We start from the raw sequence: 44,769 nt of genomic DNA, 5'->3' as shown, positions 1-44,769 counted from the left end.
TTCCCCGCACGCGCGGGGATGAACCGGTGTATCTCGTCGACGGCGCGCAGGTGCAGGGGTATTCCCCGCACGCGCGGGGATGAACCGCAGTGGGTCGGTGGTCGCTAGTCCGTAATACCGTATTCCCCGCACGCGCGGGGATGAACCGCGGGCAGCGTGAGACTGCGCCCTATCTTGATAGTATTCCCCGCACGCGCGGGGATGAACCGGCGGGTATTCTGTTGGTGAGGAGGGTGCTGAAGTATTCCCCGCACGCGCGGGGATGAACCGGCGAACGGCGGTCCCGCGAGTTGCGCGGAAGCGTATTCCCCGCACGCGCGGGGATGAACCGGCACTACGGACTCTTTCGGAACTCAAACAGTCGTATTCCCCGCACGCGCGGGGATGAACCGAACGCGAGAAGCGCAAAAAGGAAGCGGAATCAGTATTCCCCGCACGCGCGGGGATGAACCGGATACAACATCTCTCACCGCCTACGGGTGGAAGTATTCCCCGCACGCGCGGGGATGAACCGAGTACCGCGTCGAAGGACGCCCGTATTCAATCGTATTCCCCGCACGCGCGGGGATGAACCGATCTTTGCAATCTGCGCGAAACCCGCAGCGGTGTATTCCCCGCACGCGCGGGGATGAACCGGAAACGAAATTTACGCCGGGGCCGTGGCTAGTGTATTCCCCGCACGCGCGGGGATGAACCGAGGTTGTGCAAGGTCAACCGGCGCAGACCCACGTATTCCCCGCACGCGCGGGGATGAACCGAGGTTGTGCAAGGTCAACCGGCGCAGACCCACGTATTCCCCGCACGCGCGGGGATGAACCGTTCTACTGTGACTTCCGGCCAGTCGATCACGTGTTTTCCCCGCACGCGCGGGGATGAACAGACAACGCCTTGTAGCGCTCGGCGTCACCTGATTTCCAAGCCATACATGACTGGGCCCCATCAATGTAATTTGCCGGTTGCGTTATTCATGATAGCCCACGGTTCGATATGTGTGATGCTGCGAAATTCACAAATAATACGAAACAACACATGCCCCCTTTGGAGTTAACATGCGCGATGACTTAAAACCGCTACAATCATTTGGAGACATAATCGAGAAGTATGCTCAAATCCCGCGCGTACAATTGCCGACGACGTATCTGGGTCTATGCCGCTATCCAGGTTGGCGTTTCGAAGAAGTAACGAGTCGTATTTTGCAATTTTATTTTACGCCCGCGAATGAGCATAGGCTGGGTGATACACTCATCCGCGCGCTGCTCGATGCTGTGGCTGAGAAAGACGACGGGGCTGAGGGGCTGCCCCGGTTGCGAGACGCCGCCTCGTATAACGATGCGTTTGCACGAGTGGAGGTTGATGCGGAGGGCAAACGCATCGATCTTGTCATCCAAACTCATGCCGGTGTGATTGGCATCGAGAATAAGATCACCGCGTCCTTGTACAACGACTTGTCTGTATACCGGAAACGACTACGCCCGCCGGCGCTCTGTATTGTGCTCTCGGTCTTTGACATCACCGATCCGTCCGAAAAAAACAGGATGAATGAGACGGGATTCGTCGGCATCACCTACTGTAAGTTCTTCGCCTTTCTTAAACCGCGCCTCGGCGCCGTGACACAACAGGCAGATACAAAGCTTCTCATCCATTTATATGACTTTATTACAGAAATCGAAAACCGGCGTCGGGGTGCAACCATGGAAAATGAACTGTTTGACTTTTATTGCGAGCACCAATGGACGATTTGGGAAATGAACGAGAAGTTTCAAACCAAATACGTCCCAGCAGTGGCGAGGAAATTGGAAGGGTACCTATCGAAGCTTGAACTGCTTCGTAAACAAGACGAAAGCTGCGCAACAATCAGCAAATTTTGTGATTGGCGCATATGGCAAAAACAGAAGATCGAACAGGTCGCTATTCACAAAGACTTGCGAATCGGCATCGAGGGGTATTTCACGAAAAATCACGGCTGCCCGCCACAGTTCAGCATCTTCCTGCGCACGTGGGATGAGGATGCGTGGAAACACTACCAGTCCTTGTACGATGAGATGAATGCTGTTGCATCGAAGGAGTGGCCTCGCGGCATTCCAGTTCCATCAACCGTATCCACATTTCAAATTTTCCTCCGTAGCGTCCCTGTGACAATCGGAGGTGATACGGCGAATGACGAGCCTGTCGAGGAAGATATCGATAATGTAGCGCAAGCGCTGGACCAAGTTTGGAGCCGTCTATGGGCCAGCCTTCTTAGGTTCACGGCCCGCGATGAAACACAATCGACAGGTTAGAATCCAAGTGAGTTGCATGGCCGTGCGGTGTCCGAATGTGTGCAGTATTAAATCCCCGCAGTCGCTACCGCACTACCTCCTCCCTTGATCAAAGACCTACGATGCGGAGACACACCGTGCAAGCCGCTTCGATCTGTCAACGATGGTACGCCACGTGTATGACGTGTGGTGATTCCGAATGACTCGCCACGAATACAAACCCTGGCGCGTGGGACCGCCGCGTCGTAAGAAGCGCAAGCCGGCGCCGGGGTTGTGTTTTTCTCGCTCCTGTATCTCGGCAAGGCGGGGATGAAAGCACGCGAAGAAGCGATGAACGCGGTCAAGCGCGACCAGACGAACGACCGATCGATGTATCACTCGCACATGGAACGCCAGCACAAGGATCTGCAGCAGATCCACTACTACCAGCAGAAGACCTACGAGAAAATGGAGGCGATACTGGATGAGCTTCGCAGTGCCGCTTCAAGATCGGATGGTTGAACGTATCGTATCACACATGTTCAACTCGTCAACGGGCAACACAATCCGGCCTCACCCGTTTCATCCCATGCTCCGGTCCCTTGTTTACTGACTCAGTATCTGCGGCCTTTCGGTGTGGGTACCGGAGATTGTACTTCCATCGTCGAGCTGGAGATCGACTGTGTACACCGCCTGCGCGATACGGTTGTAACCTGCGGATGTAAAATCGTACTCCACTCGCAACACCGCGGTCACAAGACGGTACTTTGTGAGTCGCGCGACGGTGTTGTGCAGCGTGGTGGAGACGCTCTGTGCCAGCGTGATATTTCTTTCGATATCGAGTTCTCTCGGAACATGGGCGCACGTATACAAATCCAACTCAATTGTCATCGCCCCCATTTCACGTGCGAGGTACGCTACGTGAACCGCCGACACCGCGTACTGCTGCGCGGCGTTGTGTGCGAATCCCCGTATCAATGATTTTTTCGACATACACCCCCACTACCTATACCAGCAGGCGCTGGTTTGTAGAATCATCTCCGGCGGCATCACTGCGTGCCTCTCGCTGGCTCACAGTAAAAAGCCAGCTCCTTAAGGGACCGCCATCGTCGGTTATTAACGGATCCATCTACGGTTTTCCTTTGCTCCTCTTGCAAGGACATCTTCCGACACGCAATAATACGTAACACACCCGATACCTCACACCCCCACCTTTCAACACCGCGGCGGAATGAACGGGCACAGTTCACTCCGCCGCAGCTTGTATTTCGTACACCATCGTTCTCCCCTGTCGCTGGTGATTCTCCCTGGTACAGGATTGAAACCCGGGCGCGGGGCGCCTACGGGACGATCACAGCCGCGGGCACGGGATTCGGCGTCGCGTTCCCGTTGCCTGTTGTTGCAGAACCCGTTCCAAGCGCGGCACCGTTGCCGGGGCTTGCGCCCGCCGGTGTTGCCGTCGCACCGTTGCCGGTGTGTACGGCGCCTGCAACCACATCCGAGCCGTTAGGTGTGGGTGTGGCGTTTCCGGTTGCCGCCGCACCCGCACCATTGCCGTTCCCGTTCACGGGTGCGGCACTCTCGCCATTGCTTTTACGCCGTACACCGAGTGACTTGGTGACACGGAGTTGGTGGTAGTTGTTGTAAAAGGCCTCGTCGGTGTTGCGATAATGTTCGATCATGCCGTCGAGTTCCTCGCTGAGCAGCCGGTCGGTATTCAGAATAAGCGACTGCAAATCGTTGCGAGCAGTCTTTCGATCCGCGAGACTGCTTTCCCGTGTGCCCATCGCCTTGCCGAAGTTCACAACAGCAAGGCGGAAGGACTCGAGGGCCGCCTCGTCCACGCCGTATTTGCCGAGTTCGCCTGCGTGTTGTGTCACCTCATCAAGAAACAGACGCGCGCGGGTAAGCAACTCCGTGTCCCGAAGCCCCCGGAGTGCCCATTTTTCGGTTGAGACTCTGGCATCCATTTCGAGCAGACCCGCACGGCGTGCGTAGATACGCACCGAGGCACCGATACGGATCATAAAATCGATAAGCTGCTCTTCAGCAAGCACCTTGACATCCGTCTTGCCCGCGGTGACACCTGCCTGTACTTCCGCCGCCCTTTCAATCGAGGCGACATTTTTGTTGAAGAGCGAAACGATTTCCTCGCAGGCAGGGATCTTTCCAACGATCGCCGCATGCCGTTGAAGATAGTCCTGCAGACTGCGGTACATCGCGAGGCGATTGAGTTGTTGAGAATTCATACATGCTCCATGTTTGAATGAATTGTCGGTGGCCGGCCGCCATGTCTGATCTGGATTTTCCAGCTTGTGCAGACTTTACCATTACACTCCTCAAACAGGGAAAATGTTCCCAAAAATGTGAAAATATTTTCAGTGCGGCATGTTATTCATTAACAAGATTTTAGCTGCATCCGACCCCTTTCCCCTCCCTCCGGCCGGTGTTTTTTTTTCATTTTTTTTCTTGTCGCTCCCCGCTTTTGCAATTTTTCGAAGAAAACCTTCCATTTGGAACTGTGAAACGTCCATTCGGAAACCTCACACAGCCATTTGGAACTGCGAAACATCCATTTGGAACTGCGAAACATCCATTTGGAACTGCGAAACATCCATTTGGAACTGCGAAACATCCATTTGGAACTGCGAAACGTCCATTTGGAGCTGTGAAACGTCCATTTGGAACTGCGAAACGTCCATTTGGAACTGCAAAACATCCATTTGGAAATGCGAAACATCCATTTGGAGACCACAGACATCCAGGTCGGAATCGCAAACAACTATTGCGCGATCGCAAAACACCTTTCCTCGGGTAAAGCTTTTAACACGGGTGAAGGGTATCGCGGTATGGGCTACGTCTGTGAAATCAAACTGCGGGTGTTAATGTCTCGAGACACGTATGCCTGTGTCGGAAGTGCCAGGCACCAGTACCTACGCCTACGGCGCTGCGTCGGGTAAACTACTCCCCACTCGCACCTCCCCACTCCCTACTCCGCCGCACCACTCACTTTTTCCCGAAAGACGGCGGGTGTGCGAACAAGTGTGCTTGTGGCGAAGTCGAAGAAGACAATTCCGGTTTTGACGTGTGCGACGTCGCGGCCGCTGCTGATGTCGACCATGCGGAAATACACGTCGCAGCCGACTCGTGTAAAATCGGCGACGGCGACGTCGACGCGCAGGCGTTCACCCTGGAATGCCTGGGTCTTGTACACTACCGCCGCGTCACTCATGACAATGCCGGCGCCGCCGGTGTCGAATTCGCTGAAGCCGTATGAGGCGAGGAAACGGATGCGCGCCTCGTGTGCCAGCGAGAGAACGGAATCGTTCCCGAGATGCCCCGCGTAGTTGACGTCGCTTACACGCACGCTGATCTCGGTGCTGAACGGAAAGTACTCTGGGAGTTCGATTCTGACACGGGGCATGGATGTTTCCTCGGTTGCGGTGAATAAAGACGGGGGCCTCACGGACTCCCGGTAAAAATACGCGGGCGCCGCGTATGGATCACGCGACGCCCGCTTCGGTGTTGATGGCGCCGAGGCGCGGATCAGAGGGCTTCGGCGTTGGCGGCGAGATAGGACGCAACACCGTCGGCGGTGTCGATCATGCCGCTGTCGCCCTTCTGCCAGCCGGCGGGACACACTTCGCCGTATTCCTCGTGGTGCTGCAATGCGTCCACCATACGGAGCATCTCGTCCACATTCCGGCCGAGCGGAAGATTGTTAATTACCTGATGCTGCACGACGCCGTCCTTGTCGATAAGGAAGGAGGCGCGGAAGGCGACACCGTCGGCGTTCTCCACGCCGTAATCGCGCGTGATGCTGTGCGACTTGTCGGCGACCAGCGGGAACTTCACCGCGCCGATGCCGCCCTGTTCTGCCGGCGTGTTGCGCCAGGCGAAGTGCGTGTACTGGGAATCGATCGACACACCGACAACTTCCACACCGCGCTTCCTGAACTCTTCCACGCGATGATCATGCGCGATGATTTCCGTCGGACACACGAAGGTGAAATCGAGCGGCCAGAAGAAAAGCACCACGTACTTGCCGCGGAGATCGGAGAGACGGAACGCGTCGACGATGCTGCCGTCGGGCATAACCGCGGGGGCTGTGAAATCGGGAGCCGTTTTTGCAACGAGAACACTCATGGACAAAGACCTTGATTTGGTTGTGGTGAAAGGATGATGGATCATTCTCTGGACCACATAACACAAAACCAGGCCGCAAGGTTCACACGGCGGAACGGCCGCGTACTACCGCGAAAGACCGGTGAGATACAACGTGCGGTACGACGGATCCTGCCACACGGCGAGCAGCGCGCGAAGGTCGGCGTACTGCTCGGGCGGTACGGGCGACACCATCAGCAGCAGCGTCCGCGCCACCACAACACCCTCGGCATTCGCGCGCACAACGCAGCGCACTTCACCGACGTTGTTGCTCACGTTCTGTTCGCGGGGAATCGAGGCCAACGCGGTGTTGGGCGGAATGCGCAGCAGAACTTTCGACTCGTAACGGCCGCGGTTTCCGACATCGATGGGCGTGCGGCGCTGCTCGAGACCGAGGTTGACGTGCAGGTCGTCGACACCCGCGGGAAGCTGCGGCATGCTGATCGCCGCGAGGCCGTCGCGCGCTTCGAGGGGACGTGTCGACGTGATCAGCACCTGGGCCGCCGTGGGCCGCTGCTGCCGCGCACCGTCCTTGTCCTCCGTCACTTTGACACCCTGCACACAGGAGGCCATCGCGCGTTTCAACTGCGTGGTCCTGCGCGCCGGATCCATCTCGCTCGAGAATACTCCGCCGTAATCACACACTACGGTCCCCGACACAATTCCATCCTCGGCGATGGCCGCGCGGAAATCGAGCGCGACGCGGTTCTCGGTGCGCGGTCCGCGTACGCCCGGAGGTGCGGGCGCACCGCTGAGCGCAAAGAGCGCCTTCCCGGATAGGCGGTACGGGATCTTGTCGTATTGCGCCGCGCCGGGATCGAGCAAAAGCGGTTCCTCAGTGCCGGGCAGGCGCACGAGCACGGCCGCGTTGTTCCATGCGTGCGGCGCCTGACGCGGCAGTCCGGGTCCGACCAATACCGCGTCGGCATCAAAACCCACGGCCCGTATCAAGGCGGCCAGAAGTATGGCACGGTCGAGTGTGCTGCCCACGTTGCGCTCGAAGGTCTGCTGAGCGGTCTGCGCCTGATAGCCGATATATCCTAGATCGCCGCTCATCGTGCCCACCGTGTTCTCGACGTGGGCGCGAAGGGCGAAGGCCTTCTGTGTTGCATCGGAAGCGTTCGCCGTGAGGGAGGTGGCGAGCGCGCGGGCAGCTTCGTTGAGTGTGTAGGAGGGATTGATGTGCGTCCGTACGGCCTCCTCGGTGGTGGTCGCGAAGGTGAGTACAGGGAGCACCTGCTCCATTCCGGGCTGCTGCGTTTCAACCGGCATCATGGCGACGTTCGGGAAGGTCCAGGTCAACACATTGGCCTGGCCGTCCTTCGATGTGACGGGAGCCGTGGTGTCGCGCGCGAGATCGGTGTACAGGGTCTGCCCCGCGGGAAATTTCACGCGGACGGTGAAGCGGCGGATCGGCGAGCGGTCGCCGATAAGAACGCGGGCCGAGAGCCCGGGCAGAAAACCCTTCTTTGTTGTGATCGTGTAGGCGAGATGCGCAACGCTGCCGCGCTCGAGTCCAGTGTGTGTCACCACCATTTCGCGGAGGTGCATGTACGGCGCGGCATTGGCCGCGAAGCCGGGCAGCACTTCGTTAAAGGCGTTGAAGGGAGCTTTGACGTCGCGTCCGTCGGCCATACGTGTGGACGCGTCGGTGATCTTGAGCGTCTGCCACGCGGGATTGTACACGATGAAGGTCTCGCCGTAGGCGCGGTTGAAGGCAAACGAGGTGAGGTAGCGGAGATGGTGCTCGTAACGGTACACGATGGTTCCATCGTCCTGCAGCGTGTATTCGTGCTGCACGTCGACGTATTCCGCATCGGCGTCGGGCGCGGTCTTCTGCGCACTGAGCGGAAGGGCGAGCACCGCGGCGAGGAAGGCGGCTGTTGCGAGTGTGCGCGCAATATTTTTCATGTGGGATTCCATTCGGCCTAGTTCTGGGTGTATCGGTCAGCGTGAAAGGAGGACGGGTTGCGCCATGAAGCTCAACCGCGATGTCAGCGCGGCGCGGAAGGCGGGCCAGTCGCCCGCATCATACAGCCGCTTCTCCATTCGATGCGTGGCACGCACGGTGAGGGTTTTTCCCGCGAGTGTGTACGCCGCCTCGAAGGCGGCCGCGGGACTCTTGACGGCCGCTGGTGCCGCGGGCGCCGCGACAGTCCACCCCGACGGCAACGTTACCTTCTCCGACACCTCCACCAGTTTCGAACATCGTGTGCGGAAGCCGTATTTACGCACGGCGATACTGGTATCGAGCGCAAGCTCGGCACTCATCACGCCGTCGGTAAACGGATTGCGCGCAAGGAGCGGGACAAAACGGATCTTGTCGGTGCCGACCACGGCGTAGCCGGGAATGCGGTACTTTACACGCAGCCGCATCGGCTGGCTCAGATCGCCCGGATCCACCATGGTCTGCTCGAGTATCTCCGCGCGCGGCGAAACCTCGTACATCACACGCGGGAGGTATTCCTTCCATGATGATTGATAACTGCGTGTGAAGGCGCGACGGATATTCGCGTCGGATTGCCCGTCGGCCTCCAGCGTAAACTCTCCTTCGAGTGTGCCCTCATCGTCGAGCCGCGAGCTGCCGTTCAATTTCCAGTAATGATTCTCCGCGGGTGACACGGGCGTGGTCATGATGTCGGCGCCGCCGGGTATGCCGAGAAGGAATTCCTGCTGCTGCTCGGCGCTCGACCACATCTCGCGCACGCCGGGTATCCACGTCGGATCGAGCAGCATCCATGCTCCGTTTTTCCGCTTCACCGCGGCCACGCTGTGGTTGAACTGATCCGCGGGGATGCGGTCGATGCGTGATCCGGCCATGGTCATCGCGGGATACGACTCGAAACCCGCCGCGCGCAGCATCGCCACGAGGATGCCGGCCTTGTCCTTGCACACGCCGCAGCGGTCGAGCAGTGTCATCGATCCGGGATGCAGGGTGTAGCCCTCGCCCGGACCCATCGAGATGCCCGAATATCGGATCTCTTCCGCGGCCCAGTGATTGAGGATGGAGATCTTTTTCAATTCGTCGGTCACACCCTTTAACAGGCGGTCGGTGACGGCCTGTATCTCCGGGGTCACCTCGAAGCTTTTAAAATCCTCGTTGACCTTGTTGAACCAGACCGACTTTGCGTACCAGTCGGGCGAGGTCGAGAGCAGAAGTTTCGGCGCGACGTCGGATGCCGCCACCATGTTGCGTTCCTCCGCGAAGGGGGTGATGTTTTTCTTCCAGAACGTATGAACGACCTTGTCGGGGACGGTGTAGAGGCCGGCCGTCGGATGCAGCGCGTCCTCGTCGGTCTTCGCCTGCGCACCGGCCGGATTCACGTCCACTTTCACACGATAATTTTTTTCCGGAGGGAAATGGACGGCCGAGCCGAGTTCGCCGTTGTACACTTCGTACTGCAGCGGCTTGTCGCGCGGCACCGCGATGCGGTACACCTTTTCGAGCATGGGAAGGGAACTCCAGAATTCCACGATGTCGTAGAAGTGTCCCTTCATCGGCGGGATGAAGCGGCTGTCGTCGTCGCCTTCCGCCAGCAGCGCGTAGGTGAATCCCTTGCGGAAGACGAGGGTCTCGACCGCGTCGCCGGGTTCGAGGCGGCCGACATCCACGAGCTTTTCGCGGGCGCCCCAGTAGATGGCGCGGGCCGGGGCCGGATAATCGATGACACGCTCGCGCGGCACCGTCTCCACGCGTCCGTCCTTGCGATACACACGCACGAGCAGCACATCGACGGCCGCCGACAGCGGATCGTAGCCGAAGCTGATGCCGCGCATTTCCTTCGCGCCCGCGGCGGTGAGCACCTTGGTGAAACGGTGCATGCGCACGTAGCTGAGCCCCGTCTCTTTCACATCGACATCGGTGCTGTCGTAGATGACAAGCTGCTGCGCGTTCGGGTACATATCCGCGCCGCCTGCCGCGCGCAGCAGGGCGAGGTTGCGGTCCGGCGTCTGCGCCGTTGCGCCCGTTACGCAGGCGATAAGCAGCGCTGCCGCGCTGACGAGGAGGGAGAAACGTCGTCTCATGTCTGGCCGTATTGTGACTGTGGGAGATTCGCGAGCGGCGCCGGCGGGAATACGGCCGGCAGCGCGAAAAATACAACCTTTTTGCACGACACACAGCGCCACGCTCACCATGCCGCGCCGTGTTTTTGGGCTGCACTTCGGGCCGGACCGGCATTCTTGGCTTTTGAGAGAACCGCTTCGTACTTTTGTTCGATATTTTCAGATCAGACACGGGCGTGATAGCACCATACACGAGATACAGACGACGGATTTTCGAATCCGCACACAGGCGTGCTGCGCGCGCGGGCAGACGTTTCGCGGCGGCGTTATTGCCGTTGCTGCTCTGCACCGGCGCCGGCTTGCAGTCGTGCAACCTCGTCGAGCGCGGCAACACCGCGACGGCCGACAGCTCCGGCGCGGAACTTCCCGAGGTGGACACCGACGCATTGCGCGAGGCGCTTCGCGGCATGCTCGTGGCGCCGGACGACAGCACGAATCCGCTTCCCTCCTCCTTTGCGCACTACGGCGTGATGTACCGGCATTACATCACGACCGAGTTGAATCCGGTATGGACCGCCTCCTTTGCGGCGCCCGCGCCGATGGACACGCTGCTGCACTTTCTCGAGGCCGCGCACGAGCACGGGCTGCACCCGTCCCTGTATGGCGTGACACAGTTGCGCGAACTGCGCAAACGTTTTCTTGCCAGCACTGCCGCGGGTGGTGACGGCGATTACCGGACACTCGCGAAGCTCGAGCTTGCACTGTCGGACGCCGCCCTGTCGTACGCCTCGCACATGCAGTACGGCGCACTCGATCCGCGCTCCGTCTTTCCGAACGACTATTTCCATGCCGTGCGCGAACGCCGCATCGACGACGCCGTTCTCCGCTCGGGCGCGGGCCTCGGCGCCTATCTTCGTTCACTCGAACCGCGCGACGCGCGCTACGGACAGTTGATCGCGGCACTGCGCCGCGTGCGGGCCTTACAGCGCACCGGACCTGTGACACCCATCACCTTCCCCGGTTCAAAGATAGAACCCGGCCAGCAATCCGCCCTGCTCGGACAGATCGAACGGCGCATCAAGTACCTCTCGCAACTGCGCCTCGACGAGACGCAGCCGCTGCCCGAACAGCAGTTCACGAGCAAGTTCGACGCGGCCGGGTACTCACGCTACGATTCCGTGCTTGCCGACAAGGTGAAGGAATTCCAACGCACGTACGGTCTGCTCGACGACGGCGTGCTGGGCGATCGCTCGTTCAAGGCAATGAACCTCACGCATGAGGAGCGCATACGCGGCATAGAACTGGCCATGGAACGTATGCGCTGGCTGCGTATGCCCGACAGCGGCAAATACGTGCGTGTCAACGTCCCTGAATTCTATCTCTACGCGGTCGAGAACGGCGCGACGCGCATCCGCATGAAGGTGTGCGTGGGCATGCGCTATTCCGTATACGTCAAAGGGCAGCCGGGGAAGAATTATCAGACGCCGATGGTGTCGGGACTCATGCATTACATCGTACTGAATCCTACCTGGAGCGTGCCCCCGAGCATCGCAACACGCGAGACGTATTATCAGGCGTTGAAGGACTCGACCTACCTGCGTCGCCACGGCTACAAGGTTCTGATGAACAACAGCGAAGTGGATCCGACCTCGATCCGCTGGCGCGACTACAAGCCCGACAAACTGCCCTTCCGTTTTGTGCAACGCCCCGGCGAGGGCAATGCGCTCGGCCGCATCAAATTTGTCTTCGACAACGATTTCGACATCTACCTGCACGACACGCCCAAGCGCCGGCCCTTCACCTTCGCGTCGCGCACCGTGAGCCACGGCTGCATCCGCATCGAGGAACCCCTGCGTATGCTCGACTTTGTGCTGACAACACACAAAACCTGGCCGCCGCAGGCAGTGTTGAACTATCTGGATGTGGACCGTACAACCAAGTGGATCACGCTCGATTCGAAGATCCCCGTTTACGTCGACTACACCACCACCTGGGTGGACGAGCGCGGGGTGATACAATTCCGCGACGACGTGTACGGCAAGGATAAACGTATCGCCGCAGCGATGGACCGCCGCCTCGCCGCCGTGCAGACGCAGCGCTGAACACCACCCCGGCGCATAAGCCGCCGGACGTACACTATCTCCCGAGGTGCGCTAGTGCGGCCGCTGCCGGTGCAGCAGCCGTGAGACGGATCGATCGACAAGGAAAAGCAGCAGCAGCGCGGGAAGGACGAGCAGAAAGATCGCTCCTGTGGATCCTGTCGATTCCGGACGCACGGGTTTCACGATGCTTTTCATCGTGGATAAAAATGTCTCGATCCACGACGACACATACGCGTTGGTTTCGTTGAGAACCGTTGTCACGATGCCACTGTCCTGCACGGGTTCCGTCGTTGCGAAAACATAGATGGTGAAAACAAGGGCCGATACGAGGAGCACACCCAGGCCCACGTTTCCCGCCGTCCATTCGACGAGGCGTTCGCTGCGTTTCGCGGGCATGGCGGGAGTGAGAGTTGCGAGCATCCGGTCCATTGAATCCGCCGGCAGGGAGGCGGACAGCGCACGGCGCGAGACGTCTTGTATCGATCTCTGCAATGCCACCTCCCGCGTGCACGCGGCACAGGCGCGAAGATGCTCACGTAACAGTTCCGCCGATCCGGACTCGAGTCTATCGTCGAGGTAGTCGAGAATGTCGCGCAGTGTGGGATGTTTCATGGTTTCAACTTACACACATGAGATGATGGTTTCATCACCGGTTCTTGAATCGATGGTGTCGCGCATCTGAGGCGCGGCTGTGTCGGCGGCGGTGGCGCGCGGAGAATCGTGATAGCGCGCGAGCACCGCTTCACGCAGCAAGGCGCGCGCGCGAAAGAGGCGGTTCTTCACGGTGCCCAGGGGAAGTTCCGTGATCGAGACAATCTCGTCGTAACTTTGTTCCTCGAGAAGAAAGAGGGTGAGGATCAGCGCACTTGCGGGCGGCAACGCCTCGATCTCTGCTCGGACGATACGATCGAGTTCCTCGCCCTCGGCGATGCCGTCGGGCAGATTTCCGGGCGCTGTGAACGTTTCGAGGACCGGCGGATCGTCGGTCGCGTACACCAGCGGGATGCCCCGGCGTTGCGCGGCGGTCACCGACACATTGTAGACGATACGATAGAACCACGTCGCAAAACTCGATTTCCATTCGAAGCGCTCGAGGGACCGGAACACACGCAGGAACGCATCCTGCACGGCCTCCTCGGCATCCTCGCGATTGCGCAGGATACGAATCGCGAGTGCGAAACCGCGGTCCGCATACCGGCGCACGAGTTCCGCGCCGGCGCGATGGTCGCCGGAAATCGTACTGCGGACGATATCCTTGTCGGACTGGCTTCTCAATACTCTGCGTCCATCCTTCGACGTGCCGGCGGCGGTTCAGGTCCTTTGAGGTGACATGGGTCCATGAACCGGACGCGGGACATTCGAATCTACTGATTGCCTTCCTGCGTTCCCGATTTTTTATTGGCAATGAAGTAGAAGAGGACCAGGGCCATGCCGCCACAGAGGAAGATACAGGGCGCGATGAATTCTCTCACGCTGTAGATGTTGTCGAGCTGCATGCCGCAGAGAATGCCGATGCCGATGAAGAAGGCGAGCAGGCCCCACTTGAGATTGGTGAACGGATTGACACGGAACATCTGCGGTGCGAACAGTTCCTTGTACGCGAGCGGGTCGAGCGATTTGTCGATAATGGCCATACGCTCCTTGTGCCGCGTCTCCAGGAATTTCCACAGCACCACTGCGATGGAGGCGAACATAAAAATGGGGATGATTTCTTCAGCCATGACGGTCTCTCCTGCCGGATAAGAAAAACTTGTGTTGTCTCATACGGCATTAGACCGGAAAGTTGAGTACAGGGTTTCACAATCCCGCGCGACAGCGCCGCGCCGCGTTGCCCCGCGCGTCTTCCCATCGTATCTTTCAGCTTCCACCGCAGAACATCGCGAAGCACGGCCGAAAACGCGCCGCCGCTTCGGCCACCTCACCTTTCCGAACACGACCATGTTGGAATACAGGAATTACATCGGCGGGGCTTTTGTGCCCGCCCTCTCCGGCGCTTGCATCGATGTCGTGGAACCCGCCACGGGCGCCGTGTACGCCACAGTGCCGCGCTCGGACGCGGCGGATGTCGACGCCGCAGTACGGGCAGCCGCCGCGGCCTTTCCCACCTGGGTGGGCGCGGGCGCACGCGCACGCTCGGACGTGATGCTGCGCATCGCGGCAATGCTCGACGAACGGCGCGAGGAGTTTGCGCAGGCCGAATCACGCGACAACGGCAAACCCGTCGCCCTCGCGCGCCGCGTCGACATTCCCCGCGCGGCTCTCAACATGCACTTCTTCGCGACGGCCATCCTTCACAACAGCGACGAGGCGCACGACAGCGACAGCTCGGCCATCAACGTCACACTGCGCGAACCCGTGGGAGTGGCGGGCTGTATCTCGCCGTGGAATCTGCCTCTGTACCTGTTCACGTGGAAAATCGCCCCCGCACTCGCGGCCGGCAACTGCGTGGTTGCAAAACCCTCCGAGCTGACACCCGTCACCGCCGCGATGTTCGGGCAGGTCTGTATCGACGCCGGACTGCCTCCCGGCGTGCTCAATATCGTGCATGGGTACGGCCACGAAGTGGGTGCTGCCATTACGTCACATCCCGGCATCCCGGCCATCTCGTTCACCGGCGGAACAGTGACAGGGGCGCAGATCGCGCGCACGGCCGCGCCGATGTTCAAGAAACTCTCGCTGGAACTCGGCGGAAAAAATCCCACCGTGATCTGCGCGGATTGTGATTTCGAAACCATGCTCGACACCGTCGTGCGCTCGTCGTTCTCGAATCAGGGCGAGATATGCTTGTGCGGCTCGCGTCTGCTTGTCGAGCGGTCCGTGTACGAGCGCTTCCGCGAGGCCTTTGTCCGGCGCGTCGCCGCGTTGCGTATCGGTGATCCGCTCGACACACACACCGAGCAGGGCGCCGTGGTGTCGGCCGGACACCGCGATAAAATCCTGTCGTACATCGACCTCGCGCGCAGCGAAGGGGGCACCGTGCTCTGCGGCGGCCATACCGTGACACCGGAAGGACGTTGCGCAGACGGCTACTTCGTGGCTCCGACCGTCATCGAGGGACTCGGACCATCCTGCCGCGCGAATCAAGAGGAGATATTCGGTCCCGTGGTCACCCTGCAGCCCTTCGAGAGTGACGAGGAGGCGTTACACCTTGCAAACGACTCGGGATACGGTCTCGCCGCGTCGGTATGGACGCGCGACATCGGCCGCGCACAGCGCTTCGCCCGCGGCATCCATTGCGGCATCGTCTGGGTGAACTGCTGGATGCTGCGCGATCTTCGCACACCTTTCGGCGGCATGAAACAGTCCGGCGTCGGTCGTGAAGGCGGCTGGGAAGCGTTGAAGTTTTTTACTGAAGCGAAGAATGTGTGTTTTGCGACGGCTGCGGGGTGAAAGTGGAAGGGGGAAGGGGGAAGGGGGAAAGTTGAAGGTGGAAAGTGGAAAGTAGAAAGAAGAAAGTGGCATGTAGAAAGTGGAAGGTGGAAGGTGCGCGCAGTTGGAACTACAGGATGAAAAACCAATGAATGATGACAGCATAATTCGATCGGGGCAGGCGCCGGAGCCGGTGGGTTTGTATCCGCATGCACGGCGTGTGGGGAATCTTCTGTTCCTATCCGGGGTTGGTCCGCGTGTGCGCGGGTCGAAGGAAATTCCGGGTGTGCAGCTCGACGCCGATGGGAACATCGTGTCCTACGACATCGAGGCGCAGTGCCGTTCGGTGTTTGCGAATGTGCGCGCGGTGCTCGAGGATGCGGGCGCCACGTGGGACTCGCTTGTGGATGTGACCGTGTTCCTCACCAACATGAAGGACGATTTCCCCGCCTATAACCGGATCTACGCCGAGTATTTCCGCGACAATCAACCCTGCCGCACCACCGTCGAGATCAACGCCCTCCCCACCCCCATCGCCATCGAATTAAAATGCATCGCCGTACTTGATGAGAAATAATTTTCCACAGGAGAAACGGAGGAAGGGAGACTTTTTTCTTTGAACCACCCCGCCCATCTCCTTTCTCCACTCTACCAGCTACCCATCTACAATCTACCATCTACCATCTACCCATCCACCACCTACCTTCGAAGGCCCATGTACTCCCTCAACGGCATACATTTCAAACAGTGGATCGACGAACACCGTCATCTCCTCAAGCCGCCTGTCGGCAACATCACCGTCTTCAACAATGCCGAGTTCATCGTCATGGTAGTGGGCGGACCCAACAGCCGGAAGGACTATCACTACAACGAAGGCGAGGAATTCTTCTATCAGCTCGAAGGCGATATCACGGTGAAGATCATCGACAACGGGACGCCGCGCGATGTGCAGATACGCGAGGGGGAGATTTTCCTGCTGCCCGCGCGTGTGCCGCATTCACCGCAGCGCGGACCCGGCACGATAGGCCTGGTGATTGAACGCAAGCGGCTCGAGGGCGAACTTGACGGCTTCCACTGGTACTGTGAATCGTGCAACACCAAGTTGTACGAGGAATATTTTCCGCTCGAGAACATTGTGACACAATTCCCTCCCATCATGGAGCGATTCTACTCTTCCGTCGAGCTGCGCACCTGCCGCAGTTGCGGCACAGTGCTGCAGCCGCCCGTGCCGGTCGGTTCATGACCGTCGACGTCCACACACACATACTGCCGCCGGACTGGCCCGACCTCAAGGCCCGGTACGGCTACGGCGGCTTCGTGCAGCTCGAGCATCACGGGCCGGGCTGCGCGCACATGCTCCTCGACGGAAAACACTTCCGCACCATCGAGGCGAATTCATGGGATCCCGCCGCGCGGCTCGTTGATTGCGCGCGAACGGCGGTGGACGTGCAGGTGTTGTCGACCGTGCCGGTGATGTTCAGCTACTGGGCGCGGCCCGACGACGCCCTCGATCTTTCGAAACTGTTGAACGATCACATCGCGTCGGTGGTGGCCGAGCATCCTCGACGTTTCATCGGACTCGGCACCGTGCCGTTACAATCGGCATCACACGCGATCGCCGAACTCGAGCGCTGCGTGCGCGAACTCGGACTGGCGGGCATAGAAATCGGCTCTCACGTGAACGAGTGGAATCTCGACGATCCCGCGCTGTTCCCCGTCTTTGAAGCCGCGGCCGATCTTGGCGCGGCCGTCTTTGTCCATCCGTGGGACATGATGGGTCAGGACAGGATGCGGCGGTACTGGCTGCCGTGGCTCGTCGGCATGCCCGCCGAAACATCGCTCGCGATCTGCTCGATGATTTTCGGCGGTGTGCTCGAACGCCTGCCCGCGCTGCGCGTGGCCTTCGCGCATGGCGGCGGCTCCTTTCCGGCGACACTCGGCCGCATAGAACACGGCTTCCGGGTGAGGCCCGATCTCTGCGCGGTCGACAACACCGTGAATCCGCGCGAGTATCTCGGGCGGATCTGGTTCGATTCGCTCGTCCACGATCCCGACATGCTGCGACATCTCGTCCGACTGGCCGGAGAAGATTACGTGATATTGGGGTCCGATTATCCGTTTCCCCTCGGCGAAGCGGAGCCCGGCGCGCTCATCCGCTCGATCGACGACATGCCTCCGCGTGTGAAGGACAAGCTTCTGGCGGACAACGCCTTCGCCTGGCTCGGCCTCGACGGCGCGCCCTATCGCGCGCAGCACACGGTGCAGCGGCCATGATAATCTCGTTCACCATAGCCGGTGCCGCCTGCGCCGCCGATCTCGGGTCTCCCCTGCACATTTCCATTCCGCTGGATTTCCGCGGCGCGCAGCCGGGTGCATACGGCGCGCCACCCGCGCGCGCCGAGGTGCTGCGCGCGGGCGCCATGGTGGGCGACACGCGCGAGGGCGGGAGCTGCAACGTCGAGTCGTACACGTTCATGCCGCATTGCAACGGCACACACACCGAATGTATCGGCCACATCGTCGACGAGCGGCTCTCGGTGCACACACTGCTGCGCGACACCCTGCTGCCCGCGACCCTGATCAGCGTTGCGCCCATTTCGCCGCGGGAGAACGACGAGACCACGGGCCTCGACATACAGCCGGGCGACACACACATCACCGCCGCGATGCTGCGCGCCGCGCTGGGACGGGCCGAGCCCGGTTTCCTGGACGCGCTCGTGATACGCACACTTCCGAACGGGGCGGACAAGGTCACGCGCGACTGGAGCGTCGTTCCCGCGCCCTTCTTCACACACGATGCGATGGAGTTCATCGCGGCGTCGGGTGTGTCGCATCTGCTGGTCGACATCCCTTCGCTCGACCGGGCCGACGACGGCGGCCGCCTCGCCGCGCATCGCATCTTCTGGAACATGCCCGCCGCGCAGCACACGCTGCAGCCCGGCGCGGCGGCCGCGCGCACGGTCACCGAATTCATCCACGTGCCCGACGAAATTGCCGACGGGGCGTATCTGCTCAATCTGCAATGCGCGCCCTTTGCCACGGACGCGGCGCCCAGCAGGCCCGTCCTGTTCACCGTCCATTTCCTCCGAGACTGAACCATGCACATTCCCATCGAAGAACTCGATGCGCGCGATCCACTCGCGGCGTTCCGCGCGCGTTTCGCCTTCCCGACACTCGACGACGGATCCCTTGCCGTGTACCTGTGCGGCAATTCGCTCGGACTACAGCCGCTCAGCGTGCGGCGCTTCATCGACCGCGAACTCGACGACTGGGCGCGGCACGGCGTGGAAGGGCATTTCCGCGCGCACACGCCGTGGGTGTCGTATCACGAGTCGCTGACCACGTCGACCGCGCTGCTCGTGGGCGCGCTCCCCTCGGAAGTTGTGGTGATGAACAGTCTGACCGTGAACCTGCATCTGCTTCTGGTCAGTTTCTACCGTCCCACACCCGCGCGACACAAGATCGCGATCGAACACATGGCCTTTCCGTCGGACCGGTACGCGGCCGCGTCGCAGCTCGCCTTTCACGGGTTTGATCCACAGAACGGCCTGATAGAGATCGCCGCACACGACGGCGGCGACATCATTCCCACGAGCGACATACTCGAGCTGATCGAACGGCGCGGCGACGAGATCGCCCTGCTGCTGCTTGGAGGAGTGAATTACTACAGCGGACAGTTCTTTGAACTCGGACTCATCGCCGAGGCCGCGCGCGCGAAGGGCATCACCGTCGGTTTCGACCTCGCACACGCCGTCGGCAATGTGCCGCTCGCGCTGCACGAGTGGGGTCCGGATTTTGCCGTCTGGTGTTCCTATAAATATCTCAACGCCGGCCCCGGCGCGCCCGGCGGCGCCTTTGTGCATCAGCGGCACGGTACGGCCGCGGACCTGCCGCGCTTCGCGGGTTGGTGGGGACACGACAAGGCCACACGTTTTGCGATGGGACCGGACTTCCACCCGATACCGGGCGCGGAGGGCTGGCAGCTCAGCAACGCACCGGTGCTCGGCATGGCGGCGCTGCGCGCGTCGATGCAGATATTCGACGAGGCCGGCATCGACGCGCTGCGTGTCAAAAGCGCCGCCCTCACTGGCGCGCTCGACACCCTGCTGCGTTCCCGACCGCACGCGGACTGGGACATCATCACGCCGGCGGATCCCCTTCAGCGCGGCGCGCAATTGTCGATCCGTGTGCGTCGCAACGGGCGCGAGGTGTTCAACGCGCTCGCCGCGCAGGGCGTGATCTGCGACTGGCGCGAGCCCGACGTGATACGCGTCGCGCCCGCGCCGCTGTACAACAGCTTCTACGACGTCCTGCGTTTTGCAGGCCTCTTCCACGCGGAGTTTCACGCGAAGCCGTGATCCGCCATCCCGTCACCAACACGACGTTTCTCCCATGACACTCACACGCAACAGCGGCCACGTCATACTTGTCGGCGCCGGACTCGCAGGGTCCCTTCTCGCCGTCTATCTCGCAAAGCGCGGGTTCCGCATCGACATGTACGAGCGCAGGCCCGACATGCGCCGGACGCGCATTAGCGCGGGCCGTTCGATCAATCTCGCGCTGTCGGTGCGCGGCATTCACGCGCTCCGCGAAGTGGGCCTGTACGCGGGCATCGAGCCGATCCTCATCCCCATGCGCGGCCGCATGCTGCACAGCGTCGCGGGAGAGCAGACCTTTTCGCCGTACGGACAGCGGGAGCACGAAGTGATCAATTCCGTCTCGCGCGCCGAGCTGAACATGCGCCTGATGGATCTGGCCGAGGAACACGACAACGTGCGCATCCATTTCAACACACGCTGCACGGGCATCGATCTTTCGACGGGCACCGTGTTGTTCCGCAACGAAGGCACCGGAGGCGACTTCACGGCCGCGGCCGACACGGTGATCGGCACCGACGGATCCGCTTCGGCGATACGCCTCGAGATGCAGCAGCGCGGCCGTTTCAACTACAGCCAATCCTATCTCGAACACGGGTACAAGGAACTCGCAATTCCGCCCGACGCGCAGGGCGGCTTCCGACTCGATCACAACGCGCTGCACATATGGCCGCGCGGGAGTTACATGCTGATCGCGTTGCCGAACACCGACCGCAGTTTCACCTGCACGCTGTTCCTGCCCTTTGCGGGCGAGACCGGATTCGACGCGCTTGCGACGCCCGACACCGCGCGTGTCTTTTTTGCGCGCGACTTCCCCGACGCGCTCGCGATGATGCCCACCTTCGAAAGCGACTGGGCCGCGAATCCCGCGAGCGCGCTGGTGACCGTGCGCTCCGCACCCTGGCACGCGGGCGGCACGGCCGCCTTGCTCGGCGACGCGGCGCACGCGATAGTGCCGTTCTTCGGCCAGGGCATGAACTGCGCGTTCGAGGACTGTTCGGCGCTCGCCGCCTGCGTCGACATACACGGCGCGGACTGGTCGCGCGTGTACGCCGAGTACGAGGAGCGCCGCAGGGACAATGCCAACGCCATTGCCGACCTCGCGCTCGAGAACTTTGTCGAAATGCGCGACACCGTCGCCGATCCGCGTTTCCCCTTGCTCAAGGAGGCCAATCTCACGCTCGAACGGCGGCATCCCGGGCACTTCATTCCGAAGTACTCGATGGTCTCGTTCCATCGCATCCCCTACGCCGTCGCGCTGGAACGCGGGCGCATACAGGATCGTATCCTCGACGAAGTGACCGCCGATGCGCGCAACGTCGCCGACATCGACTGGGCGCGCGCAGACCGGCTCGTCACGACCCTGCTGCCGCCCTTCCCCGCAACCACACTCTGATTTCATTCCACTTCCGCCCGAGATTCCCCATGGACAAGCCCTATCCGCCCGTGTATTACGCCGAGTATCTCAAACTCGAGCAATTACTCGGCGCACAGTCTCCCAAGAGCGCAGAATACGGCGCTCCCGCGCACGACGAGATGTTGTTCATCATCGTGCATCAGGCGTACGAACTGTGGTTCAAACAGATCCTGCACGAGATGGGATCGGTGATCGATCTTTTCGCCGGCGACACCGTCGACGAAAAGGTGCTCGGCACGGCCGTGTCGCGCCTGCACCGCATCGTCGAGATACAGAAAGTGATCATCGATCAATTACGCGTGCTCGAGACGATGACGCCGATGGACTTCCTCGATTTCCGCGACTACCTCTTTCCCGCCTCGGGATTCCAGAGCGTACAATTCCGTCTCGTCGAAATCGCTTTCGGACTCAAGGCCGAACAGCGCCTGCTGTACAATCAGTTCGCCTACCACACGCGTGTTTCGCCCGAGCATCAGGAATTGCTCAAACGCGCGGAGTCGCAGCCCTCGCTGTACGATCTGCTCGAGCGCTGGCTCGAACGCACACCATTTCTGGACGCGGGCGACTACTCGTTCTGGCAGGAATACCGCGGCGCCGTCCACGCGATGCTCGACGGCGACCGCGCGGTGATCGCGGGCAACACAACACTGACCGAGCTCGAGAAGCGCGTGCAGTTCGAGGAACTCGACGCCACCGCGGCACGCTTCAACGCCCTGTTCGAGGAGCCCCTGCACGAGGAGTTGCGGCAGTCGGGCAAGCGCCGGCTTTCGCACCGCGCCACGCAGGCGGCGCTCTTCATCGTGCTGTACCGCGACCAGCCCATACTGCAGCTCCCCTACCGCCTGCTCGCGGGCCTCATCGACGTCGACGAGATGTTCACCACGTGGCGGTACCGTCACGCGCTGATGGTGCACCGTATGATCGGCACCAAGATCGGCACGGGCGGGAGTTCCGGATATCACTATCTGAAATCCACCGCCGAGAACCACCGCGTGTACACCGATCTGATCGACCTGTCCACCTACATCATTCCGCGCGCCGCGCTGCCCGCGCTGAGCGCCGACATGGAACGGCGCCTCGGATTCGCGGCCGGATACTGAGCCGCGCGTGGACGGCGACAAACCCCGGCGCGCCATCGCGGCGGTAGCGGCGGAACTGTACCGCGTACTGCGCAAGACACCGCAGCCGCTCGACGACACCGCGGCCGCGCTGCTGCACGGGAAAAAGACACTTTCGTCCGAAGATCGCGAGGCGGCATCCTGGCTCGCCTTCGCGGCGCTGCGCCTGCGCCACTGCATCGAGGCGCTCGAATCCGCAGCGACAACCGACATGCCCGAGGAGCGCGGCGCCATTCATGCCGCACTCGCGCTCGCGCTCGAAATCGACGTTCCGGGGGCCGATGCCGTGGCGCGGCGCGCCGAGTTTTCGGGCGCCGACACAACATCCATGCACGAACGGACGCGGGAGGTGTACCGCGCGCTTGCACAGCGTGTTGCGGAACGCCTGGACGCCGCGTCGCCGGTCGACGAGGAAACCCTCGGCGTGTACGCGGCCTATGCCTCGTGTCCCTCGTGGATATTGGCGGAGTGGAGTACGCGGAGCGGCGGCTGGCCCGCGGCGGTGGCTTTGGGCGCCTCCCTGCGCCTGCCCGCTGGCGTGGCCCTGCGCGTGAACACACGTCACATGACACGCGGCGAACTGCGCGCGCGGCTCGCCGCTGACGGTGTCGAGACAATCGAATCCGCGCTGTCGCCGGCCGGACTCGTGCTCGCGCGCCGCGCGCGTCTTACGGGCTCACCGCTCTACGAGGAAGGCGCCTTTGAAATTCAGGACATCGGCAGTCAGCTTATCGGATACGCCCTCGATCCGCGCCCCGGCATGTCGGTGTACGACGCCTGCGCGGGCGCGGGAGGCAAGACCCTGCATCTGGCCGACCTCATGGGCGACGAGGGCTTCATCCGCGCCGCCGACATCGAACGACAGCGCCTCCAGTCGCTGACACGCCGCGCCGCGCGCTGCGCGCTGACATCGATCGAAACGGTTCTCACACGTCCCGGCAGCGCCCCGCGGGACGAACATGCACGATTCGATGCAGTCCTCGTGGACGCTCCCTGTTCGGGCACCGGCACGGCGCGCCGCAATCCCGCGGTAAAATGGCGCGTCTCGCCGAAACAACTCGCGCGCCTCGCCGCGACGCAGCGCGCGATTCTCGAGGATGCCGCGCGCGCCGTCTCTCCCGGCGGCACTCTCGTGTACGCAACCTGTTCGCTGATGCCCGACGAAAACGAGCGCGTCGTCGCCGCCTTCCTCGAGGCGAATCCCGCATTTGCACCCGCGCCGCTCGCGCCCGCCTTCGCCCGGCATGGCGTCACGTCGTTGACGGACGACACGGCACACATGCTGCAGCTCACACCATCGGAACACGGCACCGACGGCTTCTTCATCGCCCGCCTGCGGCGGCGTGACAACCATTCCTGACACCGGAATTCACAACCATGGCACAGAAAACTTTCCGCATACTCCCCGCGCTTTGTATCACGGCATCATTCGTCGCGGGCTGCGCGGGGCAGCGGCCCAATGGCGAGGAGATTTTCCTCACCGGCCGCAACGCCGCGGGTCTGGCGATCGAGAGCGATCTCGACCGCAGCGAACTAGCAGATCCCGCGATGCAGATCGCCTGCGCAACCTGCCACGGCGACGACCGCGCGGGTCGTTCACAACCGATACCCGCACTCGGGCCCTTCACCGCGCCTGCCATCACGCCGGCCGACCTTGCGGCACCGACCGAGCGCCGTCCCGCCTATACACGCGCCACGCTGCGCGCGGCAATCACCGAGGGACGCAATCCGGCGGGAAAAGGACTGCATTATCCGATGCCGCGGTGGAACATCGCGGACCCGGATCTCGCGGATCTTGTCGCCTGGCTTCTGCCCGACACGGAGCGCTGATTAGGCGCCGCGGGCGCGGAAGTGGCGCGAGTCGCCCCATTCTCCGTACCCGATTTCCTCGTCGATGTCGAGGATGCGCGACTCTAGGCAGCTCACACAATCGTCCGCGTTTTCGTCGGTGCAGGGTTTGTTGTCGTAGAGCTGGTACGAGGGCCTGTACATCGTGTCCGTGACGTTCGGCATGATGATGTTTGCGCCCGCCTTCAGGCCCATCTCGCGGCCGAAGGGCTTCAACGCCTGCAGCGCGGTGGTCGCGGCGATGTTCACGTCGCGCAGCGCAACACGTGTCACGGCGATCATCCGGATGGCGAGCCGATACGGATCCATATCGATGGGAAACGAGGCCGGGGGCTCATCCGCCAGCGGCGTGTTGCTGCTGGGCAGATACGGTCCCATGCCGATCATGTCGACGTCGGTCTCACGGAAAAAGAGAATGTCGCGCGCAAGATCCTCGTAGGTCTGGAATGGAAGACGTATCATCACGCCGGTCCCGACCTGATAGCCGCAGTGTTTGAGCAGCGCAAGACATTGCCTGCGCTTCTCGAAGTTGTGATCCGCTGGATGCAGGCGGCGGTAGAGTTCCGGGCTCGACGTCTCGATACGCAGCAGGTAGCGATGCGCGCCGGCCGCGAACCAGCGGCGGTACGTTTCCTCGCTCTGCTCACCCAACGAAAGGGTGATGCCGAGGGCGCCGTCACTCCGCTGTTTGATCTTTGCGATGATATCCTCGATGAAATCGACGAAGTGTGCGTCGCTGCGTTCACCCGATTGCAGCACAATCGATCCATACCGGTTCCGAAACGCAAAATCGGCGGCTGCAAGGATCTCGGCTTCCTTCATCATGTACCGCTCCACCGAGCGATTGCTTTTGCGGATGCCGCAGTAGAGGCAGTCCTTCACGCAGATGTTGCTGACCTCGATGAGTCCGCGGAAAAACACTTTTCTGCCGATGATCCGCTCCTTGATGCGGTACGCGCCAGCGAGCAACGACCGTTCGGCCTCCTCGTCGCGCATCGTCAACAGAAAACACACATCATCGAAACCGGGCGCCTTCCCCTCTTCCGCTTCACGCAGAATCGCCTCGACACGTTTTATTTCATCCGACATCCGTCATCACCGCTGATTACACATACCACGCGGATGACATTCCAGCATCCGCCACACGACGTGTAATGTAACACTTTCCCGGCGCACAGTACACGTAACACGTTGCACGTTACACGTGACACGCGCGCGGTGGAAGGTAGCAAAGTAGCAAGGTGGCAATGTGGAATGGCCTCCCGCTGCACGTCACGCTTCGACTCCCCACTCCCTACTCCCTACTCCCCCGTCCCTCGTCCCCCGTCCCCCGTCCCCGTCCCCCGTCTCCCGTCCCTCGTCCCTCGTCCCCCGTCCCTCGTCTTCCCACCTTTGGTACAAACATCGGCACCTTCCCCCTGTACCGCACATACACATCACCGAATTCCGCCAGCAGTTTTTTTTCTTCCAGCATGGCACCGACAATAAGATACACGAGAAACACGATCCGCACCGCGAGATTGACATCCGTGATATCCCCGGCAAAAATCATCAGCAGCATACCGGCGCTGTAATAGGGATGCCGCACGCGCGCGAGGATGCCGCGGGTGTGAAACGGCTGCACGGCGTCCTCGCGACCGTGTCGCTGCGCGGCGATCTGCGAGAAACCGAAAAAATGTGCGTTGTCGTGGACACGCGCACCCGCCGCGAGCAGGTACACCGCCGCGGCGATGGCGAACCACGAGACAAGTATCCACGGCTGTGCCCATGTAAAAAGTGTGTGCGCTTCGGCGTGACGGAGACAGAGTAACAGCGGGAGCAGCGAGACGAGACTGAACAGATTGTACAGGAGGCGGTACCACGCAAAGAGAGCCCCGAAGCGGCGCCGTGCATAGGCGGTGACGCGCGGAGTAATCAGCACGCTGTGCGCGGCGCACCACAGCGCCGCGAGTATCGCGATCTCAGCAACCGGACTCACTTGCCGCCCGGCTTTTTTACGCCGGACCTGTGCATCGTGAAAACCATCTTCTTCAAAACATTGCCCTCCTCGTCCTGCAGCAGACGTGTCAAGGTCCATGCGTTTTGGCCGTTCCAATCGAGGGTGAACGTCTCGCCGAGGCCGTCCGAATCTTTCACGCTGCCCGTCCAGTGCGCGCCCTTGCACTGTCGCGTTCCCCAGCGCGTGACGCCGGTGCTGCTGAAAGAATAGAGCGCGTGTGTCGACTCGCCCGCCGTGCGTGCAAACTCACGCTCCTCAAACAGCACCAGTGCGCGTTTTGCATCCTGCCACACGCTCACCTCGCTTACCATGTACGCACCCTGCAAATCCCAAGAGCAGCGCACATCGCAGGGATAGTCCCTCCCGTCGTTTTCACAGACGCCCTGCCAGCTTCCCTCGAATTGCGCGAGAAGCGGGTCGCGGCGCTCCTGTTCCTGGGCGCGTGTAAAACTTGGTAGGATGAGAACAAGGAGGACAGGCAACAGAATCATCCTGGATACCATAGGTGAAATTCCTCGATGTTGGTGTTTCACGGATTCGGTTTGTGCTCTGCCCCGCGTGCGAGCCAGGAGCCGCGCGTCGCGACGCACACCTTCGAACGCAGGCTCACGCATCCGGGATCTCGACGGACGGCACCAGCAGCGAGCCGTTTTCGACGAGATAGGCGCTGGCATCCGCGGGAAGTGTTGCCGCAGCCTGGTCGAGTGCTTCCTGCAGCGTTTCACAGGGTGTCATGCCCATGCGGCGGACCTCGCCATGCGGGAGAGTGCTGACAAGATACACGCGGAACCGTTCCGCCTTGTCGCGCATGGCGACGGCGGTGTGCGCGTTCATCGTGTAGCCCGCGTCTATCGCCTCGGCGAGCCGCTCATGCGGCACGTCGAACCAAGGCAGGAAGGATGTGTTGCCGATGCCCTCGCTGCAGGCGGCGAGACAGATGATGGAGCCGCCGGGCTTTGTGATGTAGGACGCGCGGTGCAGGGTTTTATGACTCTGAATAAAATTCACGTCCTTAGGCGCGCCGCCGCAGCTCGTGATGGTGATGTCGGAATATTCGGACACTGTCGTCCGATACAGTGCATCCACGCGCGCACGCGCCGCGGCGTGTACCTCGGCGACTCCGCCGCACAGAGCGTCGATGATGCGGCCATCGGGACCGAGCAGGGCCGTAAACGCCCTCGACGGCGGCATGAAACGCAGCGTGTCCATGATGTCGTCGGCCACCGGATTGCCTTCGAAGGATCCGTCACGGCAGGCGGTATGAAAGCGGGCATCCGCTGTCAACGTGCGCCGGTGATTCTGCACCGCGGTATCGTAGGCCGCCACGCCGGGCACAAAAAGTTTGGCTCCGCCACCGTATCCCGCGAAGTAATGATGGACCACGGTACCCGTGGCAATAATCCGCTCGGCCTCGGCGGCGATGCGGTTCACTGATACGCGTGTGCCGTAACGCGTGCGTCCGACCTCGACCATGGATTGTCCGTCGCGGCAGTCGTGGTCTGCAACGCGGTACCGCGCGAATATCCCGTCTCCGAGTATGGCGCGTTGTTCGGCCTCGCTCTGCCGCCTGTGTGTTCCGCAGGCAAAGAGCAGGGTCGTGGCGTCGACGGGCACCCCCGCCGCGTGCACACGCGCGAGCAGTGCCGGCAGGAAGACCTCGCTGCGGCACAGGCGCGTATGATCAGAAATGAGGACGGTGACTCCGCCCGCGCCTTCGAGGAAAACCGCGAGGTCGTCCTGTGCCGCGTCGAGCGCAGCGGTAACGACCGCGGCTTCGGACCGCTCCCCTCGAGGAGGAGCGATCCGAAGCCGTTGTAGCCGCCATCCGGCGGGAGGACGCGCCTGCTGGACCGCGGTGCCGAAACGAAGTTCGATCACCGTCGGACTGCGCCGCTAGTCGATACGGAGGGCCGGACGGATCGTAAGCACACCCTTGCGGAAGCCGAGTATGCGCTTGAAATCGCCCACGTAAATCATCGCGCCGCGGATACGAACCGTACGCGGCGACACGAAGCCCTTGATCGTGATCGGATCGATACGCTCGACAAAACTGCCGTCGGTGGTATAATGGAACACGACGCCCGCTCCGGGATCGGCCACGTACACGTCGCCGGTCGAAGGATCAACGGCCGCATCCATCGGCGCGACCAGATTCTCCTTGATCACGCGCTTCACCGACATGTCGCCCGCGTCCAGAATCTGCACCTGCGCATTGCCGAAGTCGGCCACGTACAACATGCCGGCGTTGAAGAAGATGTTGCGCGGATCCTTGAACAACCCCGCGGCCTTGGCAGCGACGAAGGAACCCTTCTTGTCGTACACCTTGATGCCGGCCGCATCGAGCACGTACACACCCGCGGGCCCGACTGCAACGGCGCGCGGATCGTTCAGCTCGGAGGCGAGTGTCGCGGCGACCACGCCGTCCTTGTTGAAGACATGCACACATTTCTTGTTTCCGTCAACGACGTAGAGCGTGCGGTCGTCGTCCACACACAGCCCGAGCGGCAGCATGGGCGAACCGGGCGTATTGTATTCATTGGCGTATTTGCCGATGCTGGTGAGGCGCTGCACGATGCCGACGAGGGGATTCGAAATGAATATCGCGTCGTCGAGCATGGTCATGTAGCTGAGATTGTCGAGCTGCGTGGTATTCGACTTCTGATAGAAGGTCGGCGCATCGGGCTTGCCCTTGCCGAGCAGTTTGAACGAATCAAAATACACCTGCGACTTGCGCGCGAAGAGCCCGCTGTGTCCGCTGATGAAACGGAGTTCCTCGAGGGCGTATTCCTTGTCCTGCACGTACACGCGGTAGTTCTTCTGCATCTGATCCACTTCGACGCGCACTGTCACAAAATCCTGCGGCTGAATAAAATCGACGACGCGTGTCTCGACGTATTTGCCGTAGAAGTCCATGTAACCAGTCGAGATCGTGCTGCCCGACAGATACACGACGTGGCTGTTGGGCAGTGCCGAGGGGGATTCGGCGCAGAAGATGAGTCCGGCGCCGCTGCCATGCAGGCGCGCCTCGATCGAATACGGTTTGGTGCGCATCAGGATCTGCCCATGCAGAAGGGCGTACTCGCCGGGTCCGCCCGACACGGTGGCGCCTTTTTCCGTGACCGACCACTTGCCCGCGGCGGGCGCCCATTTTGCGCCCAGCTCGCCCGGCTGGAAATCGTCAACGATCCACCCCTCGGCGGCCGGAGTGTTCTGCGCCATCAAAGCCGGCGCGAGGAGCAGGAGGGTCAAAAGCACGGAGAAGGAGCGCATGAGGCAACCTCTGAGTTGGGTGGCAGGAAAAAAATCTCAATCAGCAATGTACATAGCAGGTGCGTCGTTCGCAAAAAAGCCATGACGGTTCTTACTCGAACAGGCTCTCGTACAGCGTGATAACACGGCGGACGTTTTTTTGCGCGTCAAAATGTTCTTGTGCAAACAGCGTGCCGTTCGCGCCAAGTCTCCTCGCGCCTTCGGGATCCTCGATAAGCCGGAGCATGGCCGCGGCCAAAGCTGCATCGTCGGAAGGTGGCACGAGCAGTCCCGTTTCCTCGTGTCGGACGAGTTCACGCGGTCCGCCGATGTCGGACGCGATCACGGGCTTGCCCATCGCGGAGGCCTCAATCACAGGCCTCGCGAAGTGTGCGACGGTCGAGGGAAAGACGAGATAATCGGCTGCCGCGAGAAGCTGCGGCACGTCGCGCCGTACGCCGATGAAACGGATCGATGCCGCGGCGGAGGCGGGTATCAGGCGCTCCACGTCGCTCCTGTACTTGCGCGCCCCGCTGAGGGTCGCACGCAGCCCCGGATCGGGCAACTGTCCGGCAATCAGGAACACGGCGTCCTTTTTTGTCTCCAGCACACGCAGCGCTGCGGCCACAAATTCGCGCGTGCCCTTTACGCGGCTCATGCCACCGAGAAACACGGCAACAGGCGCGCCGGGCGCTATGCCGAGTTCGGCGCGTACCGCCGAGCCATCGATGCCCGGATGGAACTGCGTGAAATCGACGAAGTTGTACACGACGTGTATGTTCGGCGCGGGCGTAAGCTGCTCGGCGTCGTAGCGGCATATCGGAATCACGATATCGGTGTTGTGGCGTATCACCGCGCGTACGAGCGCGCGCCGCCAGCCGAAATACCCGCGTGCGAGAGGTTCGCGCACATGCCACACCACCTTGATACCCGCGCGTTTCGCCGCGATGCCGAAAGCCAGAAGCGTCGAGGTGTTCAGATGCACGATGTCGCAGGGATGACTCTGCAGCCAGCGCCGCGCGCGGTCGATCGCAAATGGCAGATGCACGAGCCGCGCGAGAATTTTGGGCCATTGCCACCAGGGATACCACAGCACATTGGTATGGCTGAAATCGCGCACGCCGCGCAGCACCTCGGTCTCGATGCCCTCGCGACGGTACATCTCGCTCGCCTCACTTTCGTGCAGGCAGAGGACCGAGGGCGTGTATGCGTCGTGGTCGAGGCCGCGGATGAGATAGAGCAGACTGAGCGGCGCGCCGCCTATGCCCTTGCCGTGATGCACGTAGACGATGCGCCGCGTGTCGGCCATAGTTGCGCCGGCCTGTCCGGAGTCCGTGCCGGGATCCGCTATCCGACCCAGGCGAAACGCGCCGTGAAATGCCGGAGCATCGGTGCCTCGTACGTGAGCCGCAGGCCCTTCAGACTCTCGCGCCGCTGGAACACGTGTTCGACGACCTCAATGATGTAGTCCACATGGCTCTGCGTGTACACGCGCCGCGGCATCGCGAGCCGTACAAGTTCCATGGGCGGCGCTTCGAAGCTGCCGTCCTCGAGTGTGCGGCCGAACATGACGCTGCCGATTTCGACTGCGCGCACGCCTCCGTCGAGGTACAGCGCGCAGGTGATCGACTGCGCGGGGAACTGCTCGGGCTTGATGTGCGGACAGAAACGCGCCGCGTCAAGATACACCGCGTGGCCGCCGGGCGGCTGCAGTATGGGGATGCCGCGTTCGGTCAGTTTGTTGCCGAGATAGGCCGTGCTGCGGATGCGGTAATGCAGGTAATCCTCATCGAGCACTTCTTCGAGTCCCTGCGCGATGGCCTCGAGATCGCGGCCAGCAAGGCCGCCGTAGGTCGGGAATCCCTCGGTGATGATGAGCAGGTTGCGGCAGTTCTGCGCGAGTTCCCCGTCGTTCATCGCGAGGAAACCGCCGATGTTGACGAGTGCGTCCTTCTTGGCCGACATCGTCAGACCGTCCGCGAACGAGAAAATTTCCTGCGCGATTTCGAGCGGCGTTTTGTCGGCGTAGCCGGGTTCACGCATCTTGATGAAGTAGGCGTTTTCCGCAAAACGGCAGGCGTCGATAAAGAGCGGCAAACCGTATTTGCGGCAGATCTCCTTCGTCGCGCGAATGTTCGCCATCGATACGGGCTGGCCGCCGCCGGAGTTGTTCGTGATCGTGATCATGACCAGCGGGATGTTCTCGGGTCCGTGCTCGCGAATGACATTCTCGAGTTTGACCAGATCCATGTTGCCCTTGAAATCGGCGATCACTTCCGGACGTTTCCCTTCGTCGGTCATGCAGTCGATCGCGCGCGCGCCCGAAAATTCAACGTTTGCGCGCGTGGTGTCGAAGTGGGTGTTGTTCGGAACAACTTTGCCCGGTCCACCCACGATCGAGAACAGGATCTTTTCGGAAGCGCGGCCCTGATGCGTCGGGATGATGTGTTTCATGCCCGTGATTTTGCGGACCATTCCTTCGAAACGGAAGAAGCTCCGCGATCCGGCATATGACTCGTCGCCGTCGAGGATCCCGGCCCACTGTTTCGCGCTCATCGCAGATGTGCCGCTGTCGGTCAGCAGGTCGATCAGCACATCCTGTGCGGGTATCAGAAAGGGATTGAGTCCGGCTTCGTCGAGGATGCGCTCGCGTTCCGCGGCCGAGGTGAAATAGATCGGTTCGACCGACTTGATCTTGAATGGCTCAATGACGGTCTTGATATACGAATCTCTGATCATGGGAAGGTGCTGAAGATTGTGGGAGGAGGGACAGCGCGGCAGGTCGTGCAAGATAGCTGGCCCCGCTGCAAAAGACAAGCCGCGCGCGGGCGCTGCTACGCTTCGAGCTGTTTCTCCTTGCGGCTCTTCTTCTTCGTACCGTCGTCAGAGTAGTAGTAGTAGTTCTGGTAGTAGTACCGATAATAGGAGTAGTAGATCTTGTTTGCGTTGAAGCGGTTCACCACGACGCCGAGCATGCGCGCGTTGTTGGCTTCAAGGCCTTCCTTCGCCTTCTGCAGTCCCAGAATTTTCGTCTGATCGGCCGAAACGACCAGCACGATGCCGTTCGCGTATTTCGATACGACGAGTGTGTCGGCCATCGCGATCACGGGAGGCGAATCGATGAGGATGAAATCGTAGTACTTGCGGACGAGTTCGATGAACTTCTCCATGCGCGCGGATCCGAGAAGCTCGGCGGGATGGCTCGGGATATGACCGCACGGGATAATGTGCAGGCCCGGGACCTTCGTCTTCTTGATGCACTGGTTCACCGGCGTCTCGCCGACGAGGCAGTTCGACAGGCCCGGCTCGCGGTCGACCTCGAAAATGCTGTGCTGCACGGGGCGGCGGAGATCCGCATCGATGAGCAGCACACGCTTCGCGGAATTCGCCGCGCTCACGGCGAGATTCGAGATGGCGGTCGACTTCCCTTCCTTCGGCGCGGGACTCGAAACCACAACCACGATGCTCTGACCGTCCATCGCAAGCGCGCTTTCGATGGAGGTGCGCATCGTGCGGTACGCCTCGCTCGGAGGCGATTGCGGCGCGGTGAAGGCGACAAGCGACTCGTGGCGCTCGAGTTTGTCGGAGGAGCCGAACGAGGGTATGAAGGTAAGGACCGGGATGCCCAGCTTCTCCACGTCTTCCGGATTGCGGATCGTATTGTCGAGATACCGGACGAGAATGGCGACGCCGAGTCCCAGGGCGAGCGCGACCAGGGCGCCGATGAGCATGTTCAACGGACGGTTCGGTTTGACGGGCTTGTTCGGCACGCTGGCGCGGTCGACGATGTCGACATTGCCCATCGTGGTCTGCTCGTTGATCACCGATTCCTGGAATTTCTGATCGAGTGTCGATGTCAGCTTGTCGAAACTCTGGCGGCGGCGTTCGAGACGCGCGAATTCGATGCCCTGCACAGGGATATTCTCGAAGCGGCGGTTCAGCTCGGCGATGGTCTTGTCGAGTCCGCTCAACTTCGCCTTGATGGACTCGATCTCGATTTCCTTCTGGATGATGTCCTGGCGCAACTTGCGCGAGTAATCGAGAGGATTGCTGCTGATATCGCCCGACTGCAGGATGCGCGCGGTCACTTCATTGATTTTGCGCTTCACGTCGGTGTACCGCTTTTGCAGATCCTTCAGTTCCGCCGTCGAATACTGTTCGAGTTCAGGCCTGTTCCGCAGCGCGTTCTTCCTGTTAAATTCGGATTGTTCTATCCGAAGTTCCAGATCGTATTTGTCGGACAGGAGCTGCTTGAGAATCGGGTCGGATCCTTCGGTCAGCTTGGTCGAAAGTGTCGGCTCGACCTCCCTGAATTGTTTTTGAATCTCGCCGAGTATGCGCTGCGAGGCCTCCAGTTCGATACGGGCCTGTTCGCGCTGGGCTTCAAAGCCGCTGAGCTGCTGCACGAGGGCGCTGGACTCCTGGTCCAGATTCACCATCCCGTAGCTTTCCTGGAAATTCTTGAGATCGTTTTCCGCTCCGGTCAGCGAGTCGCGCTTGCGTTCGAGCTGTCCGGAAAGATAGTCGCGCGCCGTGGTGATGTTCTCGCGCGCCGCGTTCAGGTTGCGCTGACGATACGCGTCGACCACGAGGTTCGCGATGAGCGCCGCTTCGGCCGGCGATGTCGACTGCGCGGCCACCTCGATGAAGTCGAGGCCCGAAACCGCCTGCGCGGTGACCTGGCTGCGCACGCGGCCGCGGACCATATCGCGTGTCGCCAACCGCGTCGATGTGTCAAGCCGCGTCAACCCGAGCGACGTCGTGAAATCCTCGAGCCCGAGCGTTCGGATAATTTTACGTATGGTGGACGGCCGCGACTGGGCCCTCAGTATCGGGTATACATCGATATCGGAGCGTTTCGTGGGCGCCAGTGCAAGGAGCTGCCCCGCGACGGAATCCGCGACTTCGTCGCTGCGAATCACTCGGATTTCGTTCGCAATGATCCGTTCGCCGCCCCAGCCGAGATCCTGCGCGCCGAGGCCCTGATAGGCCTGGTAGTTCATCGCGTCGAGCGCGCGCTTCAGGCGAATCGTCGCTCCCGAGGCGTAGATATCGTCCTGCTGTAAGGTGTAGAACCAGGTTGCCGTCACCACCACCACAAAAATCGCGATGATGATCCACCGTCCTTCATAAAGGATGCGGAGGTATTCCTGGAATTGTTTGTTGAATTCGTCTCTGGCGGTCATCGTGTTTTAACGTGGAAAGAATATCGTGAAAATATACTGCGCAGGGGTCCCTGAAACAATTCAGAAGGGCATGCCCTGTGGCATGCCCCCCTGATTACGCAGTACGCGCGGTTACTTCGCGATGTTCAGCACCGCCACGGTGGCGGTGACAAGCGACGAAATCGCCACGACAACCTGGGCGATACGCACGAAGGTATCTACGGCCGACTCCTCCTCGCCGTCAACCAGAATGAGATCGCCCGGAAACAGCAGCAGCTCGTTCGCAACCACGCTCTCGCGCGTCACATTGAGATACTTCGCCAGATCGATCTCGAACACTTCCTTGATCTCGTTTTCCTTGTCGATTCCGCCACGGCGCACGACCTTCACACGCTCGAGGAGCGCGCCTTTGTTGGGTCCGCCGCAGAACGACATGAGTTCGAGGATGTTTGTCTCGTACGGGACGTAGTAGCGGCCGGGGTTTCTGACGAAACCCCAGACGCTCACTTTCAGACCGACGCCCGAACCGTCGGAAAAATTGTAATACGCTCCTCCCTGTCCGCTCTGTGTCGCCGTGCGGGGCGGGATGCCTCCCTCCAGAATCTGCGCATACGCCGGTCCGGAGACGGCGAACACCGCGAGAAGGAGTATGACGATGCGTGTTTTCACTCAGCCTTCCTCTTCCTTCTGGGCCGCGGCTTCCTCGATCAGCTTGTTCATGACGTCGGTCGGCACTTCCTCGTAATGCGAGAAGGAGCGCCGGAACACACCGCGGCCCTGTGTGATCGAGCGCAGTCGCGTCGCATAGGCGAAGAGTTCCGACAGCGGAATTTTTGCGCGGATGACCTGGAAGGGTCCTTCCGATTCCATACCCTGGATTTTGCCGCGATGGCTCGAGATGTCGCCCATCACGTCGCCCATGAATTCGTCGGGCACGGTGACTTCCACCTGATAGATCGGTTCGAGCATGATCGGCGTCGCTTCGGCGACCGCCTTCTTGAAGGCCATCTGCGCGGCGATCTTGAACGCCATTTCGTTCGAGTCGACGGTGTGCTGGCTTCCGTCGTACAGTGTCACTTTCATGTCGATCATCTTGTACCCGGCGACGACGCCGCGGGTCATCTGATCCTGAATGCCCTTGTCGACCGCCGGCACGAACTTGCCACTGATCACGCCGCCCACAATCGCGTCGACGAATTCGTAGCCCTCGCCGCGCGGCTTCGGTTCGAGACGGATGTACACTTCGGCGTACTGGCCCGCGCCGCCCGTCTGCTTCTTGTGCTTGTAGGATACGTCGGCCGACTTGCGAATGGTTTCACGGTACGGGATGCGCGGCGGCTTCAGATCCACTTCCACGCCGAAGCGCTGCTTGAGGCGTTTCATCATCACGTCGAGGTGGATTTCTCCCTGCCCGAGCACGATGGTCTCGTGTGTCTCGGTGTCGACCTGGATGAGGAAGGACGGATCCTCTTCGTGCATCGTGTGGAGGCCGTGCGAGATCTTGTCTTCGTCGCCCTTGGCCTTCGGCTTGATCGCCGCGGAGATCAGCGGTTCGGGGAACACGATCTTCGGCATGCTCACCGGCAGCGTCTTCGACGCGAGCGTGTTGTTGGTGTGTGTGTCCTTCAGCTTCACGACCGCGCCGATGTCGCCCGCGCCGATCTGCGTCACTTCCTTGCGGTCCTTGCCCTTCATCACATAGATCTGATTGATGCGCTCGGGCTTGCCGCTGCTGTGGTTCATGATGTCGAGGCCGGGCATGATCGCGCCGCTGTACACGCGGAACAGCGACAGTTCACCGACATGCTGCTCCGACAGTGTTTTGAACACGAAGGCGACCGTGTCGTTTTTCGCGCCGGCGGTGATGCGCACCTCGCCGCTGCCGTCGGGCTTGGTTGCCATGACATCGCCGCGGAAGAAAGGATGCGGACAGTAGTCGGCGATAAAATCGAGCACGCGCGAAACGCCCACGTTGAGACTTGCCGACACGCAGAAGACCGGGAAGATCGCCCGCGTCGAGAACGAGAGCCGCAGCCCGTCGCGCAGTTCCTCTTCGGTGAGCGTGCCCTGCTCGAAGAAATGGTTCATGAGGTCTTCCGACGACTCGGCCACCTTTTCGACCAGCGCTTCATGCGCGGCGGAGGCGCGCTCCTGAAACTCCGCGGGAATGTCCTTCTCTTCGTAGGAGCCGCTGCCGTCGCCCTTGAAGACGAGCAGCTTCATGCGGATCACATCGATGATCTCGCGGAAGGCGGGGCCCTGTTTCACCGGGAATTGAGTGACGGCCACGTTGAAACCGAAACGGTTCTTCGCCTGCTCCACCACCTTGTCGAAGTCCGCGTGTTCGTTGTCGATCTTGTTCACGACGATCATGACGGGCGTATCGGACTTCTCGGCATATTTCCAGACGAGTTCGCTTCCCACTTCCACGCCTTCGACCGCTTTCAGGAACAGCAGGGCTGAATCGGACACACGCAGACTCGAGAGAACCTCGCCCGCAAAATCGGTATAACCGGGCGTGTCAAGCATGTTAATCTTGACGTCCTTGAACTCCGTCGAGGCGAGTGTGCTGTTGATGGAGATCTGGCGGTCGATTTCGTCCTGATGATAATCGGAGACCGTGCTACCGTCCTCGATGCGCCCGATGCGCGTCACCGCGCCGGTGTTGAGCAACACCGCGTCCATAAAAATCGTCTTGCCGGCTCCGCCGTGTCCGATAAAGGTGATGTTCCTGATGTGATCGCTTGCGTAGTCTTTCAAAGGGTCCTCCGCGGTTGTTCGGGATCATGCCGCAGCCGGCATGTCGAGAGAGATAAGACTTCAAAATTAGTGGTGTGCGGTGTGAGTTCCAAACCCCGCGCTGCGTTCCGTGCCGCGGCACAGGGCTGCCGGGGTAGTGCCCGAGGCACATTGGAATTCGGCGGGACTCGCGGTATATTTCTTGACTTTTCGACGAATCCATGACCGCAGAAATCATTTCCATCGGCGACGAAATCCTCATCGGTCAGGTCGTCAATACCAATGCCGCCTACATCGGGGAGAAGCTGAGCGCCATCGGCGTGCGTGTGCGCCGCTGCAGCGTTGTCGGCGACGATCCGGGCGACATCCTCGACGCCTTCCGCGACGCATGGCAGCGCAGCGATGTGGTGCTTGTGACCGGCGGGCTGGGTCCGACACATGACGACGTGACGCGCGCGGTGGTGACGCAGTTTTTCGACACGTCGCTTGTGTTCTCGCCCGTCGTGTTCGAAGACATTACGGCGATGTTTGCGCGCCTCGGCCGCAAGCTCGGCGAGCAGCACCGCGACCAGGCGATGGTTCCCGCGGCCGCGGCGGTGATGCGCAACGGACACGGCACCGCGCCCGGCAGTCACTTTACTCGCGGCGGAAAACACTTCTTTGTCATGCCCGGCGTGCCCTTCGAGATGAAAGGCATGATGGAGAATGACGTGCTTCCCGCGCTTGCGCAGCGTGTGGACGAGACGCGTGTGGCCTACACCATCCTGACGACGGGCATTCCCGAATCGACACTCGCGGCTCTGCTCGCGGGCGTGAAAACGATGCTCGACAGAAGCGCACTCGCATATCTTCCCTCGCCGCAGGGCGTGCGGCTCCGCATCACATCGATCGATGCCGACGCCGCGGAAGCGCGGCGGCGCGCCGACGAACTGCGCACATTTATCGAGCAGCGCGCGTCGGAGTATATTTTCGGCATGGAAGCCGACACGCTCGAGGCCGCGGTAGGGCGGTTGCTGCGCGAACGCGGCATGACACTCGCGGTGGCGGAATCGTGCACGGGCGGACGCGTCGGGGACCGTCTCACGAACGTGCCCGGGAGCTCGGAGTACTTCGACCGCGGCAGCGTCGTGTACAGCAACGACAGTAAAACCGCGATGCTCGGCGTCGACCCGGCGCTTCTCGAGAGACACGGCGCGGTCAGCGCCGAAACCGCGCGCGCGATGGCTGCGGGCGCGCGCCGCGGCGCCGGAGTCGATATCGCCCTCGCGACCACAGGCATCGCGGGTCCCGGCGGCGGCACACCGGAAAAACCCGTCGGACTTGTATGGATCGCGGTCGCCGATGCGCGCGGCGGCGCAGCACTGCGTTTCCAGTTTGGCAACGACCGGCTGCGCACAAAAGAGCGCACGGCGCAGGCCGCGCTCGACCTCCTCCGCAGACGCCTGTCCGGCCTGCCTCTCCACTCCCCACTCGCGCATCCCGACCCACTGACATGGACGGAAGAATGAACCTCACAACAAACATCATCGACGCGGCCGGCTTCGACCGCATGATCTCGCGGCTCGCGCATGAGATCATCGAACGGAATCACGGCGTCGCAAACGTGGTCGTCATCGGGCTGCGCACACGCGGTGAATTCGTCGCGCAGCGCCTGGCAGCACGGCTCGGCGAAATCGAGAAGACGCAGATTCCCACCGGCGTGCTCGACGTGACGCTGTACCGCGACGACGTGCGGCAGCATCTGCGTCAACCCGAAGTCCACACGACTGCCATTCCCTTCGACATTTCGGAGAAGGACATCGTGCTGGTCGACGACGTGCTGTTCACGGGCCGCACCGTGCGCTCGGCGCTCGACGCGCTGATCGATTTCGGCAGGCCGCGGACCATTCAGCTCGCCGTGCTCGTGGACCGTGGGCACCGCGAACTCCCGATACGCGCCGACTATACGGGCAAGACCATCCCCACGACACGCGGGCAGGAAATCCGCGTGAAACTCCGCGAGGTGGACGACACCGACGGAATAGACCTTGTTTCACGAGAAGACCAATAATCCCGAACGCCATGTCCACTCTGACCATCAATCACCTTCTCGGTCTCGACGGCGTCCCGCGCCAGGATATCGAGCTGATCCTCACGTCGACGGACACCTTCGTGGAAATCCTCGACCGCCCGATCAAGAAAGTGCCCACCCTCCAGGGCAAAACCGTCGTGAACCTGTTCTTCGAGAACAGCACACGTACACGGATTTCCTTCGAGCTTGCGGAGCGGCGGCTTTCGGCCGACGTCGTGAATTTCGCCGCAAGCACCAGCAGCGTGAGCAAGGGCGAGACGCTACTCGACACGGCCCGCAACATCGAGGCCATGAAAGTCGACATGGTCGTCATGCGCCACTCTGCAGCGGGTGCCTGCCACTTTCTGAGTGAGCGCTGCACGTCGCGATTCATCAACGCGGGCGACGGTGCGCACGAACATCCCACGCAGGCCCTGCTCGACATGTACACCATCCGCCGCGCGCTCGGCACGCTCGAGGGCATCAACGTCACCATCATCGGTGACATCCTGCACTCGCGCGTTGCACGCTCGAACATTTTCGGCCTTGTCACGATGGGCGCAAACGTCGCCGTCTGCGCCCCGGCCTCGCTGCTTCCACGCGATGTGGAGCGGCTCGGTGTGCGCGTGTTCCACAAGGTGGACGATGCGCTCGCCTGGAGCGACGCGATCAATGTGCTGCGCATACAGCTCGAACGACAGGCGGGCGGCTATTTCCCCTCGCTGCGCGAGTTTCATGAACTGTACGGCGTGACCGTCGAGCGGCTCGAGCGGCTCGGGAAAGATCTTGTCGTGCTGCATCCCGGCCCCATCAACCGCGGCGTCGAAATCGATTCCGAAGTCGCCGACGGCCCCTCGTCGGTGATTCTCCCGCAGGTGACGAACGGCGTCGCCGTGCGTATGGCCGTCCTTTACCTCCTTGGCACAAAAGCGGAGTAACAATGTCCTCATATCTTTTCAAGAAGGGTCACATCATCGACCCCGCCACCGGTCTCGACACGGTGAAGGACGTCCTTGTCGTCGACGGCGTCATTGCAGCCATTCGCGATGCGATCGACGAGGAGCACGCCGAAGTATTCGACCTTGACGGCATGGTCCTCGCCCCCGGTTTCTGCGACATGCATGTGCACTTCCGCGAGCCGGGACAGGAGTACAAGGAGTCGCTGCAGACGGGCGCACTCTCGGCGGCCGCGGGCGGCTTCACCGCCGTGGCATGTATGCCGAACACCGTTCCGACCATCGACAATGCAGAGACGGCGCTGTACATCCGCACGAAGACGGAACATTTCCCCGTCGAGGTGCTGCCGATCGGCGCGATCACAAAGGGGCGCGAAGGCAAGGAACTCGCGCCCATGGCCGAGCTGCGCGCCGCGGGCGCCGTGGCGTTTTCCGACGACGGCACCTGCGTGAACAACACCAAGCTTCTGCGCATCGCGCTCGAATACGCGGGCATGTTCGATCTGCCGGTGATTCAACACGCGGAGGATCCGTACCTGTTCGCCGGCGGCGTGATGCACGAGGGATTTGTGTCGACCTCCATCGGTCTGCCCGGCATCCCGCGCCTCGCCGAGGACGTGATCGTCGCGCGCGACATCGCCGTGGCGGAATACGTGGACGGCGTGTACCACGTTGCCCATGTCAGCTCCGCCGGCGCGGTGCAGGCGGTGCGTTCCGCGAAGGAGCGCGGGCTCAAGGTCACCTGCGAAGTCACGCCGCATCACTTCACGCTCACCGACGAGCATGTGCGCGGATACAACACCAACACGAAGATGAATCCTCCGCTGCGCACGCGCGACGACGTGATCGCGATGAAGGAGGCATTGCGCGACGGCGTCATCGACGCCATCGCCACCGACCACGCGCCCCACGCCATTTTCGAGAAGGAAGTGGAATACGCGCACGCGCCGTTCGGCATCGTGGGACTCGAGACCGCGATCGGACTGTCGATGACGGAACTCGTGCACACGGGGTACCTGACTGTGTTCGAGCTGATCGAGAAGATGTCGACAAATCCGCGCCGCATCCTGCGGCTTCCGGATATCCGCATCGAGGAAGGCGTGCCCGCGAACTTCACGTTTTTCCATCCCGAGCAGGAGTGGACGGTGGACGCCGCGCAGTTCAAATCGCGGTCAAAAAACACGCCATTCCACGGCATGGTGCTTCGCGGCCGTCCCCGGGGAATCTTCAACCGGCAGCAACTTGTTTGGATAGCTGAATAACACGGTGGTTTTTTTGTACATTTCCGTTCGATTCCCCTCGTACGATACCATTGGAGGATAGCATGAAAGCACTCTTCGCCCTGTCGATGTCCATTCTTCTGATTGCGGGATGCACAAAGCGCGAGCAGTCCGACCCGCAGGCCGGTGCAACGCAGTCGGCCTACACCGACGTGATCGGAAGCAACCGCGGCTACATCGTCGAGAACGCGCAGTTCGCGACCGCGGACGACAAGGCGCTGTTCACCATCGGCGGCAAGTTCGCACTCGCGGCCGGTTCATCGAGCGTCCTAATTCTGCGAGAGCAGGAAAGCGAAAGCCGCCCGGGATACATTCTCGCGCTGCAGTTCCCGACCTTTTCGCCGGGCACGTCGAAGGATTACGGCACCGACCCGCAGGCGGCGCAGTTCTGGCTGCTCGGCACCGCCGACAAGGCCTCGATCGTCGCGCAGACAGGTTCCGTCTCGGGCACCGTGCGTTTCATCAAGAAGGCGCAGTCCACTATCGACCTCGGCCTGAACCGTGAGATCACCGATGGTGTCGGCGATATCGAAGTCGTCGCCTCGGGCATAGCGGTGGAGAAGCTGAAGTTCGATACGTCGAAGAAATTCGCCGCGCGGTTCCAACTGCCGATCATTACGATCGAGGAACTCGCGAAAATCAACCAGCCCTCCTGACGCGCATCCGGCTCTGCCATTCCGCGGGCGTCCCGTCCACGGAACGGCTCACCATGCGCGGGAGCATGCCATGATGGAGTCATCGGGGGGCGTGCGCGTCTCTGTGATCATCGTGAACTACAACGTTCGCGATCTTCTCGAGAACTGCCTGCATTCGCTCGAACCCGCGCTGCGCGGCATCCCGCACGAAGTCTGCATCGTCGACAACAATTCCGACGACGGCAGCGTCGAAATGCTGCGCCAGAAATTTCCGGGCGTACGCCTCATGGCTCAGGACGCGAACCTGGGATTTGCGCGCGCGAACAACGTCGCGCTGCGCGAAGCGCGCGGCGACTTTCTGCTGCTTCTGAATCCCGACACCCTCGTCCAGGAGGACACCGTCTCGACCATGCTCGCGTTTTTCGAAAAGCACGAGCGCGCGGGCATGGCGGGCTGCAAGATCATCACTCCGAAGGGCACGCTCGAACCCGCATGCAGGCGCAGCTTCCCGTCGCCGTGGACCGCCTTCACGAAACTCGCCGGCCTCAGCGCCATGTTTCCCGCTTCGAGACTTTTCGCGCGGTACAATCTCACCTATCTCAACGAGGACGAGACCTACGAGGTGGACGCCATCTCCGGGTCGTTCATGATGCTTCGGCGCGACGTCTATGAAAAGGTGGGCGGACTCGACGAGGGCTACTTCATGTACGGCGAGGACCTCGACTGGTGCTACCGCGTACAGCAGGCCGGTTTCGGCGTGTACTACGTGCATGAAACCAAGATCATTCACTACGGCGGCGAGAGCACCAAGCGCAGCAGCATCGATGCGCAGGCCATCTTTTACGAGGCCATGGACGTTTTTGTGCGCAAGAATCTCAAACCGCCCGCGCCGTATCTGCTGCTGATCACTCTCGGCATCCGGCTCCGCCTGCTCGTTTCGCGCCTCGGCGCCACCGCCGACCGCATCGGCGCGCCGCTGCTCGACGCCGCCACTGCCATGCTCGCGCTGCTTGCCGCAGAATACATCCGCAACGGCGCCCTGTTCTCGTTTCCCGCGTACGCCTATCCCCTGGTGTACATCGTCATGGCCCTCGTCGTGGTGCTCACGCAGCTTGCGGCGGGCACATACACACGCCGCGAATACCTTGCGGTGCGCGCCGCCGTGGGCTCGCTGTTCGGTTTCCTGGTGCTCTCGTCCCTCACGTATTTCTTCCGCGAATACGCGTTCAGCCGCTTCGTGGTGCTGCTCGCGAGCGCGCTGGCCCTCGCGCTGCTCACGGGAAGAAGAATCGTCGCATTGCTCGCGGCGCCACAACGCCGCGCGAGTTTTCTCACGGGCCGGCGCACACTGCTTGTCGGGCTGAGCGAACAGGCGGTCGATATACTGGGCCGGCTTCGCGATTCCGCCACAGGCACCTACGACGTTCTCGGATTGATCGACGTCACGCACAAACGGCTCGGTGAAAACATCGCCGGCGTGGAGGTTGTGGGAAGCATCGAGAACATAGGAAAAATCATCAGCACCCTCAGAATATCCGACGTGATATTTGCACCGGATGTTGTGTCGTATTCCGACATTCTTTCGATTATCAGCCGCGGAAAGGGTCTTTCCGTGCAGTATCGAATCGTTCCCCGCAGCATGGAAGTGATAGTCGGCAAGACCGGCATCGACCAACTGACCGGGGTGCCGCTGGTGGATGTCGAGTATAATCTTCTTCGGCCGTCGAATCGTTTTTTCAAACGGTTTTTCGATATTGCAGGTTCGTTCTTTGGAATCGTGCTGTTCGGACCCGTGGTTGCACTGCTGCCGCGCCCGGAGGGACCGCCCTCGAGCACTTTCCGGGGTTTCGTCCGGGCGCTGCCGTCCGTTTTTACCGGCCGGCGTTCCCTCGTCGGTGTGACGGCCGAATTCTCGAACGGATCCCGGTCGCTGTATCTCGGCAAGGAAGGCCTCGCCGGAATCATTCAGCTTCGCGGCGGGTCTGCCGGACCCGACGAACGGCTCAATCTCGCAATTCAATACGCGCGCAATCACTCGCTGTTCTCCGACGCCGAGATAC

The 44,769-nt window shown here is 61.3% G+C and carries 40 protein-coding genes and 1 CRISPR repeat array (1 of these 41 running past the window's edge); of the genes, 19 read left to right on the top strand and 21 right to left on the bottom strand.

Going from position 1 to position 44,769, the window contains the following annotated elements:
- Position 1: 1 nt before the first annotated feature.
- Positions 2–880: direct repeats of the CRISPR family, unit length 25 nt; unit sequence TCCCCGCACGCGCGGGGATGAACCG.
- Positions 881–1,049: 169 nt separating this feature from the next.
- Together HY962_09140 and HY962_09135 are read left to right on the top strand one after the other, a co-directional pair.
- Entirely contained in the window at positions 1,050–2,279 is a 1,230-nt protein-coding gene (locus HY962_09140; protein ID MBI5647089.1) for a PD-(D/E)XK nuclease family protein, read from the top strand.
- 288 nt (positions 2,280–2,567) lie between these two features.
- Positions 2,568–2,759, top strand: coding sequence for a hypothetical protein (locus HY962_09135; GenBank protein MBI5647088.1), 192 nt, complete (start codon positions 2,568–2,570; stop codon positions 2,757–2,759).
- Positions 2,760–2,843: 84 nt separating this feature from the next.
- Here the strand turns inward: HY962_09135 and HY962_09130 are convergent, their stop codons facing one another.
- From HY962_09130 to HY962_09095, 8 genes are all read right to left on the bottom strand, one after another.
- Positions 2,844–3,230, bottom strand: a complete 387-nt coding sequence (locus tag HY962_09130; protein MBI5647087.1) for a hypothetical protein — start codon at positions 3,228–3,230, stop codon at positions 2,844–2,846.
- 347 nt (positions 3,231–3,577) lie between these two features.
- On the bottom strand, positions 3,578–4,486 hold the full coding sequence (locus HY962_09125; protein ID MBI5647086.1) for a hypothetical protein: 909 nt from the start codon (positions 4,484–4,486) through the stop codon (positions 3,578–3,580).
- A gap of 129 nt (positions 4,487–4,615) precedes the next feature.
- Entirely contained in the window at positions 4,616–4,771 is a 156-nt protein-coding gene (locus HY962_09120; GenBank protein ID MBI5647085.1) for a hypothetical protein, read from the bottom strand.
- Between the two features lie 9 nt (positions 4,772–4,780).
- Complete coding sequence (locus HY962_09115; GenBank protein ID MBI5647084.1) at positions 4,781–4,981, bottom strand: hypothetical protein; 201 nt, start codon at positions 4,979–4,981, stop codon at positions 4,781–4,783.
- Positions 4,982–5,226: 245 nt separating this feature from the next.
- On the bottom strand, positions 5,227–5,661 hold the full coding sequence (locus HY962_09110) for a thioesterase family protein (GenBank protein MBI5647083.1): 435 nt from the start codon (positions 5,659–5,661) through the stop codon (positions 5,227–5,229).
- Positions 5,662–5,783: 122 nt separating this feature from the next.
- Entirely contained in the window at positions 5,784–6,383 is a 600-nt protein-coding gene (locus tag HY962_09105) for a peroxiredoxin (GenBank protein MBI5647082.1), read from the bottom strand.
- 105 nt (positions 6,384–6,488) lie between these two features.
- Positions 6,489–8,312, bottom strand: a complete 1,824-nt coding sequence (locus HY962_09100) for a DUF3857 domain-containing protein (protein ID MBI5647081.1) — start codon at positions 8,310–8,312, stop codon at positions 6,489–6,491.
- Positions 8,313–8,348: 36 nt separating this feature from the next.
- The gene (locus HY962_09095) at positions 8,349–10,427 is read right to left on the bottom strand and encodes a DUF3857 and transglutaminase domain-containing protein (protein ID MBI5647080.1); all 2,079 of its coding nucleotides are present in this window, start codon (positions 10,425–10,427) and stop codon (positions 8,349–8,351) included.
- A 215-nt stretch (positions 10,428–10,642) separates the two neighbouring features.
- On the opposite strand from HY962_09095, the gene HY962_09090 reads away from it, so the two are divergent.
- Positions 10,643–12,508: a L,D-transpeptidase family protein gene (locus HY962_09090; GenBank protein MBI5647079.1), complete on the top strand. Its 1,866-nt coding sequence runs from the start codon at positions 10,643–10,645 to the stop codon at positions 12,506–12,508.
- A gap of 51 nt (positions 12,509–12,559) precedes the next feature.
- Here the strand turns inward: HY962_09090 and HY962_09085 are convergent, their stop codons facing one another.
- The 3 genes from HY962_09085 to HY962_09075 form a co-directional block, all read right to left on the bottom strand.
- Positions 12,560–13,120 carry a hypothetical protein gene (locus HY962_09085; GenBank protein MBI5647078.1) on the bottom strand — a complete coding sequence of 187 codons (561 nt, stop codon included), beginning with the start codon at positions 13,118–13,120 and terminating at the stop codon, positions 12,560–12,562.
- A gap of 9 nt (positions 13,121–13,129) precedes the next feature.
- Positions 13,130–13,783 (bottom strand): sigma-70 family RNA polymerase sigma factor, encoded by a 654-nt coding sequence (locus tag HY962_09080; protein MBI5647077.1) that lies wholly within the window; start codon positions 13,781–13,783, stop codon positions 13,130–13,132.
- 89 nt (positions 13,784–13,872) lie between these two features.
- Complete coding sequence (locus HY962_09075) at positions 13,873–14,229, bottom strand: hypothetical protein (GenBank protein ID MBI5647076.1); 357 nt, start codon at positions 14,227–14,229, stop codon at positions 13,873–13,875.
- 217 nt (positions 14,230–14,446) lie between these two features.
- Between HY962_09075 and HY962_09070 the strand changes: the two genes are divergently transcribed.
- The 10 genes from HY962_09070 to HY962_09025 all read left to right on the top strand — a co-directional run bounded on the left by HY962_09070 (position 14,447) and on the right by HY962_09025 (position 24,618).
- Complete coding sequence (locus HY962_09070; GenBank protein ID MBI5647075.1) at positions 14,447–15,898, top strand: aldehyde dehydrogenase; 1,452 nt, start codon at positions 14,447–14,449, stop codon at positions 15,896–15,898.
- Positions 15,899–16,025: 127 nt separating this feature from the next.
- Positions 16,026–16,454 (top strand): RidA family protein, encoded by a 429-nt coding sequence (locus HY962_09065; GenBank protein MBI5647074.1) that lies wholly within the window; start codon positions 16,026–16,028, stop codon positions 16,452–16,454.
- A gap of 138 nt (positions 16,455–16,592) precedes the next feature.
- Positions 16,593–17,120 carry a 3-hydroxyanthranilate 3,4-dioxygenase gene (locus HY962_09060; protein MBI5647073.1) on the top strand — a complete coding sequence of 176 codons (528 nt, stop codon included), beginning with the start codon at positions 16,593–16,595 and terminating at the stop codon, positions 17,118–17,120.
- On the top strand, positions 17,117–18,151 hold the full coding sequence (locus tag HY962_09055) for an amidohydrolase (GenBank protein MBI5647072.1): 1,035 nt from the start codon (positions 17,117–17,119) through the stop codon (positions 18,149–18,151). The genes HY962_09060 and HY962_09055 overlap by 4 nt, the downstream gene beginning before the upstream one ends.
- Positions 18,148–18,972 (top strand): cyclase family protein, encoded by an 825-nt coding sequence (locus tag HY962_09050; protein ID MBI5647071.1) that lies wholly within the window; start codon positions 18,148–18,150, stop codon positions 18,970–18,972. Before HY962_09055 ends, HY962_09050 begins: the two co-directional genes overlap by 4 nt.
- Before the next feature lie 3 nt (positions 18,973–18,975).
- Positions 18,976–20,235, top strand: coding sequence for a kynureninase (gene kynU / locus HY962_09045; protein MBI5647070.1), 1,260 nt, complete (start codon positions 18,976–18,978; stop codon positions 20,233–20,235).
- 34 nt (positions 20,236–20,269) lie between these two features.
- Complete coding sequence (locus tag HY962_09040) at positions 20,270–21,649, top strand: FAD-dependent monooxygenase (GenBank protein ID MBI5647069.1); 1,380 nt, start codon at positions 20,270–20,272, stop codon at positions 21,647–21,649.
- A 29-nt stretch (positions 21,650–21,678) separates the two neighbouring features.
- A complete protein-coding gene (locus tag HY962_09035) occupies positions 21,679–22,770 on the top strand; it encodes a tryptophan 2,3-dioxygenase (GenBank protein ID MBI5647068.1) in 1,092 nt (363 codons plus the stop codon).
- 7 nt (positions 22,771–22,777) lie between these two features.
- Positions 22,778–24,148: an RsmB/NOP family class I SAM-dependent RNA methyltransferase gene (locus tag HY962_09030; protein ID MBI5647067.1), complete on the top strand. Its 1,371-nt coding sequence runs from the start codon at positions 22,778–22,780 to the stop codon at positions 24,146–24,148.
- A 17-nt stretch (positions 24,149–24,165) separates the two neighbouring features.
- On the top strand, positions 24,166–24,618 hold the full coding sequence (locus HY962_09025; protein MBI5647066.1) for a c-type cytochrome: 453 nt from the start codon (positions 24,166–24,168) through the stop codon (positions 24,616–24,618).
- On the opposite strand, the gene hydE is transcribed toward HY962_09025, so the two are convergent.
- The 10 genes from hydE to fusA form a co-directional block, all read right to left on the bottom strand.
- A complete protein-coding gene (hydE, locus tag HY962_09020; GenBank protein MBI5647065.1) occupies positions 24,619–25,725 on the bottom strand; it encodes a [FeFe] hydrogenase H-cluster radical SAM maturase HydE in 1,107 nt (368 codons plus the stop codon). It abuts the gene before it with no gap.
- Between the two features lie 205 nt (positions 25,726–25,930).
- Positions 25,931–26,614, bottom strand: coding sequence for a hypothetical protein (locus HY962_09015; GenBank protein ID MBI5647064.1), 684 nt, complete (start codon positions 26,612–26,614; stop codon positions 25,931–25,933).
- Complete coding sequence (locus HY962_09010; GenBank protein ID MBI5647063.1) at positions 26,611–27,117, bottom strand: hypothetical protein; 507 nt, start codon at positions 27,115–27,117, stop codon at positions 26,611–26,613. The genes HY962_09015 and HY962_09010 overlap by 4 nt, the downstream gene beginning before the upstream one ends.
- 124 nt (positions 27,118–27,241) lie before the next feature.
- The gene (gene larA, locus HY962_09005; GenBank protein MBI5647062.1) at positions 27,242–28,513 is read right to left on the bottom strand and encodes a nickel-dependent lactate racemase; all 1,272 of its coding nucleotides are present in this window, start codon (positions 28,511–28,513) and stop codon (positions 27,242–27,244) included.
- 15 nt (positions 28,514–28,528) lie between these two features.
- Positions 28,529–29,905, bottom strand: coding sequence for an NHL repeat-containing protein (locus HY962_09000; GenBank protein MBI5647061.1), 1,377 nt, complete (start codon positions 29,903–29,905; stop codon positions 28,529–28,531).
- 91 nt (positions 29,906–29,996) lie between these two features.
- Complete coding sequence (locus HY962_08995; GenBank protein MBI5647060.1) at positions 29,997–31,193, bottom strand: glycosyltransferase family 4 protein; 1,197 nt, start codon at positions 31,191–31,193, stop codon at positions 29,997–29,999.
- A gap of 38 nt (positions 31,194–31,231) precedes the next feature.
- Positions 31,232–32,623 carry a tryptophanase gene (locus HY962_08990; GenBank protein MBI5647059.1) on the bottom strand — a complete coding sequence of 464 codons (1,392 nt, stop codon included), beginning with the start codon at positions 32,621–32,623 and terminating at the stop codon, positions 31,232–31,234.
- 95 nt (positions 32,624–32,718) lie between these two features.
- Positions 32,719–35,070, bottom strand: coding sequence for a polysaccharide biosynthesis tyrosine autokinase (locus HY962_08985; protein ID MBI5647058.1), 2,352 nt, complete (start codon positions 35,068–35,070; stop codon positions 32,719–32,721).
- Between the two features lie 111 nt (positions 35,071–35,181).
- The gene (locus HY962_08980) at positions 35,182–35,718 is read right to left on the bottom strand and encodes an SLBB domain-containing protein (GenBank protein MBI5647057.1); all 537 of its coding nucleotides are present in this window, start codon (positions 35,716–35,718) and stop codon (positions 35,182–35,184) included.
- Entirely contained in the window at positions 35,719–37,809 is a 2,091-nt protein-coding gene (gene fusA, locus HY962_08975) for an elongation factor G (protein ID MBI5647056.1), read from the bottom strand.
- A gap of 200 nt (positions 37,810–38,009) precedes the next feature.
- Here fusA and HY962_08970 point away from each other — a divergent pair, with 200 nt between their 5' ends.
- From HY962_08970 to HY962_08945, 6 genes are all read left to right on the top strand, one after another.
- A complete protein-coding gene (locus HY962_08970) occupies positions 38,010–39,296 on the top strand; it encodes a competence/damage-inducible protein A (protein MBI5647055.1) in 1,287 nt (428 codons plus the stop codon).
- The gene (gene pyrR / locus HY962_08965; protein MBI5647054.1) at positions 39,293–39,838 is read left to right on the top strand and encodes a bifunctional pyr operon transcriptional regulator/uracil phosphoribosyltransferase PyrR; all 546 of its coding nucleotides are present in this window, start codon (positions 39,293–39,295) and stop codon (positions 39,836–39,838) included. Before HY962_08970 ends, pyrR begins: the two co-directional genes overlap by 4 nt.
- Positions 39,839–39,849: 11 nt before the next feature.
- On the top strand, positions 39,850–40,776 hold the full coding sequence (locus tag HY962_08960; GenBank protein MBI5647053.1) for an aspartate carbamoyltransferase catalytic subunit: 927 nt from the start codon (positions 39,850–39,852) through the stop codon (positions 40,774–40,776).
- 2 nt (positions 40,777–40,778) lie between these two features.
- The gene (locus tag HY962_08955) at positions 40,779–42,056 is read left to right on the top strand and encodes a dihydroorotase (GenBank protein ID MBI5647052.1); all 1,278 of its coding nucleotides are present in this window, start codon (positions 40,779–40,781) and stop codon (positions 42,054–42,056) included.
- A 62-nt stretch (positions 42,057–42,118) separates the two neighbouring features.
- A complete protein-coding gene (locus HY962_08950) occupies positions 42,119–42,730 on the top strand; it encodes a hypothetical protein (protein MBI5647051.1) in 612 nt (203 codons plus the stop codon).
- 70 nt (positions 42,731–42,800) lie between these two features.
- Positions 42,801–44,769 carry the 5' portion of a glycosyltransferase gene (locus tag HY962_08945; protein MBI5647050.1) on the top strand. The gene runs 62 nt beyond the window's last position, so 1,969 of the gene's 2,031 nt are visible here — the first part of the coding sequence; its start codon is at positions 42,801–42,803; its stop codon lies off the right edge, out of view.

This window comes from Ignavibacteriota bacterium (assembly GCA_016218045.1).
Taxonomy (GTDB): domain Bacteria; phylum Bacteroidota; class Ignavibacteria; order SZUA-365; family SZUA-365; genus JACRFB01.
The sequence above is the reverse complement of the archived record's forward strand: the minus strand, read 5'-3'. Positions and strand labels throughout refer to the sequence as shown.

Excerpts from the sequence above, each read along its gene's own strand:
- HY962_09110 (MBI5647083.1), bottom strand. The coding sequence starts at position 5,661 with ATGCCCCGTGTCAGAATCGAACTCCCAGAGTACTTTCCGTTCAGCACC.
- HY962_09135 (MBI5647088.1), top strand. The coding sequence starts at position 2,568 with ATGAAAGCACGCGAAGAAGCGATGAACGCGGTCAAGCGCGACCAGACG.
- HY962_09055 (MBI5647072.1), top strand. The coding sequence starts at position 17,117 with ATGACCGTCGACGTCCACACACACATACTGCCGCCGGACTGGCCCGAC.
- HY962_09035 (MBI5647068.1), top strand. The coding sequence starts at position 21,679 with ATGGACAAGCCCTATCCGCCCGTGTATTACGCCGAGTATCTCAAACTC.
- HY962_09000 (MBI5647061.1), bottom strand. The coding sequence starts at position 29,905 with ATGCGCTCCTTCTCCGTGCTTTTGACCCTCCTGCTCCTCGCGCCGGCT.
- HY962_09040 (MBI5647069.1), top strand. The coding sequence starts at position 20,270 with ATGACACTCACACGCAACAGCGGCCACGTCATACTTGTCGGCGCCGGA.
- hydE (MBI5647065.1), bottom strand. The coding sequence starts at position 25,725 with ATGTCGGATGAAATAAAACGTGTCGAGGCGATTCTGCGTGAAGCGGAA.
- HY962_09065 (MBI5647074.1), top strand. The coding sequence starts at position 16,026 with ATGAATGATGACAGCATAATTCGATCGGGGCAGGCGCCGGAGCCGGTG.
- HY962_09085 (MBI5647078.1), bottom strand. The coding sequence starts at position 13,120 with ATGAAACATCCCACACTGCGCGACATTCTCGACTACCTCGACGATAGA.
- HY962_09140 (MBI5647089.1), top strand. The coding sequence starts at position 1,050 with ATGCGCGATGACTTAAAACCGCTACAATCATTTGGAGACATAATCGAG.
- pyrR (MBI5647054.1), top strand. The coding sequence starts at position 39,293 with ATGAACCTCACAACAAACATCATCGACGCGGCCGGCTTCGACCGCATG.
- HY962_08990 (MBI5647059.1), bottom strand. The coding sequence starts at position 32,623 with ATGATCAGAGATTCGTATATCAAGACCGTCATTGAGCCATTCAAGATC.
- HY962_08970 (MBI5647055.1), top strand. The coding sequence starts at position 38,010 with ATGACCGCAGAAATCATTTCCATCGGCGACGAAATCCTCATCGGTCAG.
- HY962_09105 (MBI5647082.1), bottom strand. The coding sequence starts at position 6,383 with ATGAGTGTTCTCGTTGCAAAAACGGCTCCCGATTTCACAGCCCCCGCG.
- HY962_09025 (MBI5647066.1), top strand. The coding sequence starts at position 24,166 with ATGGCACAGAAAACTTTCCGCATACTCCCCGCGCTTTGTATCACGGCA.
- HY962_09115 (MBI5647084.1), bottom strand. The coding sequence starts at position 4,981 with ATGGATGTTTCGCATTTCCAAATGGATGTTTTGCAGTTCCAAATGGAC.
- HY962_09120 (MBI5647085.1), bottom strand. The coding sequence starts at position 4,771 with ATGGACGTTTCACAGTTCCAAATGGAAGGTTTTCTTCGAAAAATTGCA.
- HY962_08950 (MBI5647051.1), top strand. The coding sequence starts at position 42,119 with ATGAAAGCACTCTTCGCCCTGTCGATGTCCATTCTTCTGATTGCGGGA.
- kynU (MBI5647070.1), top strand. The coding sequence starts at position 18,976 with ATGCACATTCCCATCGAAGAACTCGATGCGCGCGATCCACTCGCGGCG.
- HY962_08995 (MBI5647060.1), bottom strand. The coding sequence starts at position 31,193 with ATGGCCGACACGCGGCGCATCGTCTACGTGCATCACGGCAAGGGCATA.
- HY962_09070 (MBI5647075.1), top strand. The coding sequence starts at position 14,447 with ATGTTGGAATACAGGAATTACATCGGCGGGGCTTTTGTGCCCGCCCTC.
- HY962_09050 (MBI5647071.1), top strand. The coding sequence starts at position 18,148 with ATGATAATCTCGTTCACCATAGCCGGTGCCGCCTGCGCCGCCGATCTC.
- HY962_08955 (MBI5647052.1), top strand. The coding sequence starts at position 40,779 with ATGTCCTCATATCTTTTCAAGAAGGGTCACATCATCGACCCCGCCACC.
- HY962_08985 (MBI5647058.1), bottom strand. The coding sequence starts at position 35,070 with ATGACCGCCAGAGACGAATTCAACAAACAATTCCAGGAATACCTCCGC.
- HY962_09130 (MBI5647087.1), bottom strand. The coding sequence starts at position 3,230 with ATGTCGAAAAAATCATTGATACGGGGATTCGCACACAACGCCGCGCAG.
- HY962_09075 (MBI5647076.1), bottom strand. The coding sequence starts at position 14,229 with ATGGCTGAAGAAATCATCCCCATTTTTATGTTCGCCTCCATCGCAGTG.
- HY962_09125 (MBI5647086.1), bottom strand. The coding sequence starts at position 4,486 with ATGAATTCTCAACAACTCAATCGCCTCGCGATGTACCGCAGTCTGCAG.
- HY962_09095 (MBI5647080.1), bottom strand. The coding sequence starts at position 10,427 with ATGAGACGACGTTTCTCCCTCCTCGTCAGCGCGGCAGCGCTGCTTATC.
- HY962_08960 (MBI5647053.1), top strand. The coding sequence starts at position 39,850 with ATGTCCACTCTGACCATCAATCACCTTCTCGGTCTCGACGGCGTCCCG.
- HY962_09060 (MBI5647073.1), top strand. The coding sequence starts at position 16,593 with ATGTACTCCCTCAACGGCATACATTTCAAACAGTGGATCGACGAACAC.
- HY962_09100 (MBI5647081.1), bottom strand. The coding sequence starts at position 8,312 with ATGAAAAATATTGCGCGCACACTCGCAACAGCCGCCTTCCTCGCCGCG.